The organism is Myxococcus sp. MxC21-1, from assembly GCF_032612255.1.
Lineage (GTDB): Bacteria > Myxococcota > Myxococcia > Myxococcales > Myxococcaceae > Myxococcus > Myxococcus virescens.
This window is the reverse complement of the sequence record NZ_CP123278.1, coordinates 5,870,515-5,928,185: the sequence shown is the minus strand read 5'-3', so window position 1 is coordinate 5,928,185 and position 57,671 is coordinate 5,870,515. Positions and strand designations below refer to the sequence as shown.

The 57,671-nt window shown below is 65.9% G+C and carries 42 protein-coding genes, 1 tRNA gene and 6 pseudogenes (2 of these 49 only partly in view); 37 read left to right on the top strand and 12 right to left on the bottom strand.

Annotation, left to right across the window (positions count from 1 at the left end; genetic code table 11):
* The 7 genes and pseudogenes from QEG98_RS26060 to QEG98_RS26030 form a co-directional block, all read left to right on the top strand.
* Nucleotides 1–6,337 (top strand): annotated as a pseudogene (locus QEG98_RS26060) (tetratricopeptide repeat protein); it begins 5,941 nt to the left of the window's first position.
* Between the two features lie 134 nt (nt 6,338–6,471).
* Nucleotides 6,472–7,203 carry a GYF domain-containing protein gene (locus QEG98_RS26055; RefSeq protein WP_316563217.1) on the top strand — a complete coding sequence of 244 codons (732 nt, stop codon included), beginning with the start codon at nt 6,472–6,474 and terminating at the stop codon, nt 7,201–7,203.
* A gap of 31 nt (nt 7,204–7,234) precedes the next feature.
* A complete protein-coding gene (locus QEG98_RS26050) occupies nt 7,235–7,828 on the top strand; it encodes a hypothetical protein (RefSeq protein WP_316563216.1) in 594 nt (197 codons plus the stop codon).
* Complete coding sequence (locus QEG98_RS26045) at nt 7,825–8,484, top strand: AgmX/PglI C-terminal domain-containing protein (protein WP_316563215.1); 660 nt, start codon at nt 7,825–7,827, stop codon at nt 8,482–8,484. Before QEG98_RS26050 ends, QEG98_RS26045 begins: the two co-directional genes overlap by 4 nt.
* A 239-nt stretch (nt 8,485–8,723) precedes the next feature.
* On the top strand, nt 8,724–9,620 hold the full coding sequence (locus tag QEG98_RS26040) for a hypothetical protein (protein ID WP_316563214.1): 897 nt from the start codon (nt 8,724–8,726) through the stop codon (nt 9,618–9,620).
* 145 nt (nt 9,621–9,765) lie between these two features.
* Nucleotides 9,766–10,248, top strand: a complete 483-nt coding sequence (locus tag QEG98_RS26035; RefSeq protein WP_316563213.1) for a hypothetical protein — start codon at nt 9,766–9,768, stop codon at nt 10,246–10,248.
* A 38-nt stretch (nt 10,249–10,286) separates the two neighbouring features.
* Entirely contained in the window at nt 10,287–11,456 is a 1,170-nt protein-coding gene (locus QEG98_RS26030) for a TIGR04552 family protein (protein ID WP_316563212.1), read from the top strand.
* Nucleotides 11,457–11,515: 59 nt separating this feature from the next.
* Here the strand turns inward: QEG98_RS26030 and QEG98_RS26025 are convergent, their stop codons facing one another.
* A complete protein-coding gene (locus tag QEG98_RS26025; RefSeq protein WP_316563211.1) occupies nt 11,516–12,880 on the bottom strand; it encodes an Ig-like domain-containing protein in 1,365 nt (454 codons plus the stop codon).
* 234 nt (nt 12,881–13,114) lie between these two features.
* Nucleotides 13,115–14,761 (bottom strand): signal recognition particle protein, encoded by a 1,647-nt coding sequence (ffh, locus tag QEG98_RS26020; protein WP_011554838.1) that lies wholly within the window; start codon nt 14,759–14,761, stop codon nt 13,115–13,117.
* A gap of 311 nt (nt 14,762–15,072) precedes the next feature.
* Between ffh and QEG98_RS26015 the strand changes: the two genes are divergently transcribed.
* A tRNA-Leu gene (locus QEG98_RS26015) sits at nt 15,073–15,158 on the top strand.
* 34 nt (nt 15,159–15,192) lie between these two features.
* Here QEG98_RS26015 and QEG98_RS26010 read toward each other — a convergent pair.
* From QEG98_RS26010 to QEG98_RS25980, 7 genes and pseudogenes are all read right to left on the bottom strand, one after another.
* Nucleotides 15,193–15,330 carry a hypothetical protein gene (locus QEG98_RS26010; RefSeq protein ID WP_316568061.1) on the bottom strand — a complete coding sequence of 46 codons (138 nt, stop codon included), beginning with the start codon at nt 15,328–15,330 and terminating at the stop codon, nt 15,193–15,195.
* A pseudogene (locus QEG98_RS26005) lies at nt 15,331–15,648 on the bottom strand (tyrosine-type recombinase/integrase); the annotation flags it as partial.
* Between the two features lie 329 nt (nt 15,649–15,977).
* Nucleotides 15,978–16,295, bottom strand: a pseudogene (locus QEG98_RS26000) (site-specific integrase); the annotation flags it as partial.
* Nucleotides 16,292–16,522, bottom strand: coding sequence for a helix-turn-helix domain-containing protein (locus QEG98_RS25995; RefSeq protein WP_316563210.1), 231 nt, complete (start codon nt 16,520–16,522; stop codon nt 16,292–16,294). The pseudogene QEG98_RS26000 and the gene QEG98_RS25995, both read right to left, overlap by 4 nt.
* Before the next feature lie 412 nt (nt 16,523–16,934).
* Entirely contained in the window at nt 16,935–17,381 is a 447-nt protein-coding gene (locus tag QEG98_RS25990) for a hypothetical protein (RefSeq protein WP_316563209.1), read from the bottom strand.
* 416 nt (nt 17,382–17,797) lie between these two features.
* The gene (locus QEG98_RS25985; RefSeq protein ID WP_316563208.1) at nt 17,798–18,940 is read right to left on the bottom strand and encodes an AAA family ATPase; all 1,143 of its coding nucleotides are present in this window, start codon (nt 18,938–18,940) and stop codon (nt 17,798–17,800) included.
* A 340-nt stretch (nt 18,941–19,280) separates the two neighbouring features.
* Entirely contained in the window at nt 19,281–20,960 is a 1,680-nt protein-coding gene (locus QEG98_RS25980) for an RNA repair transcriptional activator RtcR family protein (protein ID WP_316563207.1), read from the bottom strand.
* Between the two features lie 152 nt (nt 20,961–21,112).
* Here QEG98_RS25980 and QEG98_RS25975 point away from each other — a divergent pair, with 152 nt between their 5' ends.
* From QEG98_RS25975 to QEG98_RS25870, 23 genes and pseudogenes are all read left to right on the top strand, one after another.
* Entirely contained in the window at nt 21,113–21,646 is a 534-nt protein-coding gene (locus tag QEG98_RS25975) for a hypothetical protein (protein WP_316563206.1), read from the top strand.
* Between the two features lie 49 nt (nt 21,647–21,695).
* On the top strand, nt 21,696–22,208 hold the full coding sequence (locus QEG98_RS42190) for a transposase (protein ID WP_410477840.1): 513 nt from the start codon (nt 21,696–21,698) through the stop codon (nt 22,206–22,208).
* Nucleotides 22,202–23,680, top strand: a pseudogene (locus tag QEG98_RS25970) (ISNCY family transposase). The gene QEG98_RS42190 and the pseudogene QEG98_RS25970 overlap by 7 nt, the downstream one beginning before the upstream one ends.
* A gap of 38 nt (nt 23,681–23,718) precedes the next feature.
* Nucleotides 23,719–24,132: pseudogene (locus QEG98_RS25965) on the top strand (IS5 family transposase); the annotation flags it as partial.
* A gap of 68 nt (nt 24,133–24,200) precedes the next feature.
* A complete protein-coding gene (locus QEG98_RS25960) occupies nt 24,201–24,479 on the top strand; it encodes a hypothetical protein (protein ID WP_316563205.1) in 279 nt (92 codons plus the stop codon).
* A gap of 621 nt (nt 24,480–25,100) precedes the next feature.
* Nucleotides 25,101–25,616 (top strand): hypothetical protein, encoded by a 516-nt coding sequence (locus QEG98_RS25955; protein WP_316563204.1) that lies wholly within the window; start codon nt 25,101–25,103, stop codon nt 25,614–25,616.
* Between the two features lie 15 nt (nt 25,617–25,631).
* A pseudogene (locus tag QEG98_RS25950) lies at nt 25,632–26,861 on the top strand (IS3 family transposase).
* A 61-nt stretch (nt 26,862–26,922) separates the two neighbouring features.
* On the top strand, nt 26,923–27,519 hold the full coding sequence (locus tag QEG98_RS25945) for a hypothetical protein (RefSeq protein ID WP_316563202.1): 597 nt from the start codon (nt 26,923–26,925) through the stop codon (nt 27,517–27,519).
* Nucleotides 27,516–29,267, top strand: a complete 1,752-nt coding sequence (locus QEG98_RS25940) for a DUF5906 domain-containing protein (RefSeq protein ID WP_316563201.1) — start codon at nt 27,516–27,518, stop codon at nt 29,265–29,267. The genes QEG98_RS25945 and QEG98_RS25940 overlap by 4 nt, the downstream gene beginning before the upstream one ends.
* A gap of 421 nt (nt 29,268–29,688) precedes the next feature.
* Nucleotides 29,689–30,108: a hypothetical protein gene (locus tag QEG98_RS25935; RefSeq protein ID WP_316563200.1), complete on the top strand. Its 420-nt coding sequence runs from the start codon at nt 29,689–29,691 to the stop codon at nt 30,106–30,108.
* Nucleotides 30,109–30,476: 368 nt separating this feature from the next.
* Nucleotides 30,477–30,950 (top strand): hypothetical protein, encoded by a 474-nt coding sequence (locus tag QEG98_RS25930; protein WP_316563199.1) that lies wholly within the window; start codon nt 30,477–30,479, stop codon nt 30,948–30,950.
* 7 nt (nt 30,951–30,957) lie between these two features.
* A complete protein-coding gene (locus QEG98_RS25925) occupies nt 30,958–31,323 on the top strand; it encodes a hypothetical protein (RefSeq protein ID WP_316563198.1) in 366 nt (121 codons plus the stop codon).
* 410 nt (nt 31,324–31,733) lie between these two features.
* Complete coding sequence (locus tag QEG98_RS25920) at nt 31,734–31,895, top strand: hypothetical protein (protein WP_316563197.1); 162 nt, start codon at nt 31,734–31,736, stop codon at nt 31,893–31,895.
* 73 nt (nt 31,896–31,968) lie between these two features.
* Entirely contained in the window at nt 31,969–32,181 is a 213-nt protein-coding gene (gene mads1 / locus QEG98_RS25915; protein ID WP_410477839.1) for a methylation-associated defense system helix-turn-helix domain-containing protein MAD1, read from the top strand.
* Nucleotides 32,178–32,999 carry a BrxA family protein gene (locus tag QEG98_RS25910; protein ID WP_316563195.1) on the top strand — a complete coding sequence of 274 codons (822 nt, stop codon included), beginning with the start codon at nt 32,178–32,180 and terminating at the stop codon, nt 32,997–32,999. The genes mads1 and QEG98_RS25910 overlap by 4 nt, the downstream gene beginning before the upstream one ends.
* Complete coding sequence (locus tag QEG98_RS25905; protein ID WP_316563194.1) at nt 32,999–33,538, top strand: hypothetical protein; 540 nt, start codon at nt 32,999–33,001, stop codon at nt 33,536–33,538. The genes QEG98_RS25910 and QEG98_RS25905 overlap by 1 nt, the downstream gene beginning before the upstream one ends.
* A 37-nt stretch (nt 33,539–33,575) precedes the next feature.
* Entirely contained in the window at nt 33,576–37,307 is a 3,732-nt protein-coding gene (gene brxC, locus QEG98_RS25900; RefSeq protein WP_316563193.1) for a BREX system P-loop protein BrxC, read from the top strand.
* Complete coding sequence (locus QEG98_RS25895; protein WP_316563192.1) at nt 37,304–39,451, top strand: Eco57I restriction-modification methylase domain-containing protein; 2,148 nt, start codon at nt 37,304–37,306, stop codon at nt 39,449–39,451. Before brxC ends, QEG98_RS25895 begins: the two co-directional genes overlap by 4 nt.
* On the top strand, nt 39,448–40,308 hold the full coding sequence (locus QEG98_RS25890) for a Fic family protein (protein WP_316563191.1): 861 nt from the start codon (nt 39,448–39,450) through the stop codon (nt 40,306–40,308). The genes QEG98_RS25895 and QEG98_RS25890 overlap by 4 nt, the downstream gene beginning before the upstream one ends.
* 10 nt (nt 40,309–40,318) lie before the next feature.
* A complete protein-coding gene (locus QEG98_RS25885; protein WP_316563190.1) occupies nt 40,319–42,220 on the top strand; it encodes a hypothetical protein in 1,902 nt (633 codons plus the stop codon).
* A complete protein-coding gene (locus tag QEG98_RS25880) occupies nt 42,217–44,799 on the top strand; it encodes a PglZ domain-containing protein (RefSeq protein WP_316563189.1) in 2,583 nt (860 codons plus the stop codon). Before QEG98_RS25885 ends, QEG98_RS25880 begins: the two co-directional genes overlap by 4 nt.
* A 6-nt stretch (nt 44,800–44,805) precedes the next feature.
* Nucleotides 44,806–46,860 (top strand): protease Lon-related BREX system protein BrxL, encoded by a 2,055-nt coding sequence (brxL, locus tag QEG98_RS25875; RefSeq protein ID WP_316563188.1) that lies wholly within the window; start codon nt 44,806–44,808, stop codon nt 46,858–46,860.
* Between the two features lie 4 nt (nt 46,861–46,864).
* Nucleotides 46,865–47,509, top strand: a complete 645-nt coding sequence (locus QEG98_RS25870; protein WP_316563187.1) for an MrcB family domain-containing protein — start codon at nt 46,865–46,867, stop codon at nt 47,507–47,509.
* Between the two features lie 671 nt (nt 47,510–48,180).
* Here QEG98_RS25870 and QEG98_RS25865 read toward each other — a convergent pair.
* Nucleotides 48,181–49,158, bottom strand: coding sequence for a DUF932 domain-containing protein (locus QEG98_RS25865; protein WP_316563186.1), 978 nt, complete (start codon nt 49,156–49,158; stop codon nt 48,181–48,183).
* A gap of 269 nt (nt 49,159–49,427) precedes the next feature.
* On the opposite strand from QEG98_RS25865, the gene QEG98_RS25860 reads away from it, so the two are divergent.
* Together QEG98_RS25860 and QEG98_RS25855 are read left to right on the top strand one after the other, a co-directional pair.
* Nucleotides 49,428–51,365: a serine/threonine-protein kinase gene (locus QEG98_RS25860; protein WP_316563185.1), complete on the top strand. Its 1,938-nt coding sequence runs from the start codon at nt 49,428–49,430 to the stop codon at nt 51,363–51,365.
* Nucleotides 51,366–51,516: 151 nt separating this feature from the next.
* Nucleotides 51,517–52,377 carry a DUF2381 family protein gene (locus QEG98_RS25855; protein WP_316563184.1) on the top strand — a complete coding sequence of 287 codons (861 nt, stop codon included), beginning with the start codon at nt 51,517–51,519 and terminating at the stop codon, nt 52,375–52,377.
* 81 nt (nt 52,378–52,458) lie between these two features.
* On the opposite strand, the gene QEG98_RS25850 is transcribed toward QEG98_RS25855, so the two are convergent.
* Together QEG98_RS25850 and QEG98_RS25845 are read right to left on the bottom strand one after the other, a co-directional pair.
* Nucleotides 52,459–52,815: a hypothetical protein gene (locus tag QEG98_RS25850; protein WP_316563183.1), complete on the bottom strand. Its 357-nt coding sequence runs from the start codon at nt 52,813–52,815 to the stop codon at nt 52,459–52,461.
* Between the two features lie 129 nt (nt 52,816–52,944).
* The gene (locus QEG98_RS25845; protein ID WP_316563182.1) at nt 52,945–53,562 is read right to left on the bottom strand and encodes a hypothetical protein; all 618 of its coding nucleotides are present in this window, start codon (nt 53,560–53,562) and stop codon (nt 52,945–52,947) included.
* A gap of 509 nt (nt 53,563–54,071) precedes the next feature.
* On the opposite strand from QEG98_RS25845, the gene QEG98_RS25840 reads away from it, so the two are divergent.
* The 4 genes from QEG98_RS25840 to QEG98_RS25825 all read left to right on the top strand — a co-directional run.
* The gene (locus tag QEG98_RS25840; protein ID WP_316563181.1) at nt 54,072–55,751 is read left to right on the top strand and encodes a sigma 54-interacting transcriptional regulator; all 1,680 of its coding nucleotides are present in this window, start codon (nt 54,072–54,074) and stop codon (nt 55,749–55,751) included.
* A 257-nt stretch (nt 55,752–56,008) separates the two neighbouring features.
* The gene (locus QEG98_RS25835) at nt 56,009–56,284 is read left to right on the top strand and encodes a hypothetical protein (protein ID WP_316563180.1); all 276 of its coding nucleotides are present in this window, start codon (nt 56,009–56,011) and stop codon (nt 56,282–56,284) included.
* A gap of 37 nt (nt 56,285–56,321) precedes the next feature.
* Complete coding sequence (locus QEG98_RS25830; RefSeq protein WP_316563179.1) at nt 56,322–56,984, top strand: vWA domain-containing protein; 663 nt, start codon at nt 56,322–56,324, stop codon at nt 56,982–56,984.
* A gap of 14 nt (nt 56,985–56,998) precedes the next feature.
* Nucleotides 56,999–57,671: the start of a hypothetical protein gene (locus QEG98_RS25825; protein WP_316563178.1), read on the top strand. 797 nt of this gene lie beyond the right edge of the window; the window shows 673 of its 1,470 coding nt (coding positions 1–673); it begins with the start codon at nt 56,999–57,001; its stop codon lies beyond the right edge, outside the window.

The window sequence follows — 57,671 nt, the reverse complement described above, 5'->3', positions numbered from 1 at the left end:
CGGAGGCCGTGCCGCAGGAGCGCGCCGCGCTGCTGCGCCGCATCGCGGAAATCTACGCCGGCTCGCTGGAGAACGCGGAGATGGGCTTCCTGGCCGCCACGCGCGCGCTGCGCGAGCTGCCGGATGACCTGCGCTCGTTGGAGTTGTGCGTCGCGCTGGTGGACAAGGCAGAGGCGCCCGAGGAACTGGCCGCCATCCTGACGGAGGTGGTGGGCAAGGCGGGCGATGCGTCCCGCGCCGAGCTGTACCGCGCGCTGGCCCGCATCCAGACGGACCTGGGCGAGCCTCCGAGGCGCTGGTGTCGTGGAAGCGCGTGCTGGAGCTGCGGCCCACGGACACCGAAGCGCTGGATGGCACCGTGCGACTGGTGGCGTCGCAGGGCAAGCCCACGGAGCTGCTGGAGGTGCTGCGCCGGCAGCTCGCGGTGGCGGAGGACCCGGTGCGTCGCGCCACGGTGCTCTTCCAGATGGGCACGCTGCAGGAGGAGCAGCTCAATGACGCGCTGGGCGCGCTGGCCACCTTCCGGCGCCTGCTGGAAATCAAGCCGGACGACCTGCCCACGCTGGAGCGCATGGAGGCGCTCTGCCAGAAGCAGGAGCGCTGGCCGGAACTGGCGGACGCACTGGCTCGCCGCATCGCGCTGATTTCCACGGAGGAGGGACTGGAACTGAAGTTCCGTCTGGCCATCGTGCGTGAGTCGCGGCTGCTGGACCGCACAGGCGCGCTGGCGCTGTACGGCGAGGTGCTGTCCGTGCAGGCCAACCATGCGGGCGCGGTGGGCCGCATGGAGGCGCTGGTGACCCGCGAGCCGCAGAACCTGCTCGCGGTGGAGACGTTGCTGCGCGCCCTCCGCGCCAGCGGCGACATCACGCGTCTGGCGCAGGTCATCGAGACGCGTGTAGGCGTGTCGGGCGACGCATTCGAGCGCAAGGCGCTCCTGGGCGAGCTGGCCACGCTGCGGGAGTCCCAGGAGGAGTCGGAGCTGGCCTTCCTGGCCCTCTTCCGCGCCTTCAAGGAAGACCCGAACGACGCCGCCGTCCGTGCTCGGCTGGAGAACGCGGCGGATGCGTCCGCCAGCTATGACGAACTGCTGGCGGCCTACGAGGAAGCGCTGCCGCGCGTGGCCGAGGCCGCGGATGCCGCGCAGGTCTGCCTCCGGTTGGGACAGATGTTGGAGACGAAGCTGCGCGACTCGGACCGCGCGGTCTCCTACTACGAGCGCGCGCGCACGCTGCACCCCACGGTGCAGGAGCCGTCGCTGGTGGCGTTGGACAGGCTGTACCTCCAGTTGGAGGCCTGGCCGGAGCTGGCGGGCATCTTGGAGGCCCTGGTTGCTGGCGTGACGGAGCCCACGGACCGGGTGGGCTACTTGTTCCGCCTGGGCCAGCTCTACCAGGAGCGGCTGGACAGCCCGGACCGCGCGGCGGGTGCCTACGAAGGCATCCTGGCGTTGGACCCGGAGCACCTCGCGTCGGCGCGGCTGTTGGAGGGCATCTACGAGTCGGCGGGCGCGTCGGAGAAGCTCTACGGCATCCTGAAGCTCCAGGCGGAGAAGGTGTCGGGCGCCGAGCGCGACCGCGTGCTGGCGAAGATGGCGCAGGTCTCCGCCGAAGGACTGGCGGACCTGGGCGGGTCCATCGAGCTGTACCGCGAGCTGCTGGCGAAGAACGCGCGCAACGAGCAGGCGTTCTCCGCGCTGGAGTCTCTCTACGAGCGCGCTAACCGGCCGCAGGACCTGCGTGAGCTGCTGGAGGGCCGGCTGGCGGTGACGCTGGACCCCCGCGAGGTCGTGCGCCTCAATGAGCGCCTGGGCCGCGTCGTGTACCGCCTGCTGAAGCAGCCGGAACAGGCCGTGCCGTTCTTCAAGGCCGCGCTGGACCGGGATGCACGTCACCGCGGCGTGCTCGACACGCTGCGCGAGCTTTACGACGAGACGGGCCAGCGTGAAGAGCTGGTGGGCGTGCTGCGCCGGCTGATTCCTCTTCAGGAGAGCAGTGACGGCGTGAAGGCGCTGCGTCTGCGCCTGGCGGAAGTGCTCGCCGGCATGGGCCGCCGCGAGGAGTCCCTGGACGCCGCCCGGCGCGCGCTGGAAGTGGAGCCGCACCAGATTCCCGAGTTGGACCGCGTGCACGAACTCTTCGTCTCCCTGCGTGCGTGGAACGACGCGGTGCGCGCGCTGGAGCTGAAGGTGCAGGTGCACCTCCTGACGGAGGAGCGTGAGCAGGCTGTCGCTGCTTACTTCGCGGTGGCGGACCTGTGGGTGGGGCAGGGCGGCAAGCCCGAGCTGTCCTCGGGCGCGCTGGAGAAGGTGCTCGAGCTGGACCCCGCCAACCGCACCGCCTACGAGCGCGCGTGCGACCTGTACCGGACGCACAACGACTGGCGTGCGTACGCCCAGGTGATGGACCGCTACATGCCCCACCTCGTCACGGACGAGGAGAAGCTGGCCGCGCTGCGCGAGCTGGCCCGGGTGCAGGAAGTGCGGCTGGGACAGAAGGACGTGGCCTTCCTGGCGCTGTGCCGCGCGCTCCAGTTGGACGCGTCGGACGACACGCTGCGCGAGGAGGTGGAGCGGCTGGCCGACGAGACGGGCAGCCACGAGGAGCTGGCCGCCGTCTACGAGGAGGTCGCCGACGAACTGCCGCGTGGCGCCCTGGCCGAGCGGCTCTACGCGACGCTGGCGCGTGTCCACGACACGCACCTGGATGACCCGCAGGCGGCGGAAGCGGCGTTCCGGAAGATTCTCGAGTTCGACCCGACCAACGCCACCGCGCTGGATGGGCTCGCCGCGGTGTTCCAGCGGCGTGGCCGTCAGCGTGAGTACGTAGTGGCGCTGGAGCAGAAGCTGGAGGCCGCCGGCTCCATCGAGCAGCGCAAGGGCATCCTCCGCGAGATTGCCCGCGTCTGGGACGAGCAGTTGGAGGACCCTGTCGAGTCCGCCAGCGCGCTGCTGCGTGCGTTGGAGCTCGAGCCCGACGCGGAGACGCTCGGCGTGCTCACCGCGCTGTACCGTCGTCAGCGGTCGTGGCCGGACGTGGCGTCCACGCTGCTGCGGGCCCGGGACCTGGCGGACAGCATCGAGGAGCGCGCGCGCATCCAGGTGGAGGTGGCGGGCGTCTACGAGCGTGACATCGGCGACGACGAGTCGGCGGTGGCCGCGTACCGGCAGGCGCTGGAGTTCGACCCCGTCAACCGCGAGGCGCTGGAGTCGCTGGAGCGGCTCCACACGCGGCTGGACCACCCGGCGGACCTGCTCGCCATCTACGAGCGGATGCTGGAGCTGAGCGAGGACTGGCGCGAGAAGATCCGTGTCCTCTTCCGCAGCGCGACCATCTGGGAGGACAAGTACCAGAACCCGGCGAACGCGGACGTCTGCGTGGAGAGCGTGCTCGCCATCGATCCGCAGAACGTCCAGGCCATCAAGACGCTCATCCGGCTGCGCCGGGCGCAGGCGCGGTGGGAGGACCTCATCGCGGCGTACGAGCGGCAGCTCGCGCTGGCCGTCAGCCCGCAGGAGCAGGCCGAGCTCTACGTGGACATTGGCAACGTCCAGTACCAGCAGCTCAAGGCGCTGGACCGGGCGGTGAACAACTACCACGCGGCGCTCGCGGTGGACGCTGAGTGCCGTCCGGCGTTGCACGCGCTGGGCACGATGTACGAGCGCAGCGGCAACTGGCCCTTCGCGCTGGAGATGCTGTCGAAGGAGGCGGAGCTCGCGGGGCAGTCCAAGGACGCGGTGGAGCTGTACTACCGCCTGGGCAAGATCAACGAGGACATGCTGATGGACACGGGCAGCGCCCGGACCGCCTATCAGCAGGCGCTCGCGGTGGACCCCGGCCACCTGCCCAGCATCCGCGCCCTCAAGGGCATCCAGGAGCAGGAGAAGGACTGGAGCGGCTACGAGCAGACCCTGCGTCAGGAGGCGGAGCAGACCGAGGACCCGGCCGCCAAGGGCCGCGCGCTGCTGGACGTCGCGCGCTACCACGCGGAGACGCGCGAGGACCGGGACACCGCCACCGGCTACTGGCAGGAAGCGCTGAAGCACATCCCGGACAGCCTGGAGGCCGCGCGCCCGCTGTCGGACGTGTACATCGCGCACGAGGACTGGGCCTCCGGCGAGCGGATGCTGGACATCGTCACGCGGAAGATGGCGGAGATGGCGGTGGCGGACAAGGACTCCGTCTCCGCCGCGGACCTCTGCCGTCAGCTCTATCGCCTGGGCTACGTGGCGGAGAAGCTGGGCAAGCGCGACAAGGCGCTGGGTTGCTACGAGAAGGCCTACGAGCTGGACGCCACGTACCTGCCCGCGCTGGAGGGTTACGGCAACCTGCTGGTGCAGACGCGCCGCTACGAAGGCGCGCTCAAGGTCTTCCAGACCATCCTCATCCACCACCGCGAGGAGCTGACGGACCTGGAGGTGGTGGAGGTGTACTGGCAGCTCGGCGACATCCACGCCGCGCTGAACCAGACGGACCGCGCGCAGAACCACTTCGAGAAGGCGCTGGCCATCGACCCGGGCCACGAGCCGACGCTGCGCGCGTTGGTGGCGCTCCTGGAGAAGCAGGGCCAGTACGAGAAGTCCGCCGAGCTGCGGCAGCAGTTGGTGGGCGTGCTGGAGGGCGAGGCCCGCGCGAAGGTGTGCCTGGAGCTGGGCCGCATCGCGCGTGACGAACTGCACGACCCGTACATGGCCATTGACGCCTTCACCAACGCGCTCAAGTCGCAGCCGGATGCGCCGGAGGTGATGGACCAGCTCTACGTGCTGCTGCGCGAGACGCGTCAGGGCCAGAAGGCGGCGGACGTGCTGGCGCGCATGCTGGCGCTTCCCGCGCTGGGCCTGGAGCCGCACAAGGCCAAGCGTGTCTGGTTCGCGTTGGGCGAGCTGCGCCGCGATGACCTGAAGGACGTGGAGGGCGCCACCGAGGCCTTCAACGCCGCCCTGGACCTGGACCCGCGCTTCGTGGAGGCCTTCAGCGCGCTGGAGGCGATGCTCGGCGCGGCGCGCCAGTGGAAGCAGCTGGAGGAGAACTACACGAAGATGCTGGGCCGGCTGCCCAAGACGCCGGAGACGCACGTGGCGCGCATGGCGCTGTGGCGCGCGCTCGGCGACCTGTACCTCCAGGTGCTCAAACACCCGGAAGGCGCGGTGGCCGCGTACGGCGTGGCCGCCAAGGGCCTGCCCGACGACGCGGCGGTGCAGGAGGCCTTCGCGGACCTCGCTGGACAGATGCCGGGCCGGGAGGACGAGGCCATCGCCGCGCTCCGCCGCGCGCTGCCGAACACGACGGACCCGCGCAAGGTGGTGGGCGCGTTGGTGCGCCTGTCCGCGCTGCGTAAGAACTATGACGGCGCCTGGCTCGCCGCGCAGGCGGTGTCCGGCCTGCTGGGCGAGGCAGGGGAGGACGAGCAGGAGATCCTCACCAAGCTGGGGCCCTACGCGAAGAACAAGGAGAAGGTGGAGCCGCGGCCGCTGAACGACCAGCTGTGGCACAACCACCTGTTCCACCCGAAGGCGCGCGGCCCGCTGGCGGAGCTGCTGGGCCTCCTCTTCGCGAAGGTGGGGCACCTGTACGCGGTGCCGTCCCAGCAGTACCAACTGGTGCCCAAGCGCCACCGCATCGACGTGGCCAGTGCGCCCGAGTACCACGTCCACCACTACCGGTACGTGGCGCGCGTGCTGGGCATGGAGGCGGTGGAGCTGTACTCGCCCTTCCTCGTGGCGACGCGCGAGCGGATGGCGAAGCGCTCCAACGAGCCGGCGCCCGAGCCGCTCATCAACGTGGAGTTGCTCCAGACGCACCCGGCCTCGCTGCGCGTGGGCGGCAAGTACTTCGCGGAGCAGGGCCAGAAGGAAGTCTATTACCTCCTGGGCCGCACCCTGGCGCTGGCGCGCTCCGAGCTGGCCTTCAGTCAGCGCGTGGCCCCCGAGCGGCTGGAGGCCATCCTCCAGGCGGCGTTGAGCCTCGTCGTGGGCAACGTGCGCATCGCGGAAGCGCAGCACCTGGTGGAGCCGGAGCGTCGGCTGCTGGAGCGGAGCCTCAACGAGCCGGACCGCGCGGCGCTGGCGAAGGCGGCGCGTGCCTGGTTGCCCACCGCGACGCCGCAGGCCGTGCGGCAGTACCTGGAGGGCGCGGAGCTCACTGCGGCGCGGGCGGGGCTGCTCGCCGCGGGAGAGATGGAGCCGGTGCGCCGAATGGTGCAGGGCGAGACGGGCTCCGCCTTCCGCGTCCCGGTGCGCAACAAGCTGCGGGAACTGTTGGTGTTCGCCACCTCCGAGGACCTGCACGAGCTGCGCGTCGCCGTGGGTACGCACGTGGAGGTACAGGTGCGCAGGTAGGGACAGACCCCGACGTGGGGTTCGTACGTTAAAAGGCAGGCGGGCGGACTTGGCTCCGAACCTTGACCCCTCCGTCTGCCACTTCTACGATTCAGGCGGGATTTCTCCCGTCATTTCCGAGGCTTACGGGAACGATGCGTTTCGTCTGCGACAGCTGCCGCGCGCAGTACATGATCAGCGACGACAAGATTGGCCCCAAAGGGGTCAAGGTTCGTTGCAAGAAGTGCGGCCACACCATCACCGTGCGTCCCGCTGGCGCGACGGCCGCGAAGGACTCCGCGTCTGAGTCTTCGACCTCCGAGGCCTCCGCCTCGACTGACGTGGGTAAGGGGAGTGACACGTCCGCCGCCACGATGCCGGCGACGTTGGGCACGCCGCCCGAAGGCGGTCTCTTCACCGACGTGGAAGAGGACGAGATTGGCGCCGTCTTCGACCAGGTGCTGAGTTCCGGCACGCAGAAGATTCCCACCGAGGCCGCGAACGAAGCCGCCGCGCGCGAAGCGTCCGCGGAGAACGTGCGCAAGCTGGCCGAAGCCGAGGCTGAGCCGGACAAGGAAGAAGCCAAGGCCAACGCGGCGGCGCACGAGTGGTACGTGGCGATCGACGAGAAGCAGGTCGGCCCCTTCAATGTCGAGAAGGTCAAGGACCTGTGGGACCGCGGCGAGGTGGGCCCGGACAGCCTCTGCTGGCGCTCGGGCTTCAGTGATTGGATTCCGTTGTCGGAGACGGCGGAGCTGGCGTCAGTGCTGGCGCCGCGGCCCTCCAAGCCCGTCATCGTCGCGCCCGAGCCTGTGTCCGGCTCGACGCCCACGGTGTCCTCAGGCCCCGTGCAGTCCGCCTTCAGCGCGGGCAAGGGGGCGTGGTGATTCCGGGCCCGCGGGCGCTTCCGAGGAAGCCGTGGGCTGGAAGCCGTCCGCGGCCAGCGTGCTGGCCTCGCTGGTGAAGGAAGAGAACGACGCGCTGTCGAAGCCGCCTCCGACGCCCGCGCCCGCGCTGGGCCGGGAGCCGGTGTCGCAGTCGCGACTGCTGGACGTGCCCATGCCGCCGCCGGAGCCGGTGTCCTCGCCGTCCCTGCGGGGCGCGGAAGTGCCGATGGCGCAGCCCATGGCCTCGCCCATGCCGTATGGGCAGCAGCCCATGCAGCAGTATCCGCAGCCGGCGCCCATGCCGTATGGGCATCAGCCGGGGCCGCAGTATGCGCAGCCCATGCCCGCGCCGTACCCGCCGCAGCCGAGCTACCCGGCCGCCTATCCGCCGCCGGGTGGGGGCAAGGGCAAGACGGGGCTCTTCGTTGGCATCGCCGCGGGGCTGCTCCTGGTCGGTGGTGGCGCCGCGGCGCTCTTCCTGAAGGGCGGCTCTGGCGCGGACGCGGCACCAGCGAATCCCCCGGTCGTCGCGGCGGCGCCCGTGGCCACGCCGACGCCGCCCCCAGCAACGCTCCGCCGCCTCAGGCGAACACAGCCCCCGCGGCGGCCGCTCAGCCGCCCGTGAATCCCGCGACGCCGCCTCCCACGGAGGTCGCTGCGGCGCCAGTGAACTCGCCTCCGCCGGAGACGTCGCCCACGGCCGTCGCGGCGGCGCCCGTGGCCACGCCGACGCCGCCTCCGGTTGAAACGGCGAAGCCTGCGGAGACGGCGGTGGCGAAGGTCGAGCGGCCCACGAATCGACGCACCTCGTCGTCGTCGCGTCGGGAGGACCCGGAGCCTCGCACGTCCGCGCCGGCGCGTGCGGAGCGGCCCTCGTCGAGCGATTCGGATGATGACTTCGACGAACTCTTCGGCACGAAGAAGTCGGCGCCGGAAGCAAAGTCGTCGTCGGCGCGTCCGACGGCCTATGTCCCCCCTGAGCCTGGGGGCGGGGTTCCGGACCGGCTGCAGCAGTCGGACATCATGGCGGTGGTGCTGGCCAACAAGTCGGCCATCGTGAAGTGCGTCAACGAGCAGAAGAAGAAGGACCCGTCGTTGAGCGGCAAGCTGGTGATGCGCTGGACCATCCAGACGAGTGGCAAGACGAGCGCGGTGTCGTGCCGCACGGATGAGTTCCGCACCACCTACATGGCGAGCTGCATCTCCGGGCTCATCAAGAGCTGGTCATTCCCTCGTCACAAGCGGCAGGGCGAGCCCATCGACTTCCCGTTCACCTTCTGAAAGGTGAGGGGCGTCCACTGAGGCTATCGCGACATGAACGTCGCGATGGCCTCCGCTCCCGCTGTCTGCTTGCGCGAAGGGTGAATTTCGAGGCCGAGCAGCCGTCCAGGTGGCGTCGACACTCGTTGACACGTCCGGACGGGCGGGACTAAGCCTCACTTGCTCGCATGGTTGTTGGGGCCTGTAGTCAGTGGCCGGAGGCCCCCCGGGCGGCGTTCCAAACAAGAGGAAATCTCAACATGCAGCTTCGCAAGATGATGTTGGTGCTCACTGCGCTTGGCGCGATGAGCGGTCTCATGGCTGGTTGCGGTGACGACACGACGTCCCCGGGGGCGTGCTCCAGCAATGACGAGTGCGGCGAGTCGGAAATCTGTCACCCGACTGCCCAGATCTGCGTGCAGACCTGTACCTCTGGTTCGGACTGCCCCTCCACGGCGAAGACCTGCGCCCCGCTGGGCGGCACGTCGACCACGAGCATCTGCCAGTGCTCCACGGACGCGCTCTGCAACGGTGGCACGGACTCCGAGTCCAAGGACCTGGTCTGCTCCAACCTGGACAACGTCTGCGTGACGGCCTGTTCGTCCGACGCCGAGTGCACCGGTGACCGGACCTGCAACACGACCACCGGTCAGTGCGAAGAGGGTGACACCGGGCCCGCGAGCTGCACCGGCGAGGGCCTGTCCACCTGCACTTACGGCCAGATCTGCTCCAGCGGCACCTGCTCCGCGCCGCCCGCTCCGACGTGCCAGAACTACAACGAGTTCCCGAACAAGGCGGACCTCGGTACCACGGGCCCGATCATCTACAAGGTGGGCTTCGTCAATGCGACGACGGACACTGCGTTCTGTCCTGCTTCCCTGCCCAAGCGTCTGCGCATCCGCATCAACGCGTACTCCAACACGCCGTTCCCGGACACCTCCACCGAGCTGAGCCGCTTTTTCTACGTCCAGACGGACGGTGGTCGTAGCAACGCGTCCATCAGCCGCTCGGAGGGCAACTACATTGTCACTGGCGCCAACCGCAGCAACGCGGAGATCATCGTCAACCTCTGCGTCGTCGCGAATAGCACCACCAACTCGGCTGGCTTCTACTTCAGCGACGGCAACTTCGTCTGCCAGCAGTCGAACTACCAGTAATCGATTGGGCACGTGAGTCATCGAGCCCCGCTCCGGTTGTAGGGGCGGGGCTCGCTCATTCCAGCGAGAGGTACGCTGAATTTCGGCTGGGCCTATGCGTCCCACTCATGCCGCGGAAATCCCGGCGTCTTGAAAAGGAGAATCGATGCTGTCTACCAAGCTGATGCGAACGCTGACCCTCGGTCTGACCCTGGTTGCTCCGGCGGCAATGGCTGAAGGCGCTTCGGAGCGGCTGAACTGCGCTGAGGGCACGGTTCAGCTCGGTTCCAAGGAGGAGGGCTTGTCGTGTGTGAAGTCCGGCACGAAGGCAGGCGCCCGCACCTCACACGGTGCGTACGTTGAGTACCACCCGAATGGCGTGAAGGCGGCACAGGGGCAGTTCGAGAACGGTCTCAAGGTTGGCACCTGGACCTTCTACGATGCGTCAGGCAACAAGCGCGGCACTGCGGAGTTCAAGGATGGCGGCTGGCATGGCCAGCGCGTCATGTACTTCCCCAGCGGCAAGCCCCAGAGAATCGAGGAGTACAAGAACGGCCGTAAAAATGGCGTGGTCAAGGAGCTCGCTGAAGACGGCCGGGTATTGAGCCAAGTCCGGTACGAAAACAACCGCGAGGTTGCTGCCCAGTAGCTGGTTGGCCGTTTGGTCGTAATGAGGGTCCTCTCCCGATGGGGGAGGGCCCTCGTTCGTTTGAGAAGACTTCCCCATCCGAGTGGGCTCGGCTAGGAAGCTCAAGTGTGAAGGCGCCTTCGCTTACACCTGTTTTGCCGGACATCCCCATCTGTACGGTGGAGCGGATGGGGCTGCGTGAACTGGAGCGCATCCGGTTGATTCTCCGCGGAGGGTCGGTAATCGACTGGCGGCGAATGCACTTCCAGTCCCGTGGGGAGGTGGACAACTTCCTCAGGTTGCTCCAGTTGGATGTGTCTCGTCCCTGTGATGATGAGTGGGCGCGCGCCGTCTTGGCTGAAGCTGTTGAGTACCTTCGGAAGACGTTCAACTACCGCGTCGCAGATGCGGTGGCGAGGCCAGCGGAAATTCATGACTTGTTCCTCTACGCGTCTGGCGTCAAGGGGGCGCCCCGTCACCGACGGATTGCGTGTGTCGTCCTGAAGGTGATGCACGTCATTCAGCACATTGAAGGGCGAGACCTGCTCTTCCGGCTACCTGTGTCAGAGGTGGAGTTGGCAGAACTCATCATGGAGCGGGTGATGGGAGTTGCCGCCGAGATGCAGTCCAAAGGGCTGCCCATTGTGGAGTTCGCGCACTCCATCAAGACCCAGGACTCGCTCGTCACCAAGTTGCTGGCGAAGAAGGAGACCGTTGCCGCCCAAGTCTACGATAGGACCCGGTTCCGGGTGGTGACCAAGAGGCGGGAGGACTTGCTGCCGGTTCTCTACTATCTCTCCCAGCGCCTCTTCCCCTTTCACTTGGTGGTCCCGGGACAAACTGAAAACACGCTGATGCCGTTCAAGGCTGTGCTCGCTGAGAACCCTCACTTCGAGCAGTACATCCCACGACTCCATCTGGATCGTGACTACGAAGATCGAGAGAACACTGGGGGAAACACTTTTTCGGGCAATACCTACCGCGCGCTCAACTTCGTGGTCGACCTCCCCATGCGAATGGATGCCTATCTGCCCACCCCGGAAGAAGACACCCGGCAGCGAAAGGGGAGAATCATCATCTCGCTTGTCGAATTCCAGATCGTCGATGAAGAAACCGCGCGACTTAATGAGCGTGGAGACAATGCGCACGAGGCCTACAAACGGCGCCAGAAACAGCGAGTGTTGAAGCGTCTGAGCCAGGGACTCGTGGTGCCCAAGCGACAAGAATAAGAGTTCCTCCAGGAACTGGGAGGCGAACCGAGCGCTAATGGTTCGCCTCGCGATCTGTGTCAAGGATACTCGTAAATGACTTCAAGCTCGGCCAGCGTAGGATGTGTAGTTGGGCTTGAACGCAGCTCGTCAGTGTCCCTGTCGTTATCTGTTTCCGAGGTGAACCGGATGCGGAACTGGGACCTGTAGTTTGCTTCGTCCCGGCGTGCCCAGTTCGTGGTCACGTACGACGTTACGTCGAACTGCCCTGGGGTTCCCGTGTCTGCCTCGGCAATGGTGAAGCCCGGGGCAAGGGGGCGGGCGGTGTAGGCTGCGGTGAGTACCGGGTTCTCGGTCTCTTCTGCATGCGATTGGGGAAGCGATTCACCCACGTCTACGGGTTCCAACAGGAGAGGCCCAAGCTTTTCGAAGGGATTGCCCAGTCGAAGTGACAACCACCACCTGATGGTCGCTTGATTGATTCGGATGGTGTCAAAAGGCAATGTGTCGAGCTTGAATGCAAGGAACAGCCGACTGCCCTGTTGGGCACCATTATCGCCGATGCGCTCAAGTTCGTACGAGTTGTAGGACCGGTAGTGGCGTACGGATGACCCTGCTGTGATGGTTCCGCTTGCCGAGTAGATGAGTGGCATGGTCATCGTAGCCTGGCGGACGATGCGGAATTCCTGTTTGGCGATATCCTGTAACGCATTCCCATTTTTGTCCTTGGCAAAGGTGGAGATCTGCCAAGCGACGGTGGTGCCATATGCAGCGCTTGCAGGTGACGTGTAGGTCATCACCGTCTCTGCCTCGTTCCATGAGAAGCTTCCTGAGTTGAGTCCCGCAGGCGAGGTGATGGCGAACGCCGCCTGGACGGAGTTCTTGTCCATGGGTTCTGAAAAGAGAACCTCGATGACTGTGTCTCGAGCTACGCCGATGGAAGCCTGTCCCGGCGTCGTGTTGAGGATGGTAGGCGCAGTGGTGTCGGGGGCTGGGCCCGTCGTCGTGAATGTGAACGAGCGCGTTCCTGTCAATGATTGACCAGCGCCGTTCTCTGCATTCACGATGACTGTATAGGTAGTGTTCTCAGCCAATGCTGCCGCCGGATGCACGATGGCCGTTGCTCCCTGATGGGCCCATTCTGTGCGGGCCAGCGTCACTTGGGGCTGAATCATCACGTTCAGCGAGTCCTCTTCGATGGGACTCGAAAACGTCAGGACGAATTGGGTGTCGATGGGAACTTGCGTCGACCCTCCTGCCGGCAGGGTATTGAGCAAGGTCAGCGTTCGCGGCTCCTCGGAGCCTGCGTCGGGCTGTGTGCCGGCATCCGCTTCGGACTCGTTCGGGGGCGATTCGACCTCTGGAACGTTGATGCAGGCCGTTGCAGCGGAGAAGGCGAACAGCAGGGAAATGAGGCGTCGTCGATGGTGCATGCTGTTGCTCATCGCAAGAACCATTCCGGGCATAGGCGCTCGGAATGCTGGCCGAGATGTGCGGCGACCACTTCTCTTCTGCCTCTTCCTACGTGAGGAGGGCAAGCCGCCGCAGGTGTCCAAGCTGACCGTTGACCAGTCGGGACGGGCATCTCACCTTCTGGACAGCCGTCCCGAAAACACGAACGCCCGCCCTCCCAGCACGAATGCGGGGAGGCGGGCGTGGGCACCGGGGCCGCGAGCGGCCTACTTCTTCTTCCGGTTCTTCTTCTTGTTCTCCTTCTCCCGCTTGCGGCGCTCCTTGATGGCGTCGCGGTCCTCGCTCTTGCCGGCGGCGGAAGGCGGCGCGTAGCCCATCAACCGGGCCTTGGCCATGGCGGCCTGGCCCATGGGCGGCGTGTAGCCGGGAGCAATCTGCGGCAGCTGCATGGGCATGCCCATGCCGGGCATGCCGCCGCTCATCATCTTCTCCATCATCTTCGGGTCGCCGCCGAACATGCTGGAGAGGTCCATGTTCTTCATCTGCGACAGCTGACCCAACTGCTTGAAGCCGGGGATGCGGCCCAAGAGGCCCGGATTCTGGCCGATGGTGCCCATCACCTGCTGCATCATCCCGAACTTCTGGAGCAGCTCCTTGACCTCTTCGACCTTGCGGCCGCTGCCCTTGGCGATGCGGTTGATGCGGCTGTTGTTGACGGTATCTGGCCGCAGGCGCTCCTTCGCCGTCATCGAGTCGTACATCGACTCGATCTTCGTGAGCTCCTTCTCGTCCGGATTGAGGTGCTCGGTGAGGTCGCCGAAGAGGGGGAACTTCTCCAGCAGGTCCTTGAGCGGTCCCATCTTCCGGACCATGCGGATCTGCTCGACGAAGTCCTTCATCGTGAACTGGCCGGACAGGAGCTTCTTGGCATCCTCTTCGGCCTTCTTCTCGTCGACGACCTTCTCGAAGTCCTTCATCAGGCCGACGATGTCGCCGAACCCGAGGATGCGGCCCGCGAGGCCGGCCGGGCGGAACTCCTCCAGCTTGTCCATGGACTCGCCCATGCCGAGGAACTTGATGGGCTTGCCCGTGACTTCCTTGATGGACAGCGCGGCGCCGCCGCGGGCGTCACCGTCCAGCTTGGTGAGGATGAAGCCGTCCAGCGTCAGCCGCCGGTCGAACTCCGCCGCCGTGCGCACGGCGTCCTGACCAATCATCGCGTCGCACACCAGCAGGATGTTGTCCGGCTGGACGTTGCCCTTGATGGACTCCAGTTCGGCCATCAGGGACTCGTCGATGGCGAGCCGGCCTGCGGTGTCGATGAGCACCACGTCGCACTTCTGCTCGCGCGCGGCGGCATAGCCCCGCTTGGCGAGCTCGGGCGGCTGGATGCCGGGCTCGTGGTAGACGGGGACCTTGAGCCGCTCGCCCAGGACCTTGAGCTGATCCACGGCGGCAGGCCGGTAGATGTCGGCTGCGACGAGCAGGGGCTTGCGCCCTTCCTGGAGGAGCCGGCTGGCGAGCTTTCCGGTCGTGGTCGTCTTACCGGAGCCCTGGAGGCCCACCATCATGATGCCGGACAGCTGGCCCTTGGGCTTCAGCTTCAAGCTGGTGTCGACGGGCCCCATGAGGGCCTCCAGCTCGTCGTGGCAGATCTTGATGAAGTGGTCCATCGGGCTGACCTTGCGCTTCTGGCCAGCCGTGTCGGTGATGGTCGTCTGCACCAGCTCGCCCACGGACTTCTCGCGGACGCGGGCGACAAACTTCTTCACGACGTCGAAGGCGACGTCGGCCTCGAGCAGGGAGACGCGGATGTCGCGCAGCGACTCGTCGACCAGCTCCGGGGTGAGCTCGCTCTTGCCGGCGAGGCGGTTCTTGGCGGCGCGGAAGCCCTTGGTTACGGTCTCGAGCATGGGGGGCGCTTTATAACAGGGTCAGGCGGGATGCGACGGTGGAGCACATTCCGGCCGTCGAACTGTGAAGAGAAGGGGGCCCGGACCGGCCTCCCTGGCGGCGAATCCGACCCGGGGCCCTGGATTCTTCAACGCTCTTGAGGGGTTGGCGCATCCCTGAGCACCCTGGCGCGGGCCTCGAGGCATCGCCGGGCGCGAAATGAGGCGCCCAGGCCTGCCAGGAGCCCCAGCGGAGAGGGAAGAGAGCCTGGGGCTGCACGAGGCCTTTGCCGGAGGTAGGACAGGCCCTGTAGGGTGCTGCCCGCAGCAGGGCACGAGTGGCGGAACTGGCAGACGCAGCGGACTTAAAATCCGCTGGCCCGTAAGGGCCGTCCGGGTTCGATCCCCGGCTCGTGCACTTCTAACCGGCCAGAGGCATTGGGGATTTTTGGCTAGGTCGCGCCATGTGCCCCGTATGTGCCCCTCGGGCGCTGCTCCAGGGCCCGCACGGCGTCCTTCTTCACGTCCGGGCTCAGATTCGCGTACCGCATCGTCATCTCGATGGAGGCATGCCCCAGCAGCTCCTGCACGGCCTTGAGCGGCACGCCTCGCATGACCAGGTGACTGGCGAAGGAGTGCCGCAGCGTGTGCCATCCGATGGGGCGCAGCCCGGCCCGCTTGCTGGCCCGGAGGATGGCGTTCCGGCAGGTGTCGTTCTTGAGAAAGGCCCCCTGGTCGTCGCAGAAGACGAACGGCCCCCGCAGGTGCCGGTGCGCCTTGAGCGCGTCGAGGGCGACCGCGTTGAGGGGCACCTCGCGTGAGCGGCCCCCTTGGGGCTGCCGAAGTGGCCCCGCCAGACGTTGCGCTTCACCACGAGGCGGCCTGCGACCAGGTCCACCGCGTCCCATTGGAGGGCGATGAGCTCGCCCCGCCGCAGGCCCGTGTGGAGCCCCACCAGGACCATCGTGCGCCACGCCGGCTCCGCGGCGGCGACAAGGCGCTCCGCTTCCTCGAAGGTGAGGAAGTCGAACTCCGGCTTCTCCGCCTTCAGCAGCTTCACACGCGGCGCATGCGGCAAGACCTCCTGCTCGACGGCGACTGCGAACAGGGTGCGCAGGACCGTGAGCGCGTTGTTGATTGTCTTGGGCGAGAGGCCCTCCTTGCGCTTCCGGGCCTTGAACGACTCGATGTCCGCTTGCCCGACGCGGTCGAGTCGGAGGTTCCCGAAGGCCGGGAGCAGGTGGCTGTCGAGCAGCTGCTGCTTCGCGGCCAGGGTGCTCGCCTTGTTGTGGTTGGAGCTGTAGGTGAGGAACCGCTCCGTGAAGCCCTTCACCGTGGGCACCTCTGGTGGCGGCGCTCCGCGCGTGTGCGCCCCATTGAGGATCGCCTGGCGCAGCTCCCGCTCGTACTGCTCGGCTCCCCGGCGGGTGTTCACCGGGGACGCCTTGCGCACGCGTTCCACGCGCCCGTCGGCATGCTGGAACTTCACGTCCACCCACCACGCCTCCTGCACCTTGCCCTCCTTCGACTTCCACTTCCGCAGCCGCACGCTCATTGCTTCTCTCCGAGCGCAGGACTGCCGTTACCCTGAACCCAACCTATCAGGGCGGATTTGTTGATGCGAATGGTCCTACCCAGCCGGACGACACCCGGGACGCTGCCCAGACGGACGGCTTCGTAGAGAGTCTTCCGGTTCACCCGCAGGAAGGCTGCGGCTTCCTCCACGGTGAGCATCTCCGGGAAGGGGACAGGGGCTCCCGCCCCATCATTCTGCTGAGACACGACGTCACGCGCGCTGGCACAAGCGCGTCCAACGACGAAGTGCCGGTCCGTCCGGTCGCGGCGATGCACCGCGGGGACCGGCGTGTCATCAGGGGGCACCCTGCAACGGCAGGTGTGTGGCTACCCAGTCAGTCTCAACTGCCATGTGCCAAGGTTCGCCGGAGCATCCCTTGCGCTGGTGAGGTCGCGGTTCCGGCCGTGCCGCCGGAGCGCCGCAGCCCGCCAAGGCGGGCCCTCGATGAGGCGGGCGTGCGTTTCGCTCGTCCGTTCTCAAGTGGGACATTCATCTCAAGACGGCTGCCCGTCAAGGGCATCCCTGAACCAAAAAAGAAGGCCGCCCTCGCTGGCTGTTCCGGGCGGGGCGGCCTGCGACTTGGTGCAGGATGACTGCCGGTCCAGGAAAGCGGAACGGTCATCCTTCCTGAGGCGGAGCGGAGGGGCTCTCGGCCTCCTCGTCCCGCTCGGCCTTCTCCTGCTGGCGGGCGTGGTGGGCGGCGCGCTGAGCGGGCGTCCACGGGCGCAGCACCACATCGGGGTCGTCGCCCAGTTGCGGTTCGCCCCTGGCAGAACGGGAGGTGCGAATCGCGGCGGGGTCCTCGGTCCCACGCAGCACGCGGCGCACCTGGAGCAGGCGCGCGTGCACCAGGCCCAGCACGGCGGTGATAGCGGTGGGGGCCTGGGTTTGCGCTTCCTCGGAGGGGAGCAGATCTTGGGAGACGCACTCGCTGAGGATGGCGGCCGCGTTCACCGCATCGCCAACGTGGGCCAGTTCCGCAGCGAGACTGACGAGTTCCTCGGCCTTTTCGGCGAGTCCCGCCGCAGATTCAGCGGATGTATCTGCATCAGATGGCGCGGTCATGCTTGGACCTCCTTCGTGTTCGTGAGAGGGGAGTGGGACTGCGTGAAAAACGGAGGGCGCCGTCGGGTATGGACCAGCGCCCTCCTCTCCACGGGCTACCACCCGGGATTTGCCGTGCCGTAGGCATCGCTGCCGTAAGGACTGTGTTTCCCGTATCGGTCAGCGCCGCTGGTCAGTTCCTCGACGAGAACGGCCAGCACTGCGGCGATGATGCGGCGAGCCATTCGTGATGACAGGGCCCGCTTCAGGCGAATCCACAACATAGGGTTTCCTCCCGTCCTGCCGGCCGGCAAGGCTGGGGTTGCGGTAACTGGCGGGAGGACGCGGCAGCCCGAGGATTGCCGTGGCCCTCTCCCGGACGGGAGGAGGGCGATGTTGCTGCCCAACGTGCCCGTGGAGGTGGGCGCGCCGGGTTTTCACTTCAACAGCTTGAGACCCTGGGTGGAGTGGACATCGCGCGCGAGCGTCGCGTGTAGCTCGTTCAGCTCGCTGATGGCACTGTCGATGATGCTGCGGGTGCGGCGGCTGGCGGACTCGGAAAGCCGGACCAGCATCTCCACTTGAGCGCGCAGCAGCAGCAGCGCTCGAGTCGCCTGGGCGAGGTAGGCGCGCCTATGCTGCGGCTTGAGGGCGTTCGCCTTCGCCGCGGCTTCGCGTCCGTCCTCCAGAATCTCGCTGGCCTCGTAGACCGCCGGGTTGATCAGCTTGTTCACGAGGCGGGACATGCGGGGGCGCTCGTGGGGATAGCGCCAGAGCACGCTCCCCAGGATGGTGAGGTCCTCGGGGGAGGTCTCCGCTTCTTCCTCGAGGAAGGCGGCGGCTTGGACCAGGCGCAGCGACTTCTTCCAGCGGCGGTCGGACGCCACCAGACCCTCGTCCTTCAGCGCGTCGCGCAGAACAACGATGGCATCGAGCGTTTCCTCCGTCAGCTTCACGTTGGCAACGGCCGCCTGCATGGCGCGCAGCGCTTCCATTCCCAACACGGTGGAAATGGTGGGCTCGGGCGCGGTGAGGACGGCCCGGAGGTTACCGGGCTGGTGGAGTAGCTCCACGTCGAAGCGCAGGAGGAAGCGGTCGAGGAGATGCTCCTGCGCAGCGTCCGTGGGCAGCTTACTGGTCGCGCCGAAGAGGCTGACGAGGGGGACGGGCACGAGCGCTTCGTCGTTGGTGAAGACGCGCTCGTCCATCAACGAGAGGAGATAGTTGAGCACGGGGCTGCTAGCCGCGAAGACGTCGTCGATGAAGGCGAAGAGGGCCTCGGGCAGCATTCCGGTGGTGACGTGGGTGAAGCGGCCTTCGTCGAGCGCCTGGAGGGACATCGGCCCCAGCAGCTCCTCGGGGGTGGAGGTCCGGGTGAGAAGCCGCTCGAAGAGGACAGTGCCAAAGACGCTCGCGATGGTTCGGACGAGAGCCGACTTCGCCGTGCCCGGCGGTCCGACGAGGAGGACGTGTTCGCCGCAGAGGAGGGCAGCGATGGCGCCGTCGATCACGTCCTGCCACTCGGGAAAGCACGCGCGTAGCTCGTCGCGCAGCTGCTGGAGCTGAGGGTGGACCTGCATGGGGTCTCCTGGGAGAAGGGTGAACGGGGAGGGCGGCGCAGAAAGGGGCGAGGTAGCCCTGGGACTGATGGATGGACCCTTCATGAAAACGGCTATCTCGGAGCCATGCCTCCCAGAGAAGGCGGCGCCACCGACATCAGCTTTCCTTCTGCTCTTATACCCACGGGCCCTGCGTGCCTTCGGGCGCCGCTGCGCCGGCGTCAGCACGTCGAACGCAGTGGGCCGCTGTTGCATCAGCCTGCGGAGAGCAACATGCCGGTGGGGAAGTGGGGGCTCGAAGAAGGTTTGGACGCTGACAGCACCATCAGCGTGTTCTTCCGAAAGGCTCGTCTGGCTCTTGTCACGTCCGCCGGGGCTTACGTGACGGAGGAGAGCACTGGAGAAGCTGCCCATCCCGCCAGACGAGCCCGAAACCCTGAAGGTACTTCGCCAGCCGGTCGCCGTCATTCCGCTGCTTGCGCTGAGGGCCCGACACATCGAACAGTTTCCGTCCCGCCTCGGCGAGTGTCCGGCTCTTCTCCACGACGCGTAAGACCGCCGCGAGTTGCATGCGGTCGAAGCGGTCCAGGTTTGCGCTCCTTTCAAGGCCGAGATACCGGGTGAGAACTTCATCATCGGGATTGGCGTGTTGTCCCTGCCAGCTGTGCTTCAGCCGTTTGAACTCCGGTTCGAGGAGGTCGACATCGATCTTGCCATCATCCGACAGCGTGACCATTCGTCGCACCGCTGCGGCAAGGTCGCGGAAGTTTCCATCCCAGGTAGCCTCGGCGGACCGGGCAAACTCAAGGAATGCGCGCCTGGCGGAAGGGGCGAGTTGCACGCTCCTCCGGCTGTTTTCTAGCTCGTGATCAAGGTTGGGTTCGATGTCTTCTGGACGGTCGCGAAGAGAGGACAGCCGGAATCGCCATGTGCTGATACGGACGAGCAGGTCCTTGCGGAACCGTCCTTGGCGAACCTCCTCGTCGAGGTCGCGGTTCGTGCCGGCAATCAGGTGAAAGTTGCTTCTAACAGGGCGGTCAGCCCCCAGAGGAGTGAACTCCTTCTCATCCAGAGCCTTGAGAAGCATGGCTTGCACATTGGGGCTGAGCTCGCCCACTTCGTCCAAGAACAGCACTCCCTCGTTGGCTGCGTAAAGGAGGCCATCCCTTCTCCCGCTGGCTCCGGTGAACGCGCCCCTGACGTGGCCGAAGAGCGTGGAGTGGGCGTGGGTAGTGTCCTGGAACGTCGCGCAGTTCTCTCTGAGAGACTTCCCTTTCAGCTGATGGGCGCTCAGTTTGCTCTCAGCGATGCGCTTGGCGAGCTCTGACTTGCCGGCGCCTGTCGGCCCTTCAAGGAGGATGGGGTCCGCGGACCGAGTCGCCACTTTCGCCACCAGCGCGATGAGCGAGTTGTACGTAGCATTCCGGGTATTGATGCGTCCCTTCAGATGGTTCTCGACCGAGGCAATCCCCTCGTTCCGAGCGTCTCGAATGCTGATGAAGCCTGATAGGTCGGGGCTCACCACGCGATGGCTGCCCCTTGGATCTCCGGGGGACTGGTCCTCCCGGCAGAGGCCCATCTGGCAGAGTGGGTGGAAGGTCTGCACGAGACGTGCGGGAATCTTCCGCAGGTATGTCAGCAGGAAGAAACTGATTTGAATGACATGGCTGCCCGTTGTGAGGTGGACGTAGTAGTCCGCTTGGTCGGGCCGGAAGTCGTAGCCGTGGGCGAAGGCATGGAGCTTGGGGAACACCTCTTCGAAATCAAAGGTGTCATCAAGCTCGAGTAGCCGTTGCGTCACTTGCGTCGCGGAAGAAACGGAGCGGACCTCATCTGCTACCTGCGCGGCGAGTTCCTCACTCCGTGCACGGTGGAGCAGGACGAGTTCGTCGACCCTGAGCGGCGGCTTCTGATGCTGTTGAGCGCAGAGCGCCACTGTTGGGCGCCAGTGGCTGCGCCGTACGTCGCTGCCCAGATGATGGGCATCGAGTTTGGTACCCAGAACACCGAAAACGACTGTTCGTCGAGGATGGCTCGTCATCTTGCGAGGAGACTCTACATCTAGAGAGCCGCTCGCACACTTGGCAAAGCCAACCTAATGAAGTTATTGGGTAAACTTGTTGGCTTGCGCGTTGCCTCTGTCACTGCCGGCGGCGGCAATGGAGCCGCCGATTTCGACAAGAGGAGTGGGTGATGAAGGCAAAGCAGAAGGCGCAACGGAGAGGCACCGGACCAACACGGTCGAAGGCTGCGGCGCCAGAGGAACAGGAGCGGACTTACGAGGAGTTCTGCAAGAAGCTCCGCACTCAGCTCGCCAAGGCCGATCAGGACGACATGCGCGCGCGTTACGAAACGGGGCGCCTTGTCCTCGAAGAGATGCGCAAGTCGAAGTACGGCCTGGAGGTCGTCAAGAGGGCAGCCAAAGCGGTCAGGCGCGATGTGGATACGCTCTACGACTACAAGCGGGTTGCCCAGGCCTGGATCCCAGAGGAGTTCGAGGCTCTCGTCAGGCGCAACGGGGAGGCGAACACACCCCTGTCCTTCAATCATCTGGTGGTCTTGGCTAAGGTGAAACAGTCTGCCCGGCGCACCGAATTGGTAGAGCAAGCGTTCCGAGACAAGCCTACCGTGAAGGAGTTGAAGAGGCTGGTAAAAGCAGTGCCTACTGGCAAGGAGCCGTCACTACAAGTGGTCTCAGAATTGAGCGAGCAGGCATGGGGGCGATAACCAGGCCGCTGATCGACATGGAGGGGATGGCCATGTTCGAAGCAGCCCGGTGGACCTGACTGAAGAACAGTGGAGCCTGATTGGGCCGCTACTCCCAGCGAGGAAGCTGAAGCGGGAGGACCGGCCTGGGCGAACGCCCACGCCCTCACGGGCGCTGTGGGCCGGCATCCTGTGGATTCTGCGCACCGGGGCCCAATGGAGCGAGCTGCCGCGGGAGAAGTATCCGCCCTACAAGACGGTCCACCGCTGGTTTCAGGGCTGGGTAAGGGACGGTACCTTCCGCGCCGTCCTGCGAGCCTTGGCCCTGGACCTCAAAGAGCGCGGAGGATTCGACCTGGAGGAAGGCTTCGTCGACGCGTACTTCGCCTCGGCGAAAAAAGCTACGCCGGCAAATACCTCCTGCCCTCCGCGGTGTTGCCTCAATAGGGAGGTGGCACCATGGGACGCACGACTGCCCACCCACCGGCGAGCAGGCAGGTGGGGTTGGAGAACCATCGACGGCGGTGCTCCGCGTGCGGAGGGCCCGCCCCAGCGGACTACCGGGCACGGCGGAACGTGGTGACGCTGGAGGCGGTGGTCGCCCTCAAGGTACAGGTGCGAGTGTGCCACCGGAAGGGTTGCCCGTTATACTTGAAGCCCGTGCGTGCCGAAGAAGAGGGCCGGTGGGCACTGCCGGACCATGAGTTTGGCCTGGACGTCATCGCCTTGATTGGGGCACTGCGCTACCACGAGCATCGCAGCGTCCCGGAAATCCATGCACTCCTTCGCGCACGGGGCGTCTCCATTTCCGAGCGCAGTGTCACCAACCAACTCGACCGGTATGACGAGCTGCTGGCGCTGCGAATGACAGACAGCCGACGACTCCAGCAGGTGACACGTCAGCAGGGCCGGGTGGTGCTGGCCATGGACGGCCTGCAACCCGAAGTGGCCCATGAGGTGTTGTGGGTGGTGCGCGACTGTCTCTCCGGTGAGGTGCTGGCAGCCCGTAGCTTGCTGGGCAGTGGTGAGCAGGAGTTGGCCCCGCTGCTCCTGGAAGTGAAAGCGGCGCTGGCGGTGCCCATTGCCGGAGTCGTCTCGGATGGCCAGCGCTCCATCCGCAACGCGGTAGCCTCGGCGCTGCCTGGGGTGCCTCACCAACTCTGCCACTTCCACTACCTGCGTGAAGCGGCCCGCCCCCTCTACGAGGCGGACCGGCACGCCAAGAAGCTGCTGAAGAGTCATGTGCGAGGAGTGCGCGTCATCGAGCGCGCCGTCGAGGGGCGCCAGGACGCCCAAGCACAAGCTGTCCGCAGCTACTGCGCCGCGGTGCGAAGCGCCTTGACGGACGACAGACGCCCACCCCTGAAGCCCTCCGGACTGGAGTTGCACCGTCGGCTGCGAGCGATTGAAGCCAGTCTCCGCCGGTCAGAAAAAGGGGGCGCGCGCCAGAGAGCTGAAACGGCTGCGCCTGCTATTGAGGCGCGGCCTGATGCAGACGGCGAGGATGTGGCCACCACTGAAGGCGGCCTACCGGTGGGTAGAGCGTGTCGCCGAAATCCTCACCAATGCCTCCGGCCAGAAAGGCTGTCACGTCAAAAGGCGCATGGCCGGCCTTGTCGGCGCACTGGAGCATGCCGTGCGACGCACCCGCTCCCCCACCGCGCCGCGCTGGCACATTTCCTCCTGGAGACGCGTCGCTATTGGCCCGGCCTCTTCCATTGCTACGACGTACCCGGCCTGCCGCGCACGGACAATGACTTGGAGCACCTGTTTGGCAGTTGCCGCTACCACGAGCGCCGGGCCTCGGGTCGGCGCCGCGGAAGCGAGGGCCTGGTGGTGCGCGGACAGGTGCGAGTCGTCGCCGCAGTGGCGACCCGACTTGCCCCCACTGTCGGCGCGGAACTGGCCCCCAAAGACATCATCGCGTGGAGGAAGCTGCGTGCCTCCCTTCGAAGACGGCAACACGCGCGAGTCTTGGGCCGTCGATTCCGGGCCAATCCGAACGCCTACCTCGCAGCGATTGAGCGGGAGCTCAGGAGAGCTTTGCCGGCGTAGAAAAAAGGGGGCCCTGCGTCGGGAAAACGAAGCGGGGCAAAGGGACGAAGGTCATGGCAGCTGCAGACGGCGCTGGTCTTCCTCTCGCCATTGGCGCGGCAAGCGCTTCTCCCCACGAAACCAAACTCCTCGAAGCTACGCTCGACGAGAGCCTCATCGACGAGCTTCCCGAGCGGCTCATCGGCGACAAGGCCTATGACGCTGACAAACTCGACGAGCGACTGTGGCACCAGCGGGGAGTGAAGCTGATTGCCCCGCACCGTCGAGGGCGCAAGACGAAGACTCAGGATGAACGTGAGCTGCGTCGATATCGCCGCCGCTGGAAGGTGGAGCGGCTTTTCGCCTGGCTTCAGAGCTTCCGTCGTCTCGTCACCCGCTACGAGGTGAAGGTGGAGAACTTCCTCGGCTTCCTCCACCTCGGCTGCATCCTCATCCTCTTGAGGCAATTCTGAGATCACCTCTAGCCAAAGTCGCGGCGGAGCTTCGGCGTGTCATCACTCAGGCAAAGAAGTGGCCGGACGTGGTGAGTAACCGGGCTGCCGAGACCGCGATGAGAGGCCAGGAAGAACAGCTCGACTCTATTGCTGATGTGCTGCGCGAGCTTCGCTTCGAGTTGGAGCGCTTGGACGGGACCATTCAGGACCAGCGTAAGCTGGTGAGCCAGGTCTCGGATGTCAATGCGCAGGAGCAGAGCGGCGGCGGGACGGAACTTCTCCGGGACGTCCCGGAGAACGGCGGCTCCGCGCAGGCGGAAGTGGCGGTAGAGGACGGCGCCTCCAAGGGTCACGAGAACGCCTAATCCACGGCGGAGAATAGACGCCCGTTCCATGCAACTGGCGGGCGCGCGGTCTCGTTGGGGGAGCACCAGGCGTGGCGAGGCCAACACTGCGACTGGTTCGCGTGCCGGGGGGGCTGCGGCGAAATGAGGTGTCCGGCGTGGCCTCTCCGGTGCACTCGCTGCTGATAAGGCGAGGTGACGGCAGGGTGCGTAGGCCCCTGCGTTACGCCGGTACTCGTGATCAACTCTCCGCAGACGGGGGGACGTTGCGAAGATCATCCTTGAAAGGATTCGGGGCGGTTGGGTGTTCGGGACTGATTGCCTATGTTATTTATGTAATTACATACTCGATTTTTTGAGGAATTTCCGATGCGGACACCTGGGAAGGCTGAGTCTTACGTAACGAGTTTCGCGTTGCCGCGTGAGGTGCGGTCGCGGCTGGACACCCTGCGTTTGGCCCGCGCGCAGCGTGAGGGGGGCGCACCGCCGCCCCTGCGCTCCCTCATCCTGGAAGGGCTGGAGGAGCTCCTGGAGCGTGAACTGGATGAGGTGAAACGGTAACGCGGCGGGGCGCGAGAAAGAAAAGCCCTCAAGGCGCTCCTGACGCGCCCGAGGGCTGATCGCGACAAGGTGAGATGCAAAATGAATGATATCACAAAAGTAACCGTGGCGCGGCAGCCATCGTCGGTGATTCCCAACCTCGATATGGCTCGTGCCTTCATCGCCGGCCTCACCGGCTCGCCGGACACTGAAGTCCTCTGGCAACTCGTGGCCGACTCCGCCTCGGCCCCCGCTTCGCGCAACGCAACGCACTGGTGGGCCCTCACCCAGAAGGCAGGAGACTGGCTGAGCGGCGAGAACGCCCGTTGCAGAATGGGGGTCTTCATCCAGGTGAACGAGGGCAACAGCGAGAGGCGAAAGACCGAGAACGTGGTGGCCGTGCGCGCCCTCTTCATCGATGACGACAAGGCTATGCTGCCGCCGGACTCGCTGCGGTTGGCCGCTCTGCCGCCCACTCTCACGGTGCGCACCCGGAAAGGCTGGCACCATTACTGGGTTCTAGTGCCGGGCGAGAAGCTGTCCGACTTCACGCCTGCCCAGGCCGCACTTGCCTCCTGGTGTAGCCCCCTGAAGAGTCGGACAGGCTCGTTCGGCTAGAAAGCGAGTCTGACGATGGAGAAGAAGACCCAAGAAGGAGCCCCGGAGGGGGCGGAGAAGGGCAAGCGCCGTCGGCGGTACTCAGCGGCGGAGAAGCTGCGCCTGGTGACCGAGAGTGAGGCGCCTGGCAGCAGCGTGTCCCTGGTGGCACGGAAGTACGGCATCAGCCCCAGCCAGTTGTTCCGCTGGCGGCATCTGAAGGAGGCGGGCGGCGTATCCGGGCTGCAGGCCGGGGAGGCCGTGGTGCCCGAGTCCGAGGTGCAGGCGCTCAAGGCGCAGGTGCGTGAGCTCCAGCGGCTTTTGGGCAAGAAGACGCAGGAGGCGGAAGTGCTCCGGGACGCGGTGGAGTTGGCCCGCGAAAAAAACTACTGTCGCCCGCGGCCTTGTCCAAGCTGGGAGGCATTCTGTGAGCGCGGTGGCCCGGGCCCTCGGCGTGGCCCGCTCCACCCTGCACCGGCCCCTGGGCCCTCGGGAGCCCCGCAACCCAGACGCCCATGTTGACGCCGAGGTGCTGGAGGGACTCAAGGCCGTCGCTCAGGAGCGCGCCACGTACGGCTACCGCAGAGCCTGTGCCCTCCTCAACCGGCAGCGCCGGGCGGCGGGGAAATCGCCCGTCAACCACAAGCGGGCCTACCGCCTCATGCGCGACGCCCAGCTCCTCCTGCAGAGGCACACGGGGAAGCCGACACGCACCCATGAGGGCACCATCATCACGTTGAAGTCCAACCTGCGTTGGTGCAGCGATGGCTTCGAAATCCGCTGTTGGAACGGCGAGCGCGTCCAGGTGGCATTCAGCCTCGACTGCTGCGACCGGGAGCTCATCGCGTACCGTGCGTCCGCCGAGCACCCCACCGGCCTCACCATCCAGGATTTGATGGCCGAGACGGTGGAGGCCCGCTTCGGCCCGGGCACCTCGAGGGTGCCACACCCGGTGGAGTGGCTGTCGGACAACGGGCCCGTCTACACGGCCACGGACACCCGCGATTTCGGCCGGAGCCTCGGCCTGCTGGTATGCACCACGCCCGCCTACTCCCCGGAAAGCAACGGCATGGCCGAGGCTTTCGTGAAGACGTTCAAGCGTGACTACGTGTACGTCAATGAGTTGCCCTCGGCTCCCCACGTCCTCGCCCAGCTGCCCGCCTGGTTCGACGACTACAACCGCTGCCACCCTCATCGAGGATTGAAGATGATGTCACCCCGCGAGTTCCGTACTGCTAATTCCCAAGCCTGAGCTGTCCGATTTGACGGGGGCAACTCCACCTCCCACTTCGGGACGGATCCGGCGGTGAAGGACCTACCGCGCGTCATGCGCGTACCGGGCTTCTTCCACATGAAGGACCCGTCCAACCCCGCCTTCGTGCAACTCGTGCGCGCTGGCCACGAGCGCTACCACATTGCCGATGTGCTCAAGGCGTACCCGGCGCCTGAAGGCTTCCAGCCGCCGGCATCGTCGATTGTGGTGATAGGCGCGAAGTCTAAGCGTCACAGCAAGCAGGGCGCGCACGAAGCCCCCATGCCCCGTCGGGAGGCCAAGGCGCTGCTGGAGGAGATGCTCCGCCACCCCATCGCTCGTTGGATGCAGGAGGACCCGGACGCGGTGGATCGCGAAACGTGGCGGGGCGTCGGCCAGAACCTTGCCTGCGCAGTCGTAGACCACCCGGACCTGCTCGAGCGGGCCCGGAAGGAGTTCCACGAACTGAGCGAGGGCTACTCGGGCTACTCGTGGACGGAGGCAGAGAGGACGTTCCTGGGCGCCATTGATTCCGTGCGCACCGTTGGTCCCATGACCTTCGCGCACATGGTGGCCAGTGGCATGCCCGAGGAGCACTGGTCCGCCGGAGCCACCACTCTCATCCACGCGGCTCGGCTCAGCCTTCGTGCCCGCGGGGGAGGTGTGCTATGACCAGTGCCTGCTCTGTCGCGGTGTTCGCCGCGGATGTCGTCGAGGTGCGGCGACGGCTGTTCAAGACCGATCTCTTCGCGGAGCTGAAGGACCGTCCCTCGCGCCTCAGCCTGGACCTGCTGGCGGCCCTGGCCTTCATCATCAAGGCCACCGCTGCCGACGTGCCCGAGCTCGTGGCCGAGGGCAAGGCCGAATTCGAGGCGTTCTTCGCCAGCACGCCCCTCGCCGCCCAGTGCGGCAGCCTGTACGATGCCGCACCCACCCAGCCGGTCTCGTTCGTGGAGCTTGAAGACCTCGGGGCTCCGGCGAACTGCTGCCCCGTAGAGAAGCAGGGGCCACTCCAACAGGTGCTCCAGGAGCTCCAGTTCGAGCGGGAGGCGCAGCCGGACCGGTTCCTCCTCGACGTCAAGCGCAATGGGTACCTCGAGCGCGATGATGACGGGGAGTGGGACGTTGAAGTCACGGCCATGAAGATGTTCGAGGCGTACTGGAACCCACGGTTCTATTCGGTGACAGGTTCCATGGCGCACGACTTTCTCGCGAAGATTCGGCGCTTCAGCCGCCGCGGGTTCTTTCCGGACTCGCGAGAGCCCGTCGTCCTGCACAAGGGCATCTGGCACTTCAACGAGTACCGGCCCCCGACGCTCCAGCCGGTGCCCGGTGACTGGTCGGACTACGACGCGCTCACCCTCCATCTGGTAGGGGGCGACCGGCAAGCCCAGGACTATCTGCTCGACCAGCTCGCCATGCCGCTACAGCGCTTGGCGAAGGAGGGCAAGCCGCTCAAGACGGGAATCATCCTCACGCTCTACCCGGCGCAAGGTTCGGGCAAGCAGCTGCTCTACGAAGGGCTCTTCCCCATGTACGGCGAGTCCAACTGCGTGGTGCTGGACCAGGATCGGCTCGACTCGAAGTTCACCGGGATGCTGAAGAACAAGCTCTTCGTGGTGCTCAACGAGACGATGAGCGACACCAACCGCTCGCGCGAGACGGCGAACAAACTCAAGGCCATGGCCACCGACACGCGGTTGTCCGGCGAGGCCAAGCATGTGGAGGCCGGCACCTTCACCAACACCTTCAACCTGCTCAACTGCACCAACGACCCGCGGCCGCTCATTCTGGAGAAGGGGGACCGGCGCAACGTCCTCTTCTACCAGGACAAGCCCCTGGACCGGGAGCTGGGCCGGCGCATCGCCGAGGACCGGCAGGGCCCGCGCGTGCAGCTGGCGGCCTTCTATGCGCACTTGCTCGAGCGCGACGTCAAGGTCCAGGTCGGCGAGCTCTTCGAGACCGACGCCCGGAAGCGGCTGTTGCGCGAGTGCGAGGCGAGCGACTTGAAGTTCTGGCGCGAGGTGGCGGAGGACGGCTGGCAGAGCGTCGCCAGCAGTTGGAAGTCGCCGGTTCGCCGGGACGAGGTGCGCGAGCCCACTCTCCAGTGGGACGGGAAGGACTGGGTGCCCTCCGACGTGGCCCGCGAGGTGTACGCGGATTGGTGCCGACGTCACCAGCTGAAGCCCACCGGGGGCAACAAGCTGTGGGAAGCTCTCCGGGAGGTCATCCCCGAGGCGGAGTCGGGCAAGCCGCGGCATGGAAGCGTGCAGGTGCGGGCGTGGGCCGGAATCCCCATGTGGGCGTCGGACGACTCCGAGCGGCCGGATGAACAGCCGCAGCCGTCCCCCGGGCAGACGCCGCAAGGAGACGACGCGGATTTCTCCGATGGGGCCACCCAGCCACCTGCCGTGGCCTGATGACGCTAACGGCGCTGATGGGGGCGGTGGGCGAGGCGTCACCGCCTGCCGTTCTCATCTCGATGCGTGCTGGTGGCCAGGGCGCTGTCTCAGCGTCTCGCCTGCTAGCCCCCTTACAGGACTGGGGTTTTGTGGGCGGAGCGGCGAGACACCGGCAGTCAAAACATTCTCTTCCCGAAGGGAAGGGAGCCTCCGTTTGAAAGCCAGAAGTCGGCGTCTCGGTGTCTGGGTGTCTCAAGACTCTGAAAAGTCCAGTAATTATAAGGGGTTTGATCGGTAAAAAGGCGAGACACCGACGAGACAGCGAGATGGCCGGTGTCTCGCCCCTCGCAACACCCCCACTCCTCGGCCGCCCGCGCCTGCGGGAACTTCCTGCCCCTGCTGTGTTTCTCCCGCCTACTGCACCAAGAGACTCCTCCCCATGTACGACAACGCCCTCTCTCTCGTTCATTGCTCCCTCTGCGACCTTGGCTACGCACCGTACTCCGCCGAGGACCGGCGCTGGCACGCCACCTACCACGCCCGGGTCGACAAGTTGGCCGCTCACCTCGGCCGCTGGCCAGCAGGCTACAGCGAACGCGAGCGCCAGAAGGCGGACGGCGACCGGCTCATCCGGCACGGCGCGAATCTGGCTGACAAGCTCAGCGGTGCTGAACTGGTGCTCACCGCGCTGTACGACCGCGAGGTTCTCCAGTCTCTCCACCGCCAGCGGCCGAGGCAGCCGCCCACCTTCACGAGCTTTCTCCGCAACCTGGACCTTGCAGCTGTCGTTGGCGAGGAAATTGCGCTTCATGTGCGTCAGCAGCACCGGCTTCGCGAGAAGCGTCGGGCCCATGAATGACTGGTCTCCAGCACGAAGAATTCACCGGTGACCTATGCTTGAGCATGCTCCTCCGCCTTCTTGCCTTTCTCCTCCACTCGCGGGGCATCGACTTCGTTCACATCGCCAGCCAGCTCCGCGGCGTTGAGAATGACCTCCAGGCAGTTACCGATGGGCTCCGGCGTGGCGACATCACCGTTGAGGATCTGGGACGGGGTAGGGTAGCGCTTGCTCCCTATGTCGGCGGGGCCGACGGGTGCAGCGGCTCGTCGGATGCTCCGGGCGCTTCTTGCTCCGGGGCCGTGAATGCCTGATGGCCACGGTGGAGAGCATCTCGGGGACGAGGTGCCCGCCTCCTGCGATTCCAAGAGATGTCCTACAATCTATAGGTGACAACACCCACGGTTCCCCGTCATCTCTCCCTAGCTCCATGCGCTCCCGACACCAAGGAGCCCGCCCTCGCGCGCGCGGAGCCGCCACAGCAGCCCCGGCTGGGCCTGCCGGCACTTGACCAGCTCGCGGTCACCAGCTTCACCACCGGCGGCGCAGAACAGCTCGTGGAGCACGCCCGTGGCCTGGCTGAGGCGCTCGCGGGGCCAGATGGGGATGGTACCCGGCGGCGCACCATTGCCCGCACCTTGGCCGTTACCCGCACCCAGATGGACCTCATCGACACGGCGGCGGGCGAGGCTCTGGGCCGGCGGGACCTTGAATCGGTGAGGGCTCTCACCAAGCTGGCGGACAGCATGACCCGGCGATTCGAGATGCTGCTGGAGGAGCACCGCATCGAGCTGGGCCGTGACAAACCCGTGCAGCTGATCGTTGCGCATGCGGACACGGTGACCGTCCGTGGGGGAGGGTGAGCGCGTCATGGCGTTCTACCGCGACACCTTCTCGCGCATCAGCCTTCCGATGGTGCGGGCGCAGCTGAAGCCTGCGCGGTTCCGAGAAGCACGGTCGATTTGGCTAGAGAAGTTCGGCTTCACAGTTGAGGTGAACCTCGCCCGCGTGCCGAGCCCTACCAGCTACGGTGGGGAGCGCGTGTTCTTCAAGTGCCCTCGCTTGAGCTGCGGCTCCCTCGTCAACGTGCTGGGCTGCGCGATGTGGATCGGCTGGGGCTGTACCAAGTGTCTGCGCTGGCGCGGGCGCAACCGGCGGCGCATCGTCACGCCGCCACCATTGCCTTGGACTATGGAGACGGGCCGCTGCCCAACAGGGCAGGTCGAGGATCCGTAAAAGGAGGTACTCACGGAGCGCAACTTCATCGAAATCATGTACGGCTCTGGGCGCTGCCGGGTCTGCGGCAGGCTGGATGGCCGCTAAGGGAAGGACGTGGCCAACGCGCTGCGGCAGCGCTACTCCGACCTCCAGCGACAGTGGCCAAGCGAGCGCATAGCCCCTACTGGAGAGGACGGACCGCGGCTTGCGTAGGGGGAGATAGGGCCAGCGTCGTAGCGAGGTCTTCCTCAAGACTCCTCTATTCCCACTTTGGGCTCACCTGCTGGCCGCCGCACATGGCCCGACGCTCGCCCTCGCGCACTACTTGCAGGACGTCATCGGCAGGCGGCCCATCGCCGACCGCGCGGCCGTCGCGCGGAAGCTGGGGATGACGCGCGGCCCGGATCACCCAGCTTCTGGATCTCCTGATGTTGGCGCCCGATCTCCAGGACGCCGTCCTGGCCCTCGAAGCCGTGGACGGCGCCGAGCCGATGGCCGAGCGCACCCTGCGGGCGGTGGCCCACGCGAGCACGTGGGCCGAGCAGCGGGCGGCGTGGCACGCCCTGCTGCATCCGACGATACTCGGCTAAACCCGATTGAAGCTGGCGTTATCCTCTGCTACCCCTGCGTCCCTCGACCGCCCGGCCTTGAACCAGGTGACGCATGGATGACCGATGGCTCTCAGTGGACGAAATCTCGGAGTACTTGGGGGTCAGCAAGGACACGGTCTACACGTGGATCAGCGCGAAGGGCATGCCAGCACATCGCGTAGGTCGCCTCTGGAAGTTCAAGCGCGACGAGGTGGACGGCTGGGTGAAGGCCGGGGAGGCGGCGGATCGCCAGGGCGTCGACCCTGGCGGAAAGCAGGGACGATGACGGCCCGCCCTCCACAGTCGAAGACCACCGGTGCGCACGTACCGGCACATGCAGCCGCGGTCGCCGGTCTGGATCCGGCAGCACCGTACTCGTCGAGACTCTCCGCGCGCTCGGCTCTGTTCACGGAGCTTCACCAGCTTCTCGACGGCGAGACGAAGGCTCTCACTTCTGCCGAGTACCGGCGCCGAGTGGTCGACGAGAACCGGCTCGCGAAGCCGTCCAAGGCTGCGCGCGAGAAGCTGTGGAAGGAGCTGAAGGCGCGGTACCGCCTCGACGCCGAAGACCCCCTCTTCGCGGCGTTTTGGGCGGAGTGGCAGCGGTGCACCTCAGAGCCGGAGCGCAGTCTCACCGCGTACGTGTTCTTCGCCCTCAACGATCGTCTCGTGACGGACCTTGGTCTCGAGCTGCTCTACCCCCTGCTTCGTCGTGCCCCTGCCGAAGTCCGCCTTGCCGACGTCTTGGCCTTCATCGAGCGCGCGTACCGCGCGCACCCGGAAGCGCGCGCATGGTCGGACGAGACGCGAGTGGCCGTCGCCCAGAAGTACACGGCGAGCATCCGGGACTTCGGACTTGCGCGGGGCACGATTCGCAAGACCTCGGTCCGGCCCGCTCTCTACGGCGCTCCCGTGCGCCTGCTGGTACGGGCGCTTCGCCTCGCCGGCGTCGCGCCGCTCGACATTGTACGAGCGCCCGCCTTCAAGCTGCTCTGCCTCGACACCACTGAGGTGATCGATGCGCTGGGTGAGATGAACCGTGTCGGCGCCCTTCGCTTTCGCATGCAGGGTGATGTTGTAGAGCTGGACGTGAGGGGCGCCTGATGGAGAGCATGTTCACCGCGCTTCTCGAGATCCTGAAGACGCCACTTCGCCACGACCGGGGAGTCAAGACCGACAGCTCGATCCTGTTGATCTACCCGCCCAGTCGTGAGCTCGACTTCCGCGAGCACCTCCTCGACACCTTTGTGCCCGAACTAGATGCCAAAGCCATTCCGTACCGGCTCCTGGATCTGACCGGGTTCCTCTTCTCAGGTCTCAGTGAGGAACAGATCGCGTCACTCCAGGAGGACGAGTTCGAGGACTACCGCTGGATGCAGCAAGGGCTCTCGAGGCGGTCCGAGGCCGCCCTTCAAGCGCGCTTCACCGAGGAAGCCGCCAAGATCCCCGGAGGGAACGTCTTCGTGTTCGCGACCGTCGCCCTCTATCCCGTGGTCCGATACGGAGAGGTCCTTCGCGGTATGCGAGACCTCGAAGCGCGCATCGTTCTCGGGTTTCCGGGAGAGGAGCGCGGCGGGAAGCTTCACTTCATGAACCAGGCGGACGGCGCCAACTACCTGGCCGTCAAGCTGTTCGCGCGCTGAGAGCCTGGACGATGCCATCGAGGAAGAGAGCCAGCACATGACCACCATTCGAGAAATCATCAAGCGCGACATCGGCGTGAAGATCGAAGGCGTCGTCAAGGTGTTCGATCGTTCGGCGTTGGCCAACGAGGTGCGCGAGTACGTCGTCACCGACAAGATCGAAGACGAGCTGAAGCGCATCGTCGACACGTTCACGCAGGTGAGCGAGACGCTCCGGCGCGGCGGTGCCTCGCGCGATGTCGTCGGCATGTGGGTTTCCGGCTTCTTCGGCTCCGGCAAATCGCACTTCGCCAAGGTTCTCGGTTACCTGCTCCAGAACGACGAGCTTGGCAGCGGCGGCGAGCGCTGCATCGACGCGTTCGTGAAGCACCTCTCGGACAGCCAGCGCGGCAAGGACGTTCGCCTGCGCCTCGGCGAGATCAAGCTGAACACGCAAGTCCGAACCATCGCGTTCGAGATCAAGAGCCGCCAGTCTCTGACCAACCCGAACTCAGTCGGCGAGATCCTCCTCTCGGAGTTCTATCGGGACATTGGGTTCGGCGAGAACTTCATCGTCGCTCGCATCGAGCGTCGCCTGCAGCAGCGGGGCCTCCTCGATAAGCTCGCCGAGACCTTCGAATCGCTCCACGGTGTGCCCTGGCGCAGTGCCGAAGGCCGCGGCGACCTGATGACTGTTCGTCGGCGCCTCTCGAAGGTTCTGCCGAAGATCGATCCGAAGGAGTACCCGGACGAGCAGTCCGCATTGCAGGCGCTGACCGACATGTTCCGTCACGAGAAGCTCACGGCGGAAGGCATTGCCGACGAGCTTGTCGCTTGGGTCGATGCGCAGAAGCCGATGGGCGGCAAGTCGCAGCACCTCGTGTTCGTCATCGACGAGATGGGAACGTTCATCGGCGACTCGAACGAGCGCATCGGCGAGCTGAACAGCCTCGCCGAGATGATCGGAAACAAGGGCAAGGGCAAAGTCTGGCTCGTCGTCACGAGCCAGCAGGACCTCGAGAAGGTCGTCGACCGCACGAACTTCCAGCCGACCCTCGTCGGGCGCCTCAACGCGCGTTTCGAGCTCAAGCCCCACCTCATCTCCGATGAGATCAACAAGGTCGTGTCGGAGCGCATCCTCAAGAAGCGCCCGGCGGAAGAGGGTGGACTCAAGGCGCTCTACGCGAAGCACGAAGGCCACATCGCAGACCTCGCCGACATCAAGGCGAGTCGCCGCCTCGCGAGCATCACGGAGCGCTCCTTCATCGACGCCTATCCGTTCCTGCCTCACCAGGTTCGCTTGGCGCAGGACATCTTTGAGGCACTCTCGGGCTTCCGTATCTCGGGCGGCGTTCGCTCGATGATCGCCGTGGTCATGGATGCGCTCCAGGACCTCGCCGACAAGCAGCTCGGCGTCATCGTCAGCTTCGACCAGGTCTTCGATGCCGTGGAGAACGACCTGCTCTCGCAGGAGTACTTGGGCGCGTCGGGCGTCCGCTCGATCTACGAGTCCGACGAGCGTGTGCCCAACATGCCCGTCGAGTCGTCGCGCGTCCTCAAGGTGCTCTGGCTGCTCCAGCGCATCACCTGGGTTCCTCGTGTTCCCGAGACGCTCGCGAAGCTGCTGGTGCGCGACCTCACCACCGAGATTGCGCCGCTCCGCAGTCAGGTCGAAGCGACCCTCATCGCGCTCCAGGAGGCGGGCTACGTCGCCCGTGATGAAGCGACCGGCGAGTGGAAGTTCCTCAACGAGCGGGAGCGCACTATCGAACAGGCCATCCAGGAGATGGTGCGTCCCGGAGGTCCGAAGAGCATCAGCATCGCTGCGGTCCGGCGCACGGCGCAGCAGCTCTGCAAAGACGAGGTCGTCACGAGGAAGAAGCTCGCCAACTTCGCCGTGACCCACGGCATCACGAAGGTGCCGTTCTCCTTCGGCGTGCATCTCGACGGCGAAGCGGTCGAAACGGGGCCGGAGCTGGAGGTCGTAATCACCAGCCCGCTCGCACCCGGACGCAAGCAGGATCTCGAAGAAGTGCGCCGCAAGAACCAGGCGGCCGGCGCGAAGGGTAAGACCGTGTGGTGGGTGGCGGAGGCCCCCGAGAATCTCGAGTCCCGCTTCAAGCGCTACGAGGCGCTGGTCAAGGTCACCGGCGACAAGCGCTTCACGGAGGACAGCTCGTCGGAAACGCAGGATGCGCTCTCCGAAAAGCGCAAGGAGCGCGACGAGCTGAAAGGCGCGCTGGTGCGCGACCTCGAGCGTGCGTTCCTAACGGGTACGCTGTTCCACGGCGGGCAGGAGATCAGCCTCGAGGGCGTCTCAGACCTCAAGGAGCCGATCAAGAGCGCGCTCTCGTCGGTCATCCCGAACGTGTACCCGCGCTTCGCCATCGCGGATCGCTCGTTCGAGTTCGCCAAGAACCTCAAGGCGCTCCTCAGCCCGACGACGTCGGAGCTGCACAAGGTCGCTCCCGACCTGAGCCTCTTCGACACACAGGGAAGCCTTCAGCGCGAGTCGGCCCTCGTGGCGCAGGTGCTCGAAGTTCTCACCGATCTCCGCGACGAGGGCGCCGACGCTGAGGGGGCACGCCTCCTCGACGCCAAGGACGACAAGGGCTTCAAGGGTTTCTCGCGGGCGCCCTTCGGCTGGCCCGATGAGTTGGTTCGTCTGCTCCTCGCGGCCTGCTTCCGCGCAGGTGCCGTCTACATCGAGCAGCAGAGCGCTGCCGGGCCGACCGCGCTCTATGACTACAAGGGGGCCGACGAGCTCTTCTCGAAGATCACGTCCTTCAAGAAGGCCACGTTCCGCATCGCCGAGACGAGCCTGTCGGTCGATCAGATCAAGAAAGCGAGCAAGGCGCTGATCGCGATGGGGGTGAGCGGCACACCGGAGTCCGGGAATGCCATCGCCGCTGCGGTGCGGAGCCTCGGGCTCACGCTGAAGTCCCGCATCGACGATGCACGCATTCGCGCGCAGCAGGGCCTTCCTGTGCCCGACGCCATCCTCAGCGCCGAAAGCGCGCTGACCGAGCCCACGACGGCGAAGGATCCGACGGCGGTAGTGACCGCCTTCCTTGCCAAGGAGGACGTCTGGAAGACACTCTTCCAGTCGGTCGAGGCGCTCCGGCACTTCCTCGACGCGAACCGGCACAAGGACTTCGAGCTGTCGCGTCGTCTGGTGTCGCTCGCGGCAGACCATCCTCTTCCCGACGCGCATCCGAAGCGCGCGGGGTTCGACCAGGCTGCGAAGGACCTCGCGGCCATCGTCGCGGACAAGGCCGTCGTTGCTCGTTGGTCGGACTACCGGTCCGCGCTCGACGCCGCGTTCGCGGCGTACCGTGACGCGTTTGTCCAGAGCTACGACGAGGTGCGCCAGGCAGCCGAGATGGCGCTCGCTGCCATCCACGACAGCGACGCCTACAAGAACGCTCCTGCGGGCCAGCGCGAGTCGGTGGTCGCCAAGGTCTTCGGCACCGGTCGGGCATGTCACTACCCGCCGTTGACACTCACGTCTGTGGAGTCGCTGCTCGACGCTGCCGGCAAGCGCAGCCTGACGACGCTGGAGCAGGCCCTCGTGGCGCTCCCTGCCTATCGCTCCCAGGTGGAGTCCGAGTTGGCCGCGCTCGTCCTGCCGCCGCCTCCTCCCGGCGAGAAGGTGTTCGAGTGGCGTCCTGGCTCCGTTCTCGTCGGGAAGCGCTTCGCGACCGAGGCAGACGTCGACGCTGCGCTCGACACGATGTCCAAAGAGCTCAAGGCCCGGGTACGTGAGGGCTTCACGGTGGTGGTGAAGTGAGCCCAAGCGATCAGAACAGCAGCGGCCCGGCGTCGGCACAGGCGCTCTCGGACAGCCTCAAGGAGGCGGTCAAGTCGTGGGTGCCCAAGGTCCGCAAGGCGCTCGACGACGAGTTCGGCGCGGTCGACCCCGCGCGACCGAAGGAATCTAAAGGACAACTTGGGCGCCTCGGACTTCGTCGCGACGGCAAGCACGTGCCGCTCGACAAGATGAACCTGCCGCCTGCGTCCGTCATCGTTCGGCAGCGGGTCGAGGCGCTAGTCACGCGCGAGTCGCTCTCCGAGGGAACGCCAGAGCGCGGCTATGACAACGTCATTCGTGAGCTGACCTATACACTACTCAACAGGCTCGTGGGGCTGAAAGGGATGGAGGCGCGCAAGCTGCTGTACTTGCCGCCCCCCGGAGATGCGGCAGGAACTCCCGAGGAGACCGAGGTCATCACACCGATCGCCGGCCAGGCGCGGTCGCGTTACCTCCGCGACTTCCGTGCCGCCGGGGGCAGCCGCTACAAGTACGAAGACGACGCCGAGGAGGCGCTGCTACGCGACGGGCTTACGTCGGCGTTCCGTCACGTCACGAGCGAGATCAGGGTCCTCTTCGATCCCGACCACGAGTACGCGTGCGTGTGGCCCACGCACGCAGCGCTCACCAACGTGCTGCAACTCATCAACGACGGGCTGCCCGCCGACGCCTACCGCGCACAAGACTTCCTCGGTTGGGTCTACCAGTTCTTCAATCGCGACGAGAAGAAGCGCGTTCGCGACGAGAACAAGGGGACGCCTCGCTCTTCGTATGAACTGGCCGTCATCAACCAGTTCTACACGCCGTCGTGGGTGGTCAAAGCGCTCGTCGACAACACGCTCGGCCGCCTGTGGCTGCAGATGCACCCGGACTCAGCGCTTGCGGCAAAGGAGGCGCCTCCGCTGCCGGGGCAGCGCACGAGCGACGCGCCGGTCGCGGACTACCTCGTGCCGCGCACGGGCGAGCGCATTCGGTATCAGCGTCTGACGGACGACGGCCAGGTCGAGGAGTCCAAGCGCGCGATCGACATCACGCTGATCGATCCCGCGTGCGGCACGATGCACTTTGGTCAGTACGCCTTCGGTCTCTTCCACCGCATGTACCTCGACGAGATCGAGAACGCAGGGAAGCCGGGCTGGCCTGCCGAACCCTCGGTGAAGGACCCGCGCGCGATCCCTGCGGCCATCCTCGAGCGCAACCTCTTCGGCATCGACATCGACCCGCGCGCGATTCAGATTGCCTCGCTGTCGTTGATGCTGACGGCGAAGGAGGCTGCGCTCAGGCACGGCTTCTCTCCGCTCGATGTGAAAGTGCGACGAAGCAACCTGGTCGTCGCGAACGCGGTCGACCTCGGTGCGGAGCGCCTTAGGCAGCTCGTCGAGCGCGTCGGCTCCAAGCTCGGCTCGTCGGAGCTGCGCCAGCGGCTGTTCAAGACGCTCTGGGACAACCTCCAGCACGTGGGCGAGCTGGGCAGCCTCGTCCAGGTTCGCGAGGGTGTCGGCCAGGTGCTCGGCGACTGGGTCGATGCGCAGGCGAAGGACAAGGGGTTGACGAAGCTCATCCGCCGTAAAGTTACCGCGCAGCAAGAGCTCGGCAGCATCCTCACCGACTCCGACCGCCAGAAGGCACGGCAGCTTGAGCTCGAACGCAAGGTGCTCGAGAACGAGGCAACGCAACTCCAGCAAGAGCTGCTCGTCGCGATCGAGGAAGCTGCTGCCCAGTCTTCTGCTGACCCGGCAGAACGTCTCTTCGCCGAGGACACGGCGCGCGGCCTCAAGCTGCTTCAGATGTTGGCTCGCCGCTACGACATCGCCGTGATGAACCCGCCCTATGGCTCGTTCGTCCCGAAGGTGAAGGAGTTCGTCAAGGCTGCCTATCCGCTTACTTCGAACGACATCTACGCCGCGTTCATTGATCGCGGCACGCAGTTGACCGAGCCGGAAGGTTACGTGGGTGCACTGGTCTCCGCGACCTTCGTGAACCTCACGACTTTCGAGAAGCTGCGCACGGAGATCCTTCTCAAGCGCAACCCGCTGGTCGTGATGCTCGACCTCGGCTTCGGCATTCTCGACGACGCGACGGTAGAGGCGGCCGCGCTCGTCATCCACGGAGGCGTCCGATGAGCCGCGTGCATTGGCGATGGACCGAGAAGGACTTCGGCTTCCGCTTCCACAGAGGCGGCGGCAAGGCGAAGGCCGAGTACTATCAGGCGAGCGAGCCAGGCGCGTTCTACACGGTGCCGGCGAAGCATCGGAAGCTGAAGAAAGAGCGCATCGAGGAGCTGGCGGCCGCCGTCGTCCCGACGTCGCCTCGTGTCGTCCCGATCCCGTGGCAGCAGTACGAACGTGAGTGGGACTGGATCACGACCGCCGACGGCATCCTCCTGAATTTTGCAGGCTGCCTCGACCGAGAGGAGATATACCGTCGCGAAGACGAAGGCGTCGCGCGCGCGATGGAACTGGTGGCCTCGTACCTCGATCGTGCGGAGCCTGTCGCGCTGACCTCCATCCTGGTCCAGCACGTCCACACCGAGCTGATGGGTGCCATCTACCCGTTCGCAGGACAGTGGCGCACGGTCTCGTTGCACAAGGGCGACGGCCCGACGAAGTGGCCACTGCCGCCCGGCGGCATCGAGCCGCAGATGACCGTCCTCGAGCGCGACGTGTTCTCGCGCTCTCCCTTCCTCTCCGACGACGACGGCAGGGTCTTCAACTTCGTCGCAGAGGTAATGGGCGAGCTCATCGCCATTCATCCGTTCCGGGAGGGCAACGGCCGCACGGCCTTTATCATCGGCAACCTGCTTCTCATGCAGAACGACTTCCTGCCGCTCGACGTCTACGACCGGCGAGCTGACGAGGCCCGGTACTACGCAGCGTGCGAGGACGTGCGCGTCCACAAGAACTACGCGCCGCTCGCGAAGCTCATCGCCGAGTGGGAGCAGGCAGCGCAGGAGCGATGGGAGGCTGGCAATGGCCAGTAAGCGCGTGAACGTGAAGGCCATCCTCGCGGATGCCGACCTTCGCCGAAAGCTGATGGTCTCGACGATCCAGGCGACTCAGGCTCGCGAGGGCATCGAGACGAGCCCCGCGCAGGCGGACCGGGCGTACTACGTGGTCACCGAGGCCGAGCGCGCGGCCTTCTTCGAACTCGAACGCTTCAAGGGCGGCAAGAAGGGCGAGCAGGATAAGCGCCACGAGATGTTCGTGAGGTCGCTGCGCGACGAGGCTCATCATGTCAGGCATGACGTAGCGCGCCGTGACTTCGCAGCGATTGATGGCACGCCACTCAACTACCAACGACTGGGACTCGTTGCACATCTCTTTCGGGAGAATGCGCCACTGGAGCCTTCGGTGGCCGAAGTCCGGCAGGGATTGTCCACCGCTGACGACTCTAGATTTGTTCGCTTCCGATGGGAGGTCCCCGTCTGCAGTGTCGGCATCGACAGCGGGTGGGCACCATTCGCTAAAGGGGGCGACTTCTCGCGCTTCTATCAGTCCTTCGACCTCGTGGTTCTCTGGAAGGACGACGGCGATGCGATCAAGCGGTTCAACGAGCAGCTCTACGGCGAGGGTTCCTGGTCACGCCAAGTGAGGAGCCGAGACCGCTACGGACTCGAAGGTCTCACCTGGCCCAGGAGAACCCAGCGTGGTTTCAACATTCGGAAGATGCCGCCGGGTCATATTTTCGCAGATAAAGGGCCAGCCGTTTTCGCAAAAACGCCTGCAGACCTGGACTTCATCCTCGGACTTCTAAGTTCAGAGTGCGCTGAGTTCATTCTACGCGGGCTAATGTCGTTCGGTTCGTGGGAGGTTGGGGTCGTCAAGCGACTGCCTGTGCCGAGCTGCAGCAAGGAGCGGCGTCGAGCAGTCGCTCAAGCCGCTCGGGCAATCCACGACCTGAAGGCCGCCTGGGACAGCGGGAATGAGGTGTCCGGCAGCTTCGAGCGGCCGTGGGTGCTCGGAGCGGATGGCGCGCTTGCTGAGCGCCTTGAGGATGTCTCGCGCCGCGAATCGGAGGAGGAGGAGCGGATCCGAACGCTCGCAAACGTGCTGAATGAAGAGGTCTATTCGGCCTACGGTGTGCGCGGCGAGGTGATGAGGACGATGAAGGATGCCGTTAGCGAGCGGCCCCCGGAGTTCCTCTGGCCTCAAATGGAAGGCAAGACGACCGAGCAAAAGCGCATGGAGCACGTGTGGCGCTTGCTCTCGTACGCAGTGAAGCGCGTCATCGACGCAGACGACGACGGCATCGTCCCGTTCAACCGGTCCACCGGCGAGACACCGCTGGCAGAGCGAGTCCGCGCCGAGCTCGCTGCGCTCTTCCCCGGTCGTGACGAGAGCCAGCTCGAGGTCGAGATCGTCAACGAGCTGAAGCGCAGCGTGAAGGGCTACCGCAAATGCGCGAGCCTCGAGGACTGGCTGGCCAACGCGTTCTTCGAGTACCACGCAAGCCTTTACAAGAGCCGCCCCATCTACTGGCACATCGCTTCGGTACAGGGCACGGCGCCCTTCGCGTTCGGCGCACTGGTCCACTACCACCGCTTCGACAAGAACCGGATGGCCAAGCTGCGTGCGAGCTACGTGCGCGACACCATCGAGGAACTGCGCCGCGACGCGGGCCTCGCTGACAAGGCGGGCCGGGCCGACGACCGGGTCGAGCTGCAAGCGAAGCTCGAAGAGGTGCAGGCGCTCGACAAGAAGCTGCAGCTCATCCAGGAGGGGCACCACGAAGGCCCCGAGGGCGGCGACCGAGACTTCCGCATCCTCACTCCGTGGAAGGAGCCTGCCGCCCGTCCTCATGGCTGGGCGCCTGACCTCGACGACGGCGTGAAGGTCAATATCGCGCCGCTCGACCGCGCCGGCGTGCTGCGCGTCTCGGGGGCTGCGGGATGATCCTCGAAGCACTGGTCAGCCAGCTCGAGCAGCGCTTCCAGCACGAGAAGCGTGCGCGCATCTGCCTGTGGTTCGACGAGCGGAGCGAGTTCGCGAGGCTCTTGCCGCTGCTCGACGCACACGTCGCGTCGCGCACGAAGCCGCCTTTCGTGCTGCTCGCCTACGACAAGGCGCAGCGTCACGGCCAGATCTGGCTGAAGCACCAGGTGCATCAGCGGTTCGAAGCCGCGAGTCCCGCCGAGCGGGCATCGCTGCGCGTCGTCGTCTACGTCCCGCTGCCGGAGGAACGCCTCGACGCCACGAACCGCGACGACGAGGTGTGCCTCGACCTCCTCGAGGAGTTCCGTGCCATTGGCGTCTTCTTCCGCATCGGCGGCAAGCGGCCGACTCTGTTCAGCTTCCTGAAGCAGGCTGGCGTCGCGCTGCCGGATGGCCCCTCGGACCAGCGGCGCCTCTACGAGGGTGGGCGCGACTCGCTGCTCGCAAAGTACAGCGCGAAGTTCGTCGACCGGCCGCCGGTGTTCTGGGAGACGACGCTCACTCCCGACGTCGCGCAGTCTCGCCTGATCGGCGACGTCGACCAGACCATCCTCGAGCTGGCCGCAGATCCCGACACTGCGTGGGCGGCGCTCCACGAGAAGGGGCTCGGCCAGGAACTCGCGGTGATGGTGAAGGAGCGCTACGGCTTCGAGGCGCCGGGGCGTGCGCCGACCGAGTGGGTCCGCGAGTTCGTGACCACCGTGGCGCTCACCGAGACGTTCTTCGGCTATGGTGAGCCCGCCGACTTTCCCCTTAAGAACAAGCTTCCACCGCTCCCCGTTCGCGCGCACCACGTCGCGCTCGTTCATCGCTGGCTGCGCGACGCCGAGTACCGCCCCGCTTGGGACCGCCGCGTGGAAGAGGTCGAGACCGACGTGGACCTCTCCGCGTGGGCCGATGGTCATCCAGCCGGTCGCTCCGTCGCGTTCCCGCACCTCGTCTGGCAGCGCTGGCGGCGCACCTGGCAGGAGTTCGAGGCTGCCTCCGCGAAGGAGTCATCGACCGAGTCGTTCTTCTCCAAGACCCGTGCGGTGCTTGCGGAGCAAGCCGAGTTCCTGAAGGCGCGAGACCAGGAAATCGGCCACTGGCAGCTCCTGCGCGACCTCGATGCGCTGGTCACCGCCTGCGCACGTGCCCGCAAGGACGTGAACGCGTCCGACGAGCCGCACGCCCACGTCGCGCTCTTTGTGAAGCACGCCCGAGAAATCGACGGTGCCCACCTGGAGATTCGCTACGCCGCCGAGGAGGCTGGGCTGCCCGCCGTCGCGAAGGTCGCTGACCGCGCCTACGCCTCGTACACCAACGCCCTCAACGAAGCGTTCTTCAAGCAGATCGCGGCGGCGAAGAGCCTCGACGGCCTCGGCCTCCCCGGCGTCACGCAGCAGCTCGAGAAATCGATCTGGAAGGGACATGGCCGACGAGCGGTGATCATCGTCGACGCGCTTCGCTACGACTGCGCCGTCGCGATCGGCGAGCATCTGCGCGGCCAGAGCGTCGAGATCACGCCAGTGCTGGCGATGCTCCCCACGATCACGCCGGTCGGCATGACGGCGATGCTGCCTCTCTCTGGCTCGACCGTGGAGGTCGAACTCAAGCAGAACTCGCTGCACCCCAAGGTGGGCGGGAAGGACTTCGCAGCGCGCGCGGCTCGCCTGACTTTCCTGGACGAGTTCGGAGCGGATTGCCGGGACATTTCGGAGGTCGAGTCTGCGTCTGTGCTTCCAGACGCCGGCGACCTGCTGGTCGTCTACGGCCACGAGGAGGTCGACAGCATCGGCCACGGTCAGGCCGAGACGCTGATTCGTCACGTCCACCTCGAGATCGAGCGGCTCGCGCGGCTCGTGCGAAAGTTCCATCGTTGGGGCTACGGCCACGTCCACATCGTCACGGACCACGGATTTATCTTGCTCGACGAGCAGAAGCTCCCGAGCGAGGTCGAGTGCGACAAGTCGTGGTGCCACGTCCTCAAGGAGCGTTACGCCATCGTGCCCGCGAGCGCCGACATCCCGCTCGTGACGTTGCCGCTGTCGTGGGCGCCTGAGTACCGAGTTGCGGTGCCGCCGGGGCTCGCCTTCTTCAAGGCCGAGAAGTCGTTCTCACACGGTGGCGCGGCACTCCAAGAACTCGTCATCCCGCACCTCGTGTCGCGAGGCCAGGCGCCGCAAGGCAAGCGCGTCGCGCTGGAGGTCGTGCTTCCGACCTTCGAGCTGCAGCGCCCGGCGGTGAAGGTCACGGTCCGAGTGGCTGCGTCGGCAGCTCAGAAGGATGCACAGTTGCCGATCTTCTCGGAATCGGGGCGCACGCTTTCGCTTGAGGTGCTTCGCCGGGCTGCGGATGGTAGCGCAACGTCCGTGCTGGCCAGCAAAGCGAAAGAGCTCCGTATCGAACCGAAGGACAAGGAGCAGAGCGTGACGCTCTTCTTCCACACGGCAGCGAGCTTTCAAAAGGGCGAGCTGCTCGAACTCGACATCCGCGACGTCGAGACCACCGAGCAGTTCCCCCCGGGCGGCATCAAGCTGACCGTTGGAAGAGACATGTGAGGACGCATGAGTAACGGAACCATCGAACTCGACGAACTCGATCGGCTAGCGAACGAAGCGTTCCCTGGTCTGGTCGTGCGCAAGGACCTGCTTCGCCGCATGCGGAGCGCGTTCGGCGTTCCCGCGTTCGTGATTGAGTTCCTGCTCGGGAAGTACTGCGCGTCGACCGACGAAGAGGCGATTCGCGAAGGGCTTGAGTTTGTACGCGAGACGCTGAGCAGCAAGTACGTCAAGCCCGACGAACGCGAGGCGGTGAAGTCGGCGATCAAGCAGCACAGCACCTACGAGATCATCGACAAGATCTCCGTTCGCCTCGTCGAGACGCACGACAAGTACTGGGCGCGGCTGGCGAACCTCGACCTCGACTTCATCAACGTCGAGGAGAGCCAGGTTCGCGAGCATGACCGCCTGCTCATGGGCGGCGTGTGGGCCGAGATCAAGCTGCGCTACGACGATGCGTACGTCTTCAAGGGGCAGAACCGGCCGTTCTTCGTCGAGAGCATCCGGCCCATTCAGCTCTCGACGCGCAACATCGAGCGCTTCATCGAGGGCCGGAAGCGGTTCACGCGCGACCAGTGGCTGGACCTGCTCATGCGCTCAATGGGCTACGAGCCCAATCACCCGTACTATACGAAGCGGCGCAAGTTGCACTACCTGCAGCGGCTCATCCCGCTCGTCGAGCGCAACTACAACTCGATCGAGCTCGGGCCACGAGGCACAGGCAAGAGCTTCGTCTACCAGCAGCTCAGCCCATACTGCCACCTCGTCTCGGGCGGGCAGACGACGACGGCGCAGATGTTTGTGAACCTGAGCTCGGGGCAGCGCGGGCTCGTGGCGCTCTGGGACGTCGTCGCGTTCGACGAGGCGGCGGGCATCAAGTTCACGGACAAGAACGGCCTCAACATCATGAAGGGCTACATGGAGGACGGCGCCTTCAGCCGCGGAGGCGACGTGATCACTGCCGAGGGCTCGGTGGTGTTCGTGGGCAATATCGACGGGGACATTGAGACCATCATCCGGACGTCGAACCTCTTCTATCCGATGCCAAAGGAGATGGACACCGCGTTCTACGACCGCATCCACGCGTACATCCCCGGCTGGGAGTTCCAGAAGACCTCGGACGCCACGTACACGAATCACTTTGGCCTCGTGACCGACTACCTCGCGGAGGTCTTCCGCGAAGTGCGCAAGCGCAGCTACGGCGACCTTGCCGAGCGCTACTTCCGCTTCGGGCAGCACTTGGGCGGCCGCGACCAGAAGGCCGTGCGCAAGACGGTGTCGGGGCTCATCAAGCTACTGCATCCCGATGGCGAGGTCTCGAAGTCGGAAGTGGAGGAGTACCTCGCCTACGCGATGGAGGGGCGGCGACGGGTCAAAGAGCAGCTAAAGAAGATGGGCGGCCTCGAGTACTGGGACACCACGTTCTCCTACGTCGATATCGAGAGCGGCCAGGAGACGTTCGTGCCCGTCGCCGAGATGGGCAGCGGGAGCATCATCGCCGAAGGCGGGCTGCCTCCCGGCAGCATCTACACGATCGGCACCGACGCCTCGGACAACCGCCTCGCAATGTTCTTGCTGCAGACGCAGATGAACCGGGGCTCGGGTCGGATCGTCCCGCTAGGGAACCTCTCGAGCAAGATGAAGGAGGCGATCAAGACCGCAGACGCCTACCTCAAGGCGAACCTGAAGAACCTCGGCATCGATCAGGATCTCAAGGCTTACGACTTCACGGTTCAGGCGATCAACCTGAATCAGGCGAAGGAGGGCTCGGAGACGGCGGTCGCATTCTTCCTCTCAATGGTCTCCGCGCTGCTCGGCAAGCCGATCCTCGACCGGACGGTGGTGCTGGGCGAGATGAGCGTGCAAGGCATGCTGCTCAAGGTCTCCGCGCTGCCCGAGAGGATGCAGGCGGCTGTCGAGGCCGGCGCCAAACGCATCCTCATCCCGAGCGAGAACAAACGTGACCTCGCCGAGGTTCCGGACGCGATCCTCACAGCGATCCAGTGGCAGTTCTACGACTCGCCTACGCGAGCCGCGATCCTCGCGATGGGCATGGGCTGACGCGATGACGACTTCGACGACAGGAGCGTCCCAGGGCGACGACTGGTTCCGAGAGGGGCTCGACGGAATTCTTGGCCGCTACCGGCGAGCGCGTGCGGAGGAGCGCCTCGACTCCAGCCATCCGCTCTGGGGGCACGCGAAGCGCCTGCGGGCCGCTCTCGAGGCAACGTCCATTGTTCGCGAACGCCCTCACATGAAGGTGCGATGGTCGTTCGGCCAGGGGGCGTGGGCCCGCATCCCATGGCTGGCGCTGCTCGACGACCGCGTCGCAAAGGCCACGAGCGACGGCATCTACGTCATCTACCTGTTCCGCGAGGACATGTCGGGCGTCTATGCGACGCTCAACCAGGGCATCACGCGAGCGAAGGAGCGACTCGGTGCCGATGCAGGGCGAGCCGCGATCCGCCAGCGCTCGGAGGAGCTGCGTCGCTTCGCCACCGAACTCGACGAGGCCGGGTTCATGCTCACGAACGAGATCGACCTTCACACCAAGCACGCGCTCGGGAATGACTACCAGCACGGCACCGTTGCTCACCGCCTCTACAAAACCGGCAGCGTGCCGCCGACGAACGCGCTTGTGGGCGACCTGCGGCTGCTCCTCGAAGCCTACGACCGCGCCGTGAAGGCCCAGTTGGCCCAGCGCGTGTGACCGGCGTGGGACGGCGTCCTGGCGATCAAAAGTCCCGCCCCCGACGCGCAGGACGGACCCACGGGCGCGTTCTGCCCGCGTCCGCTCAAGGCTCGGGGCCATCGCGAACGGCGCACCACGCGCCAACGTTCGCGCCGTTCGGCGCTCGCGCGGGACAGCGCCCCGACGATCAACAGGCCCGCATCCGCCTGGACAGTTGATCGCCGGGTCACCGTCCCGGAGAAAGAGGGGCGGCTGTTAACCGCGTCTCGGCTTCTCTCTCCGTGGGCACAAGAAGAGAGCACGAATGCTGTCCCGCGCGCCGTCGACGAGCCCTCGCACGCGTGCGTGGTGCTCTCTGCGCGAACGGCATCCCGGCGTACGCTGTGCTCGGCGACGCGCAAACCCTCGGGAAATCAGGGGAGAAAAGACGAAGCCCCCGAGGCATGTACCTTGGGGGCTCCGTTACCTGCGCCTCGATGCGAAGTTTCGCAAGGAGGAAGAAATGGCTCGGGAATGGAGACTCGAAGCATTGCCCTGCTGGTGTTTGTGCTCTGGAGGAGGGGACTTCACTGCATGATCCAGCACGGCCCCCAAAAGAAAGCGGGCGCCGTAAACGACGCCTGCCTCTTGTCGCAAGGGGCGCTCACGTCACCCCAGGGCACTGTGCTCGCAGGGCGGTAGCCGCCGCCCTATGTCGCGAGCCGGATGCGAGCCGTGTTCGCGATGGCCGCCAGCGCCTGGCGCTTCAAGCTGGCCGCCTTGCCCATCCAGATGGACTCCAGCTTCATCATCTCGATGGGCTTCCCCTTGACGGACCGGGTGTTCCGGTGGTGATCCGCCCACTCGCTGACCGCCTGGAGCGCGGCCCACGCAGTGTTCTGGATGCGGCCCTCGATGCCGGTGCCTGCGTGGAACAACTGCACCACCTTGTTGCGCGCCTTCTCGAGGCGTGGGTGCTCGACGGCGTCCTGGGGCAGGGGCAGCACCGCGTCGAGCACGTTCCGCAGCTGGTGCTCGGAGAAACGGGTCATGGCCAGGTGGTCCCCCAGAGCGGCGAAGCGCTCGTAGCCCTGCACGAGGCGACGGAACGCACGGCCCGCCTCCTCCAGCCGGACCCGGGCACTCGTGGTGTGGATGATGTGCCACTCGGCTCCGTCCTTCTCTCCAAGCGCGGCGCCGATGGTGTTCTGGCAGACGACGCGCGTGGCCACGTTCTTGAGCGTGATGGCCGTGGTGCCGTCGTGGCCGCAGTAGCCCAGGATGTAGCGCTTGATGGGGCTTGGATCTCCTCGCACGCGCATCGGCTCGGGAAGCTCGCCCAGGAGCCACCCACGCACACCGTTGCGACCCAGCGTGCCCGCCGTGTGGAAGATGCACCGCACGTCCCCCGCGGCCTCCACCAGGGTCCGAGCAACATCCGCGAACTGGATGACCTCGTAGCCCCGGTTGACGGTCGCCAGGTACGAGCCATTGTCCTCACGGAAGAGCGCCTTCTTGTCCGGGATGGGGCTCTCCATGGGCGGTGCGAAGACGTCGCGCTCGATGGCCGTGTAGAAGCCGGCGGCCTGCACGATGGAGTCGTAGTCGGCGTTGGCCGGCAGCTTCGTGCCCAGGCCGTGCCAGGGCTCCTTGCCGACGTACGCCATCTGGTTGATTTCATGGGACATGGTGTCCTCGTGACGAAAGCGGCGCCAGGCCACAGGACGTGACGTTCACGCTCCAGGCGCGGGTTGCTTCGGGATTGGGTTGGAGAAGGACGCGGGAGCACCACTCGCCACCACGCGTCGGCAGGGAGTACCCGCCAGTCCCTTATACCCACGCGCGGCAGAGTGATTCGCCCACCCGCGGTGTGCCTCGGCGATGGAGCAGCCGGGCTTCCATGGAGCCGCTGTCAACCTGATAGGTTACGCACTCGGGAAGCGAGGTGGTACGTCAAGTGCCTGTGCATGCGGAAAACTGGCAGGTGCATCCAGGCGCCCTGGGACCCGGGACGGAAGTGGGCTCCTGGCGCGTGGTGGAGCGGCTGGGTGTGGGCGGCTACGGGGCCGTCTACCGCGTGGAGGACATGGCGCGTCCCGGGGACTTCTACGCGCTGAAGCTGGCGCTGCGCCCCGGAGACGAGCGGGCTGAGCGGGAGGTGCACCTGCTCATGTCCAAGGGTGTGCACCCGAACGTGGTGCGCCTGCACGCCTCCGGACGGTGGCCGCACCCGGCGACGGGCTTCCTCTTCTTCGTCATGGACTGGGTGCCGGGCCTGGCGCTGCACACCTGGGTGGAGACGCTGAACCCCTCGTTCCGGCAGCTGGCCGAGAAGGCCGGCACTGTGGCCCTGGCGTTGGGGGCCCTGCACGAGCGGAGCGTGCTGCACCGCGACTTCAAGCCTGAGCACGTCCTCATCCGCGAGAAGGACGGCGAGCCCATCCTCCTCGACTTCGGAGTGGGGCGGTACGCCGGCGCAGACACCGTCACCACGGCCGTGTTGCCACCGGCCACCCTGCACCTGCTCAGCCCCGAGGCGGTGCACTTCTTCCGCACGCACTACAAGCGGCCCGGCGCACGCTACGAGGCCCGGGCCACCGATGACCTGTACGCGCTGGGCGTCTGCCTGTACCGCGTGGTGACCGGGTACTGGCCGTTCTCGCCTGAGCTGCCGCCAGACCTGCTCTACATGCAGATTGAAGCCGTGCTCCCGGCAGCGCCCGCGGCTGTCAACCGCCGAGTGCCCCGGGCGCTCAGCGACGTCATCATGCGGCTGCTCGCGAAGAAGCCCGAAGCGCGCTTCCAGGCCGGCCACGAGGTGCATGCCGCGTTGGTGGCAGCGGTGGCCTTTGGCACGCCTGAGGAGTGGGAACTCTCCACCTTCGAGTGGGAGGAAGCGCCGGACGCCACGGGCGTGCCCGGAGGGGCGCGTCGGCGCATCCGGCGACCCGATTGGCCTACCGCGTCCCGGACGCCACCACCTTGCAGGATGATCCTGGGACCCGTGCTGACCATGCCGAGGCTTCCCCTGCGGCGCTCCCTGGCCGTACCGAGCAGGGCGCAGGGCGCGCAGGTGCTCCGGCTGCGGGGGCGTGGGTGGCCGTATTGGCTCGTCTTGGTGGCCGTGCTGGCCTGCGCCACCTGGGCGGCCAGGGGGCCCGGTGGGTGGCTGCTATCTTCACCCACCGAGGAGCTTCCCGCCGCTCCTCAAGCTGTCCTTGTGAATCAACCCTCCAGGTCGTCCAGCCATGAAGTGGCGCAGGAGGTCGAGTCCCCTGAGACTGCCGCCGCCGCAGCTCCGCCCCTGGCGGCCTCTACTCCTGCGGCCGCCGCGCCCGCGACGCACGCCGAGGTCCAGGCTGCCGTGAAGATGCTGAAGACCACCGTTTCCCCTGCCACTCCGACTCCGAACACCAAGGCACCGGGCCTGGGGCTCATGGGCAAAGCGCTCTGCGTGGGCGCCACATCCGCGGCACTGGCCTGTAGCGGGCCCCAGGTGCGTCCTGCGCCGCCGTCAGAGAGCTGTCCTCCTGGCGCGCTAGAGGCCATGGAGAAGCTCGACATTGATATCGGGGAGAGTCAGCCCGTGTTGTTCCCGGGAACGCACCGTGAGCTCATCACCGTGCGAGAGGGCTACACCGAACTGGAGCTGATAGGCCCGCTCGGGAAGCTGCCGGACAGCACTCGGTTCGTGGCGCGGCTCATCTTTGGGGACGGGCGCGTGTACGGACGCCTCATCGAGGCACGCATTCCAGGAGGCGAGCGCTTCCCTGTCTGCCTGGAACTCTATGACGCGGACGGCAAACGCGGCCTTGCGCGCGAGCCCGATGGAGGCCCCGACTCCGCCCGGGTCTTCAGTGGTGGGGATGTTGAGGCTGTAGACCGCTTCGAGTGAGAGCGGGCGAGGACGTGCAAGGGCCGGCGGGCGACGCGCAGCGGGGAGCAGTGCTAGGAGAGGACGCTACCGGACCAACCCAGGAAGTCTCCTCCCAGTGCCCCTACCGTTCCTAGCCATCTTCCTCCTTGCGCTTCTCGTAGGAGGTGGTGTGGCCGCGCAGCCGCGCCCCGTCTCCTGGGTTCCGGGTGTGCGGCACCTTGAATTGATGGAGGACACGGCCAGCCGCGTGCACGAGGTGGGGATCAGCCAGGGGATTACCACCGCGTTCCGTTTCCATGGCGCGAGCATCGACCGGGAACGGGTGCTGCTGGAGGGACGCGAGCGGATGTGGGTGGCCATCGCGGAGGACGCCATCCTCCTGGTGCCCTCGGAACAGGCAGTTCCGGGAGAGAGGCTGCGGCTGACGGTCCCCTTCCAGGACGGGGCACTTCCGGGCAGCGCCGTCTTCGCGCTGGTGGTGCATCCGGCTGTGGCCGAGCGACAGGTGGAGGTCTACAGGAAGCGGCGCTCCGCGGAGTCCCTTGGCACCGAGCTAAAGGAGAAGGACGCGCAGCTCCAGCAGTGCCGCGAGAAGGTCGAACTCCTGCGAGCGGAGCTGAAGCACCCGGAAGGGCTCACCGGCCTGCTGGCCACCGGGCAACTCGACAAGAAGGGCGTTCCGGTCAGGAACCTGCTCAAGGCCATCACCGAGCGGCCCGGCGTTCCTCTGCGCGTGCAGACCGCCACGAGCTTCCGCTCGGTCGGGCGCGTAGCGGTGGAACTGTGGCTGGACGGCTTCGAGGATGCAGCACCCTGGGTTGCGGAGGGCGTGGTGCTGCGGGGCAAGGCGGGCGAGGAATTGAAGGGGCTGACAGTGTGGCAGGAGGTTTCCATGGACTCGCCCAAGCGCGTCCATGTCGTGGTGGAGGCGGAGGCGACGGAGAAGGAGGCCCGCGGTCCCTTCACCCTCAAGCTGTGGGACGAGGGCGGCCAGGGCACCATCACCCTCGGCAACGTGATGTTCCCGTGAGCGCCGCGCCTCTCGGGGCAAAATCAAGCACCAACCCGGAGCCGCCACGGCAGGAGCACTGATGCCGTGGCGGTCCTGACCTCAATGGAGGGTGGGGCCCTTCGAACTGGTCGGGGCTGGGGGTTTCAGCATCAGTTCGAAGCTGGCATCCAGGCAGCCGTTGATGATCGCCGCGCGCTCCTTCTTGCTACCCACGAGGAGGCGCAGATGGAGCAGGATGCTGCGCTGCGTCAGGTTCGATTTTACCGCGTAAAGACTCATCCGGCCGAGGTGACGGAGGGCGGCAAGGAGGTCCTCGTCGTTGAGCCCGGCCTTCAAGGCCCGTTCGTGCTCAAGGGCTAGCGGGCGCAGCAGCTCGATGCTGATGGACTTCGCTTCTTCTTCCGTCATCGGCCGGACGAGGCGGTGGCTACGCAGGAGGGTGAGGATGCGCTTCATGGTGTCCTCCGAGTGTGCGCACGCTCGGAGGGCAGATGAGCCCGCGTGGCGCGCTTTGGAGAGCGCGCCGATGGGGCGCGGATAGGGATGGGATGAGCCTCGATTCCTACGACTGGGAAGCCAGGCGCTTCAGGCCGGACGCGAGTCCGGCGCCGAACGCCCGTTCCCCTTGCGCTTGCCACCTGGCGCGGCGCTGCTGCCCGTAGGCTGGAGAGGGGCAGGGGAGGAGGGAGATTCCCCCTGGCCATCGGTGACTCGCTCCTCGCGGGGCCTGCCGCGGACGAGTGCCTCCAGCGTGTCCTGCCGGGCCGTGAGGCTCGCTATGGCCTCGCGGAGTTCCTTGCCGAGCGCACGCACCTCGCGTCTCTGCCCGTCCAACTCGCCCTGGAAGTTATCCGCCATGGTGCCGAGCTCATCGTGGACGTCGTTGATGAGGGTCTTGAACTCACTCACCGTGGTGGCCGTCGTCGCGGAGATCTTCTCCAGGAGCTCCGCATGCTTCCTGTTCAGTTCGTCTGGAGTCAGCTTGCCATGGAGGTCCTTGAGGGACTGCGCCGCTTCACGCGCTTCTGCTTCGGCCTGCTTGCGCCGCTGGTCCCGTGGGTCCAGGTTGTCGTCGTCCTCCTCCGAAAACCAGCTCCGGATGCGTTCGCGGTGGGCGTAGCCGAGCGCACCGAGCGTGGTCGCGGCGGCGGTGAGCGCAATCTTCCCGAGGTTGTTCGCGATGATGGGCGGAACGACGAACATGGTGGGGCTCCTGACGTTAGGCCCCGGGGGAAGTTCCCCGGGTACTAGCTGATACCAACCGGAACCTCTGGATTTGAACCTGCCTACCTGACCTTAGAATCCATATTCGTGCTGTGTGGGTTGCCTCAGGCGGGCTGCCCTGGGTGATCTACAATGGCGCGGACCCCACCGGGTGCCGTCAAGTACGCCAGCCCCATGCGCCTGCCTTCACACCGGGCGCAGGCAAACACCTCCAGCATGAACGTCCTGCGCAGCAGCCCGGCCCCATCTAGCGGAACCTGTCAACGCGAGTTCGTGAGGTTACTGCGCAGCTCCCCGTGAGCTTCAGGGTGAGGGCGCATCCCACACGGCTGGAGCAAAGGGGAGTTTGCCCTCCATGCCACATGCCTCTCAAGTAGGGAACGTATTAGCGTCCCAAGAGCAGTGAGTCGCTTTGCGCGGCAATTCATAACTCAGAGGCAACGCATGGGGCTGCAACTGGCGGGTGGGGTATACGCGGAGAATGCCTCATGAGAACGGGCACACCTGTCCTCATCTCATGGGTCGCTCGACAGAATGATCCTTTCGAGCGCGAGCAGCGCAGCGACAAGTCCCGAGAGGCAGGCAACCAACGCGTCTTCGGGCCCACGCTCGCCCTGCTGTTCGACGACGAGTCGCCCTTCAAGGGGCGAATCCACGACATCGTTCTGCTACACCGGCACAGCTCCGATGGGAACAACGCCCTGGAGCAGCGGGCATTGCAAGAGACGACCCAAGAGATCCAGTCACGGCTGACGGACGCACGCATCCAGCACGTGACCTGGCAGGGCGATGACCCTACTGACCACAGGGCCATCTTCGAGTTCCTCCGGCAGAAAGTGCCAGAGCTTCGCAAGCGCTACAAGGATCAGGAACTCATCATCCATTCCAGTCCTGGCTCTCCATCGATGCAGACCATCTGGGTGCTCATGGCCGAGACGGGTTTCATCGATACGCCCTTCCAACTGGTGAAGTCCTACCGCAAGGAGGATCGCCGGGGCCGGCCTGCTGTCGTTCCGGTAGAAGTGGGCATCGAGACCTTCTACAAGGTCTACAAAGCCTCCCGGCCGAGCCAGGTTGCCTCCGAGGAGCAGGCCCTGCAGTGGGATCCAGCCCGCTTCCAGTCCCCTGTCCTCAAGAAGCTGTACACGGAGGCCCGCCGCTTTGCTCACCTCCAGGTGCCTGTCCTCATCCTGGGTGAGCGTGGCACCGGCAAGACGACGCTGGCCAACTGGATGCGCTTGCACAGTCCCTACCGTCGCGAGGAGCAGGACGAACGCTGGCCCGCAGTGGCCTGTGGCCAGTACACCCCTGAGACCATGCGCGCCGAGTTGTTCGGCCACCTCAAGGGAGCCTTCACCGGGGCGGTGCACGACCGGCCGGGGCTGCTCGCCGCCGCGAATGGGGACACCTTGTTCTTGGATGAGGTGGGGGATGTGTCCAAGGACGTGCAGCGGCTTCTGATCAAAGCGCTGGAGGAGAAGCGCTTTGTCCAGCTCGGAGACGACAAGCCCAGCAAGAGTGACTTCCGGTTGTTGACGGCCACGAACCTGCCGTTGTCGAGACTGCGCGAGCGACTCGACCCAGACTTCCTCGATCGCATTGGCCTGCTACAACTGCGCCTCCCCCCCCTGCGCGATGTGCCCGAGGACATGTCCTGGCTGTGGGAGACCGTCTACCAGCAGGCCGCGCTGCGCTCGAGGGCGAGCGACAAGCAGGCCCGCCTGGGCCATGCGCACCACGAGCGCATCGTCAAGGTGCTGCGCAAGCACCCACTACCGGGCAACCTCCGGGACCTGTTCCGGGTGGCTTACCGGCTGGTTGCCGCGAGGAGTGACCCGCATGAGCCGCTCAACGTCGAGAATGCCGTCGGTTATGCCCTGGCGGAGCTGGAGACCGGGGCAGCAGAAGCCGAGGACCTGGAGTTGTCGCGAGAGGTGGCCCGCTCATTCGCGCTCGCTCAGCCGCTCGAAGCCGTGCTGCTCCCCGGCATGCGCCTGGGGACCAAGAGTCTTGAGCTCAAGCTCAAGCTGTACCTTGCCAGGGAACTGCGCCGCATCGCCGCCGAGCGCCGCATTGCCGTGGAGGCGCTTTGCGACGTCAGCGAGAAGACGCTGCGCAACTGGCTTAAGGGCGAGGAGGAGAAGTCTTCCGATGGCCCGGAAGATTGATTCCGGAACCGGGGCAGTCACCAGCGGGGGTTTTCATGGGGGCGCAGGACTCATTGCCAAAAGTGCTGTCAGAACGGCCACTTATAGGAAGCCGAGGACCATGCCGGCGCGTGGCACGGTCCTCGCTTTTGGGGCTGTCCGAGCTCCGCGGATCCCCCTGCGGCGCTGTGAGGACTCCAACCATGCACACCGCCCCCCCAACGTTCCGACCCCATATCAGCGAGGGCTACGCCCTCAGTGAGCACGCTTTGAAGCGCATGCGCATGCGCGGACTGCCCGCCGAGGCGCTCCGCGCGGCACTCTGGTACGGGCGAGTCATCCACACCCGTGCCGCCGAGTTCTATGTAATCGGCCACCAGGAGGTTCACCACTACGCCACCGAGGGCATCGACCTGTCCGCCTACGAGGGAGTGCACGTCGTGTGCAGCCCCGATGGCCATATCGTCACCGTCTACCGCAACCGGGATCTGAGCCACCTGCGCCCTCGGACGCGCAGGTTTCGCCCGCACTGGCAACAACGAGGCTTGCGCTAGGCCCCACCTTCTACAGCGACTTTCGGAGGAACCTACGATGACCCAGCTCAAGGAATTCACCGCGTCTACCGCCCGCCCCTTACCCGTCATCCTGCTGGCCGACGTCAGCGGCAGCATGGACTCCAATGGGAAGATCGGCACGCTCAACACTGCGGTCAAGGACATGATTGAGACCTTCGCCCGCGAGGACGACAGCCGGGCGGAGATCCACGTCGCCGTCATCACCTTCGGCCAGGGCGGCGCCAAGCTGCACCAGGCACTCCAGCCCGCCTCGCAGACCCAGTGGCAGCAGATGGCGGCCGCGGGAGGCACCCCGTTGGGGGGAGCACTGGAGGTGGCGACGGCCATGCTGGAGGACCCTCAGCAGGTGCCGAGCCGCTCCTACCGCCCCGCGCTGGTGCTCGTCTCGGACGGGCAGCCGACAGACACGTGGCAGGAGCCGCTGCGGCGGCTTCTTGGCTCGGCGCGGGCGTCCAAGGCACTGCGCTTCGCCATGGGCATCGGCGCGGACGCAGACAAGGCCATGTTGCAGGCCTTCCTGGCGGACACCGAGGCGCGCGTCTTCGAGGCGCATGAGGCCCGGCAGGTACGCCAGTTCTTCCGCTGGGTGACCATGAGCGTGACGGCCCGCTCGCGCAGCATCAACCCCAACAGCGTCGTCGCGGTGAACCCTACTGACCTGAGCGAGCTGGACTTTTGAGAAGCGAGGCGCCAGTGACTGAAGGTCCCGGCCAGGTCGTGGACATGAACGGCCGGCGCTACCGGCTCGTGCGGCAACTGGGCCGCGGCGGGCAGGGCGCCGTCTTCGAGGTGGAAGGTGGAAGGCTGGCCGCGAAGCTCGTCTTCGACGACTCGCCGTCCCGGCGTGACCGCCTGCGCAACCAGCTCATCCACGTGAAGCGGCTCACGCTCGGGGACCTGGAGATCGCCCAGCCGTTGGAGATGCTGCGAGAGCCCTACCTGGGCTACATCATGGAACTGCTGACGGGCATGGTGCCGCTCAAGGTGCTGGCGCACATGCCGCGAGGCGAGAAGTCCCTGGTGCCCTGGTACATCGCTGGAGGCGGGCTGCGGCGTCGGCTGCGGCTGTTGGCGCGGGCAGCGGATCTGCTGGCGCAGCTTCATGGCAAGGGCCTTGTGTACGCCGACCCGTCGCCTCACAACCTCTTCGTCTCGGCCGGTGTCACTGGCAATGAGGTGCGCCTCATCGATGCCGACAACCTTTCCTACCAGTCGTCTACCGGCGGCCCTGGCATCTACACGCCAGGCTACGGTGCGCCGGAGTTGATGGCCGGGTGGCGGGGCGTGGACACCCTTACGGATGCGCACGCTTTTGGAGTCATCGCCTTCCAGACGCTAGCTCAGGTGCATCCGCTGCTGGGCGACG

What these genes read in the sequence shown, in the direction of transcription:
- QEG98_RS25835 (WP_316563180.1), top strand. Translation starts at nt 56,009, where the DNA reads ATGCGCATGCGCGGACTGCCCGCCGAGGCGCTCCGCGCGGCACTCTGG.
- QEG98_RS25830 (WP_316563179.1), top strand. Translation starts at nt 56,322, where the DNA reads ATGACCCAGCTCAAGGAATTCACCGCGTCTACCGCCCGCCCCTTACCC.
- QEG98_RS25845 (WP_316563182.1), bottom strand. Translation starts at nt 53,562, where the DNA reads ATGTTCGTCGTTCCGCCCATCATCGCGAACAACCTCGGGAAGATTGCG.
- QEG98_RS25850 (WP_316563183.1), bottom strand. Translation starts at nt 52,815, where the DNA reads ATGAAGCGCATCCTCACCCTCCTGCGTAGCCACCGCCTCGTCCGGCCG.
- QEG98_RS25910 (WP_316563195.1), top strand. Translation starts at nt 32,178, where the DNA reads ATGACGGCCCGCCCTCCACAGTCGAAGACCACCGGTGCGCACGTACCG.
- mads1 (WP_410477839.1), top strand. Translation starts at nt 31,969, where the DNA reads ATGGATGACCGATGGCTCTCAGTGGACGAAATCTCGGAGTACTTGGGG.
- QEG98_RS25840 (WP_316563181.1), top strand. Translation starts at nt 54,072, where the DNA reads ATGAGAACGGGCACACCTGTCCTCATCTCATGGGTCGCTCGACAGAAT.
- QEG98_RS25990 (WP_316563209.1), bottom strand. Translation starts at nt 17,381, where the DNA reads ATGACCGCGCCATCTGATGCAGATACATCCGCTGAATCTGCGGCGGGA.
- QEG98_RS26055 (WP_316563217.1), top strand. Translation starts at nt 6,472, where the DNA reads ATGCGTTTCGTCTGCGACAGCTGCCGCGCGCAGTACATGATCAGCGAC.
- QEG98_RS25925 (WP_316563198.1), top strand. Translation starts at nt 30,958, where the DNA reads ATGGCGTTCTACCGCGACACCTTCTCGCGCATCAGCCTTCCGATGGTG.
- QEG98_RS25870 (WP_316563187.1), top strand. Translation starts at nt 46,865, where the DNA reads ATGACGACTTCGACGACAGGAGCGTCCCAGGGCGACGACTGGTTCCGA.
- QEG98_RS25880 (WP_316563189.1), top strand. Translation starts at nt 42,217, where the DNA reads ATGATCCTCGAAGCACTGGTCAGCCAGCTCGAGCAGCGCTTCCAGCAC.
- ffh (WP_011554838.1), bottom strand. Translation starts at nt 14,761, where the DNA reads ATGCTCGAGACCGTAACCAAGGGCTTCCGCGCCGCCAAGAACCGCCTC.
- QEG98_RS25935 (WP_316563200.1), top strand. Translation starts at nt 29,689, where the DNA reads ATGTACGACAACGCCCTCTCTCTCGTTCATTGCTCCCTCTGCGACCTT.
- brxL (WP_316563188.1), top strand. Translation starts at nt 44,806, where the DNA reads ATGAGTAACGGAACCATCGAACTCGACGAACTCGATCGGCTAGCGAAC.
- QEG98_RS25920 (WP_316563197.1), top strand. Translation starts at nt 31,734, where the DNA reads ATGTTGGCGCCCGATCTCCAGGACGCCGTCCTGGCCCTCGAAGCCGTG.
- brxC (WP_316563193.1), top strand. Translation starts at nt 33,576, where the DNA reads ATGACCACCATTCGAGAAATCATCAAGCGCGACATCGGCGTGAAGATC.
- QEG98_RS26025 (WP_316563211.1), bottom strand. Translation starts at nt 12,880, where the DNA reads ATGAGCAACAGCATGCACCATCGACGACGCCTCATTTCCCTGCTGTTC.
- QEG98_RS26040 (WP_316563214.1), top strand. Translation starts at nt 8,724, where the DNA reads ATGCAGCTTCGCAAGATGATGTTGGTGCTCACTGCGCTTGGCGCGATG.
- QEG98_RS25865 (WP_316563186.1), bottom strand. Translation starts at nt 49,158, where the DNA reads ATGTCCCATGAAATCAACCAGATGGCGTACGTCGGCAAGGAGCCCTGG.
- QEG98_RS25890 (WP_316563191.1), top strand. Translation starts at nt 39,448, where the DNA reads ATGAGCCGCGTGCATTGGCGATGGACCGAGAAGGACTTCGGCTTCCGC.
- QEG98_RS25905 (WP_316563194.1), top strand. Translation starts at nt 32,999, where the DNA reads ATGGAGAGCATGTTCACCGCGCTTCTCGAGATCCTGAAGACGCCACTT.
- QEG98_RS26035 (WP_316563213.1), top strand. Translation starts at nt 9,766, where the DNA reads ATGCTGTCTACCAAGCTGATGCGAACGCTGACCCTCGGTCTGACCCTG.
- QEG98_RS25955 (WP_316563204.1), top strand. Translation starts at nt 25,101, where the DNA reads ATGAATGATATCACAAAAGTAACCGTGGCGCGGCAGCCATCGTCGGTG.
- QEG98_RS25975 (WP_316563206.1), top strand. Translation starts at nt 21,113, where the DNA reads ATGAAGGCAAAGCAGAAGGCGCAACGGAGAGGCACCGGACCAACACGG.
- QEG98_RS25945 (WP_316563202.1), top strand. Translation starts at nt 26,923, where the DNA reads ATGCGCGTACCGGGCTTCTTCCACATGAAGGACCCGTCCAACCCCGCC.
- QEG98_RS25940 (WP_316563201.1), top strand. Translation starts at nt 27,516, where the DNA reads ATGACCAGTGCCTGCTCTGTCGCGGTGTTCGCCGCGGATGTCGTCGAG.
- QEG98_RS25980 (WP_316563207.1), bottom strand. Translation starts at nt 20,960, where the DNA reads ATGACGAGCCATCCTCGACGAACAGTCGTTTTCGGTGTTCTGGGTACC.
- QEG98_RS25985 (WP_316563208.1), bottom strand. Translation starts at nt 18,940, where the DNA reads ATGCAGGTCCACCCTCAGCTCCAGCAGCTGCGCGACGAGCTACGCGCG.
- QEG98_RS26030 (WP_316563212.1), top strand. Translation starts at nt 10,287, where the DNA reads ATGGGGGAGGGCCCTCGTTCGTTTGAGAAGACTTCCCCATCCGAGTGG.